The sequence below is a fragment of the Actinoalloteichus fjordicus genome (genome assembly GCF_001941625.1).
In the GTDB taxonomy this organism is placed as follows: Bacteria; Actinomycetota; Actinomycetes; order Mycobacteriales; family Pseudonocardiaceae; genus Actinoalloteichus_A; species Actinoalloteichus_A fjordicus.
Genome location: NZ_CP016076.1, coordinates 3,687,723 through 3,745,393, shown reverse-complemented (window position 1 = coordinate 3,745,393; position 57,671 = coordinate 3,687,723). Strand labels below are relative to the sequence as shown.

General features: G+C 68.2%; 34 protein-coding genes, 2 pseudogenes and 1 other annotated feature (2 of these 37 cut by a window edge). Of the genes and pseudogenes, 18 read left to right on the top strand and 18 right to left on the bottom strand.

Annotation, left to right across the window (positions count from 1 at the left end):
* The 4 genes from UA74_RS33655 to UA74_RS16480 all read left to right on the top strand — a co-directional run.
* Nucleotides 1-4,402, top strand: the end of a protein-coding gene (locus UA74_RS33655; RefSeq protein WP_075741079.1) for a type I polyketide synthase. The gene continues 9,596 nt to the left of window position 1, outside the view; 4,402 of the gene's 13,998 nt are visible here — the last part of the coding sequence; its start codon lies beyond the left edge, outside the window; the stop codon is at nucleotides 4,400-4,402.
* A 1-nt stretch (nucleotide 4,403) separates the two neighbouring features.
* Complete coding sequence (locus UA74_RS34125) at nucleotides 4,404-9,116, top strand: type I polyketide synthase (RefSeq protein ID WP_075741078.1); 4,713 nt, start codon at nucleotides 4,404-4,406, stop codon at nucleotides 9,114-9,116.
* Between the two features lie 6 nt (nucleotides 9,117-9,122).
* Entirely contained in the window at nucleotides 9,123-21,413 is a 12,291-nt protein-coding gene (locus UA74_RS16485; RefSeq protein WP_075764818.1) for a type I polyketide synthase, read from the top strand.
* A gap of 159 nt (nucleotides 21,414-21,572) precedes the next feature.
* Complete coding sequence (locus tag UA74_RS16480; RefSeq protein ID WP_075764816.1) at nucleotides 21,573-22,823, top strand: macrolide family glycosyltransferase; 1,251 nt, start codon at nucleotides 21,573-21,575, stop codon at nucleotides 22,821-22,823.
* Between the two features lie 86 nt (nucleotides 22,824-22,909).
* Here UA74_RS16480 and UA74_RS16475 read toward each other — a convergent pair whose 3' ends face one another.
* Nucleotides 22,910-23,602 (bottom strand): helix-turn-helix transcriptional regulator, encoded by a 693-nt coding sequence (locus UA74_RS16475; RefSeq protein ID WP_083683265.1) that lies wholly within the window; start codon nucleotides 23,600-23,602, stop codon nucleotides 22,910-22,912.
* 1,150 nt (nucleotides 23,603-24,752) lie between these two features.
* On the opposite strand from UA74_RS16475, the gene UA74_RS16470 reads away from it, so the two are divergent.
* From UA74_RS16470 to UA74_RS16435, 9 genes and pseudogenes are all read left to right on the top strand, one after another.
* Nucleotides 24,753-25,943 carry a sensor histidine kinase gene (locus UA74_RS16470; protein ID WP_075764814.1) on the top strand — a complete coding sequence of 397 codons (1,191 nt, stop codon included), beginning with the start codon at nucleotides 24,753-24,755 and terminating at the stop codon, nucleotides 25,941-25,943.
* Nucleotides 25,936-26,601, top strand: a complete 666-nt coding sequence (locus UA74_RS16465; RefSeq protein ID WP_075764812.1) for a response regulator — start codon at nucleotides 25,936-25,938, stop codon at nucleotides 26,599-26,601. Before UA74_RS16470 ends, UA74_RS16465 begins: the two co-directional genes overlap by 8 nt.
* A 169-nt stretch (nucleotides 26,602-26,770) precedes the next feature.
* On the top strand, nucleotides 26,771-28,072 hold the full coding sequence (locus UA74_RS16460) for a serine hydrolase domain-containing protein (RefSeq protein ID WP_083683264.1): 1,302 nt from the start codon (nucleotides 26,771-26,773) through the stop codon (nucleotides 28,070-28,072).
* A gap of 260 nt (nucleotides 28,073-28,332) precedes the next feature.
* The gene (locus tag UA74_RS16455; protein ID WP_157442262.1) at nucleotides 28,333-28,821 is read left to right on the top strand and encodes a hypothetical protein; all 489 of its coding nucleotides are present in this window, start codon (nucleotides 28,333-28,335) and stop codon (nucleotides 28,819-28,821) included.
* Nucleotides 28,822-28,925: 104 nt separating this feature from the next.
* Nucleotides 28,926-29,628, top strand: a pseudogene (locus UA74_RS33635) (leucine zipper domain-containing protein); the annotation flags it as partial.
* Between the two features lie 110 nt (nucleotides 29,629-29,738).
* On the top strand, nucleotides 29,739-30,059 hold the full coding sequence (locus tag UA74_RS32920; RefSeq protein ID WP_198043196.1) for a glycosyltransferase family protein: 321 nt from the start codon (nucleotides 29,739-29,741) through the stop codon (nucleotides 30,057-30,059).
* 117 nt (nucleotides 30,060-30,176) lie between these two features.
* On the top strand, nucleotides 30,177-32,117 hold the full coding sequence (gene dxs, locus UA74_RS16445) for a 1-deoxy-D-xylulose-5-phosphate synthase (RefSeq protein WP_083683263.1): 1,941 nt from the start codon (nucleotides 30,177-30,179) through the stop codon (nucleotides 32,115-32,117).
* A 485-nt stretch (nucleotides 32,118-32,602) separates the two neighbouring features.
* The gene (locus tag UA74_RS16440; RefSeq protein WP_075741074.1) at nucleotides 32,603-32,911 is read left to right on the top strand and encodes a hypothetical protein; all 309 of its coding nucleotides are present in this window, start codon (nucleotides 32,603-32,605) and stop codon (nucleotides 32,909-32,911) included.
* A 152-nt stretch (nucleotides 32,912-33,063) separates the two neighbouring features.
* Nucleotides 33,064-33,249 carry a hypothetical protein gene (locus UA74_RS16435; RefSeq protein ID WP_075741073.1) on the top strand — a complete coding sequence of 62 codons (186 nt, stop codon included), beginning with the start codon at nucleotides 33,064-33,066 and terminating at the stop codon, nucleotides 33,247-33,249.
* A gap of 212 nt (nucleotides 33,250-33,461) precedes the next feature.
* Here the strand turns inward: UA74_RS16435 and UA74_RS16430 are convergent, their stop codons facing one another.
* From UA74_RS16430 to UA74_RS31925, 3 genes and pseudogenes are all read right to left on the bottom strand, one after another.
* Nucleotides 33,462-33,758, bottom strand: coding sequence for a hypothetical protein (locus tag UA74_RS16430; protein ID WP_075741072.1), 297 nt, complete (start codon nucleotides 33,756-33,758; stop codon nucleotides 33,462-33,464).
* A 37-nt stretch (nucleotides 33,759-33,795) separates the two neighbouring features.
* Nucleotides 33,796-34,185 (bottom strand): annotated as a pseudogene (locus tag UA74_RS16425) (IS3 family transposase); the annotation flags it as partial.
* Nucleotides 34,081-34,191 (bottom strand) — a sequence feature (AL1L pseudoknot). It overlaps the preceding pseudogene by 105 nt.
* 91 nt (nucleotides 34,192-34,282) lie before the next feature.
* Nucleotides 34,283-34,885 carry a group II intron maturase-specific domain-containing protein gene (locus tag UA74_RS31925; RefSeq protein WP_198042739.1) on the bottom strand — a complete coding sequence of 201 codons (603 nt, stop codon included), beginning with the start codon at nucleotides 34,883-34,885 and terminating at the stop codon, nucleotides 34,283-34,285.
* A 42-nt stretch (nucleotides 34,886-34,927) separates the two neighbouring features.
* Here UA74_RS31925 and UA74_RS16415 point away from each other — a divergent pair, with 42 nt between their 5' ends.
* Nucleotides 34,928-36,793, top strand: coding sequence for a polymorphic toxin-type HINT domain-containing protein (locus UA74_RS16415; protein ID WP_232237285.1), 1,866 nt, complete (start codon nucleotides 34,928-34,930; stop codon nucleotides 36,791-36,793).
* 1,043 nt (nucleotides 36,794-37,836) lie between these two features.
* Here the strand turns inward: UA74_RS16415 and UA74_RS16400 are convergent.
* The 4 genes from UA74_RS16400 to UA74_RS16385 are packed head-to-tail and all read right to left on the bottom strand — an operon-like array spanning nucleotide 37,837 to nucleotide 46,578.
* Entirely contained in the window at nucleotides 37,837-39,105 is a 1,269-nt protein-coding gene (locus tag UA74_RS16400; RefSeq protein WP_198042737.1) for a Wadjet anti-phage system protein JetD domain-containing protein, read from the bottom strand.
* Complete coding sequence (locus tag UA74_RS16395) at nucleotides 39,102-43,988, bottom strand: SbcC/MukB-like Walker B domain-containing protein (RefSeq protein ID WP_075764800.1); 4,887 nt, start codon at nucleotides 43,986-43,988, stop codon at nucleotides 39,102-39,104. The genes UA74_RS16400 and UA74_RS16395 overlap by 4 nt, the downstream gene beginning before the upstream one ends.
* Nucleotides 43,985-45,097, bottom strand: coding sequence for a TIGR02678 family protein (locus UA74_RS16390; RefSeq protein ID WP_075764798.1), 1,113 nt, complete (start codon nucleotides 45,095-45,097; stop codon nucleotides 43,985-43,987). The genes UA74_RS16395 and UA74_RS16390 overlap by 4 nt, the downstream gene beginning before the upstream one ends.
* Complete coding sequence (locus tag UA74_RS16385; protein WP_257787520.1) at nucleotides 45,097-46,578, bottom strand: TIGR02677 family protein; 1,482 nt, start codon at nucleotides 46,576-46,578, stop codon at nucleotides 45,097-45,099. The genes UA74_RS16390 and UA74_RS16385 overlap by 1 nt, the downstream gene beginning before the upstream one ends.
* A 323-nt stretch (nucleotides 46,579-46,901) precedes the next feature.
* On the opposite strand from UA74_RS16385, the gene UA74_RS16380 reads away from it, so the two are divergent.
* The gene (locus UA74_RS16380; RefSeq protein ID WP_075764794.1) at nucleotides 46,902-47,615 is read left to right on the top strand and encodes a recombinase family protein; all 714 of its coding nucleotides are present in this window, start codon (nucleotides 46,902-46,904) and stop codon (nucleotides 47,613-47,615) included.
* On the opposite strand, the gene UA74_RS30865 is transcribed toward UA74_RS16380, so the two are convergent.
* Entirely contained in the window at nucleotides 47,616-48,527 is a 912-nt protein-coding gene (locus UA74_RS30865) for a hypothetical protein (RefSeq protein WP_157442258.1), read from the bottom strand. It lies immediately after the preceding gene.
* Between the two features lie 65 nt (nucleotides 48,528-48,592).
* Here UA74_RS30865 and UA74_RS31920 point away from each other — a divergent pair, with 65 nt between their 5' ends.
* Nucleotides 48,593-48,907: a hypothetical protein gene (locus UA74_RS31920; RefSeq protein ID WP_157442257.1), complete on the top strand. Its 315-nt coding sequence runs from the start codon at nucleotides 48,593-48,595 to the stop codon at nucleotides 48,905-48,907.
* Nucleotides 48,897-49,973: an AbiJ-related protein gene (locus tag UA74_RS16370; RefSeq protein ID WP_157442256.1), complete on the top strand. Its 1,077-nt coding sequence runs from the start codon at nucleotides 48,897-48,899 to the stop codon at nucleotides 49,971-49,973. Before UA74_RS31920 ends, UA74_RS16370 begins: the two co-directional genes overlap by 11 nt.
* Before the next feature lie 188 nt (nucleotides 49,974-50,161).
* Here the strand turns inward: UA74_RS16370 and UA74_RS16365 are convergent, their stop codons facing one another.
* Entirely contained in the window at nucleotides 50,162-50,365 is a 204-nt protein-coding gene (locus UA74_RS16365) for a hypothetical protein (protein WP_075764792.1), read from the bottom strand.
* Nucleotides 50,366-50,416: 51 nt separating this feature from the next.
* Nucleotides 50,417-50,587, bottom strand: a complete 171-nt coding sequence (locus UA74_RS31915; protein ID WP_157442255.1) for a hypothetical protein — start codon at nucleotides 50,585-50,587, stop codon at nucleotides 50,417-50,419.
* A 199-nt stretch (nucleotides 50,588-50,786) separates the two neighbouring features.
* Here UA74_RS31915 and UA74_RS34285 point away from each other — a divergent pair, with 199 nt between their 5' ends.
* Nucleotides 50,787-51,200 carry a helix-turn-helix domain-containing protein gene (locus tag UA74_RS34285; protein ID WP_198042734.1) on the top strand — a complete coding sequence of 138 codons (414 nt, stop codon included), beginning with the start codon at nucleotides 50,787-50,789 and terminating at the stop codon, nucleotides 51,198-51,200.
* Nucleotides 51,201-51,329: 129 nt separating this feature from the next.
* Here UA74_RS34285 and UA74_RS31910 read toward each other — a convergent pair whose 3' ends face one another.
* The 7 genes from UA74_RS31910 to UA74_RS32910 form a co-directional block, all read right to left on the bottom strand.
* Complete coding sequence (locus UA74_RS31910; RefSeq protein ID WP_157442253.1) at nucleotides 51,330-51,665, bottom strand: hypothetical protein; 336 nt, start codon at nucleotides 51,663-51,665, stop codon at nucleotides 51,330-51,332.
* A gap of 242 nt (nucleotides 51,666-51,907) precedes the next feature.
* On the bottom strand, nucleotides 51,908-52,150 hold the full coding sequence (locus tag UA74_RS32915; protein ID WP_075764788.1) for a DDE-type integrase/transposase/recombinase: 243 nt from the start codon (nucleotides 52,148-52,150) through the stop codon (nucleotides 51,908-51,910).
* A 539-nt stretch (nucleotides 52,151-52,689) separates the two neighbouring features.
* The gene (locus tag UA74_RS16350; protein ID WP_075764786.1) at nucleotides 52,690-53,688 is read right to left on the bottom strand and encodes a site-specific integrase; all 999 of its coding nucleotides are present in this window, start codon (nucleotides 53,686-53,688) and stop codon (nucleotides 52,690-52,692) included.
* Nucleotides 53,689-54,303: 615 nt separating this feature from the next.
* Nucleotides 54,304-55,638, bottom strand: coding sequence for a DNA cytosine methyltransferase (locus tag UA74_RS16340; RefSeq protein WP_075764784.1), 1,335 nt, complete (start codon nucleotides 55,636-55,638; stop codon nucleotides 54,304-54,306).
* A complete protein-coding gene (locus tag UA74_RS31900; RefSeq protein WP_157442252.1) occupies nucleotides 55,632-55,805 on the bottom strand; it encodes a hypothetical protein in 174 nt (57 codons plus the stop codon). Before UA74_RS31900 ends, UA74_RS16340 begins: the two co-directional genes overlap by 7 nt.
* Nucleotides 55,802-56,929: a TRM11 family SAM-dependent methyltransferase gene (locus tag UA74_RS16335; protein WP_404799942.1), complete on the bottom strand. Its 1,128-nt coding sequence runs from the start codon at nucleotides 56,927-56,929 to the stop codon at nucleotides 55,802-55,804. The genes UA74_RS31900 and UA74_RS16335 overlap by 4 nt, the downstream gene beginning before the upstream one ends.
* Nucleotides 56,926-57,671 carry the 3' portion of a hypothetical protein gene (locus tag UA74_RS32910; RefSeq protein ID WP_198042732.1) on the bottom strand. It continues 178 nt past the right edge of the window, so 746 of the gene's 924 nt are visible here — the last part of the coding sequence; the start codon falls outside the window, past its right edge; it ends in the stop codon at nucleotides 56,926-56,928. Before UA74_RS32910 ends, UA74_RS16335 begins: the two co-directional genes overlap by 4 nt.

Below are 57,671 nucleotides of genomic sequence, written 5' to 3'. Positions count from 1 at the left end.
GTACGGAGCCGCGCTGACCGAGGTCCCCGACGGTGTCGCGGGACACCTGCTCACCGGCAGTGCGAGCAGCGTTGCCTCCGGCCGGATCGCCTATCTGCTCGGGCTCGAGGGCCCCGCCATCTCCTTGGACACCGCCTGCTCCTCCTCGCTGGTCGCGCTGCATCTGGCCGCCCAGTCGCTGCGCGGCGGGGAGTGCGAGCTCGCCGTCGTCGGCGGGGTCACCGTGATGTCCACTCCCAACGCCTTCCTGGAGTTCGGCCGCCAGGGCGGGCTTGCCCCGGACGGCCGGTGTAAGGCGTTCTCCGACGAGGCCGACGGCACCGGCTGGTCGGAAGGGGTCGGCCTGCTGCTGGTGGAGCGGCTGTCCCAGGCGCGGCGACTGGGCCACGACGTACTGGCCACCGTGCGCGGCTCCGCCGTCAACTCCGACGGCGCCTCGAACGGCCTCACCGCCCCCAACGGTCCCGCGCAGCAACGGGTGATCCGCCAGGCCCTGGCGGGCGCCGGCCTGGAATCGTCCGAGGTGGACGCCGTCGAAGCACACGGCACCGGGACGGCCCTCGGCGATCCGGTGGAGGCACAGGCCCTGCTCGCCGGGTACGGCCTCGGCCGCGAACCGGAGCGGCCGCTGTGGCTCGGGTCGATCAAGTCCAACATCGGACACACCCAGTCGGCGGCCGGCGTCGCCGGAGTCATCAAGATGGTCCAGGCCATCCGGCACGGCCTGCTCCCGGTGACGCTGCACGCCGACCGGCCGACGACGAAGGTGGACTGGTCGGCAGGCGCGGTGCGGCTGCTCACCGAACCGATGTCCTGGCCCGAGACCGGCAGGCCGCGCCGTGCTGCGGTCTCCTCGTTCGGGATCAGCGGCACCAACGCGCACACCATTCTGGAACAGGCGCCCGAATCGCCGACCGGTGTCGAACCGGCCGACCGACCGGACCGGCCCGCGCCGTGGCTGGTGTCCGCCCGCACCGCCGAGGCACTGCGGGCCCAGGCCGCGAACCTCCTTGCGGGCATCGGCGAGGCGGACCCGGCCGATGTGGCCCGCACGCTCGCGCACCACCGCGCCACGCTGGAGCACCGCGCGACGGTGTCGGGCGCGAACGGCGGCGAGCTGACGGCCGGGCTGCGTGCCCTCGCCGAGGGCGAGCAGACCGCCGGTGTGCTCACCGGGATCGCGCGACCGGGCGCCCGCGCGGCCTTCCTGTTCACCGGTCAGGGAGCGCAGCACGCCGGGATGGGCCGGGGACTGTATGCCGCCTCCGAGGTGTTCGCCGAGGCCTTCGACGCTGCGGCCGCCTACCTGGATGCCGAACTGGACCGCCCGCTCGCCGAGCTGGTGTTCGCCGAGCCGGGATCACCGGAGGCCGCGCTGCTGGACCACACCGGCTACGGCCAACCCGCGCTGTTCGCCTACGAGGTGGCGCTGTTCCGACTCGCCGAAGCACACGGCCTCAGCGCCGATTACCTGGTCGGCCACTCCATCGGCGAACTGGCCGCAGCGCACGTCGCGGGGGTGTTCTCCCTGGCGGACGCCTGCCGGGTGGTCGCCGCCCGAGGCAGGTTGATGCAGGCGCTGCCCTCCGGCGGTGCGATGGTCGCGGTGCAGGCCACCGCCGACGAGGTGCGGCCGCTGCTGTCGGGGATCGCGGCGCAGTCCGGGGCCGAAGTGCCGGCTGGAGCCGAAGTGCCGGCTGGAGCCGAAGTGCCAGGGGCCGCCACCCTGGCGGCGGTGAACGGTCCGGCCTCGGTGGTGGTCTCCGGTGACGAGGACGCTGTGCTGGCGATCGGGGCGGAGTTCGCCGCCCGAGGCCGGAAGGTGCGCAGGCTGCGCGTCTCGCACGCCTTCCACTCGCCCCGGATGGAACCGATGCTCGCCGATTTCGGCCGCGTCATGGCCACCGTGGACTTCCAACCGCCCCGGACGGCCGTGGTGTCGACGGTGACCGGTGCACCCGCCACCGAGGCCGAGCTGTGCTCACCCGGCTACTGGGTCGAGCAGGTCCGGGCCACCGTCCGCTTCGGCGATGCCGTCTCCTACCTGGACTCCGCTCAGGTCACCCGCTTCCTCGAACTCGGCCCGGACGCCGTGCTCACCGCGCTGGCCGCCGCCGGACTGCCTGCGAACCAGGAGCGGTCCTTCATCCCGGCCGCGCGGGCGGACAGCACCGATGAGCAGGACACCTTCACCGCCGCGCTGGGCGCCTGGCACGTGCACGGCGGCCGGGTGGACTGGACTCCCGTCGTGAGCGGCGGCAGGCGGATCGCGCTGCCCACCTACCCCTTCCAGCGACAGCGGCTCTGGCTCGATCCGTCGGTGCCGACAGCCGCCGCCGAGGACACGGTGCTCTGGGAAGCCGTGGAGCGGGCCGACCTCGCCGATCTGACCCACACCCTGGGATTGACCGAGGACGCCCCGCTCGGCGAGGTGCTGCCTGCGCTGAACTCCTGGCGACGCAGGCTGCACGATTCGTCCACCGCGGACTCGTGGCGCTACGACGTCGGGTGGTCCCCGCTCGCCGCACCCGGCGAACCCGTGGCACTCGGCAGCTGGCTGCTGATCGAACCGGAGTCCGCCGACGAGTACCTGGCCGAGGTGACCGCCGAACTGACCGGTCCTGCGTCCGACCTGGTTCGGTTGGCGCACCGGGATGCGCTGGACGACCCGGCGAAACTGGCTGCCGCAGCCGAAGGCGTGACCGGAGTGCTCTTCCCCGCAGGCTGGCAGGGCGGCGCCGAAGCCGATGCCCTGCTGGCCCTGCTGCGGGCCCTTGCCGGGGCCGGATTGGGAGCGCCGCTGTGGTGCCTCACCCGGGGGGCGGTCGGCACCGGGCCGGGCGACCCGGTCACCGATCCGGGGCAGGCCATGGTGTGGGGCCTGGGCCGGGTCGCGGCCCTGGAGTTCCCGCGTGGCTGGGGCGGCCTGATCGACCTGCCTGCTACCCGGGACCAGGGCGTGCTGCGCCGGTTGCCGGGCCTGCTGTCCGGCGCAGCAGGCGAGGACCAGCTTGCCGTGCGGTCCGCCGGGGTGTTCGGCAGACGTCTGGTCCGGGTGGGTGCCGCGACCGGCGGCCCGGAGTGGGCGACCCGCGGCACCGCGCTCGTCACCGGCGGGACCGGCGCGCTGGGCGGGCAGGTCGCCCGCTGGCTCGCAGGCGGCGGCGCCGAGCACCTGGTGCTCACCAGCCGCCGAGGCCCCGGATCTCCCGGTGCGGAGGAACTCGCCGAGGAGTTGCGCGGGTACGGCGTCAGGGTGACCCTCGCGGCCTTCGACGCCTCGGACGCCGAAGCGCTGTCCGCGTTGTTGTCCGGGCTGGCCGAACAGGGCGAACAGGTCCGGGTGGTGGTGCACGCTGCCGGGGTGTCCGAGGTGAACACCCTCGCCGAGACCTCCTCCGACCAATTCGAACGGGTCCTCGCGGCGAAGGTGGCCGGGGCGCGCAACCTCGATGCCGCCTTCGCCGACACCGAACTCGACGCCTTCGTACTCTTCTCTTCCATCGCGGGCATCTGGGGCAGCGGCGGGCAGGGCGCCTACGCGGCGGCCAACGCCTACCTCGACGGGCTCGCCGAACTGCGCCGGGCCCGAGGACTCAGGGCCACGGCGGTTGCCTGGGGACCGTGGGGCGGCGGCGGCATGGTCTCCGGTCCGGAGGCAGCGCAGGGGCTGGAACGGCTCGGTCTGCGACTGCTGGCACCGGAGCTCGCGATCCTCGCGTTGCGCCGCAGCCTGGCGGAGGACCGAACCACGGTGACCGTGGCCGATGTGGACTGGTCCCGGTTCGCCGCCGGTTTCACCGCGTTGCGGCCCAGCCCGCTGCTGGGCGAGCTTCCCGAGGTGGCGGCCGCGCTGCGGGAGAAGCAGCCTGCGGACACCGGCTCCGGATCGGCACTGCGGGCGGCGCTCGCCGCAACGGAACCCGGCGAGCGGCACGGAATGCTGGTGCGACTGGTCCGCGAGCAGGCAGCGGGTGCACTCGGGTACCACGACGCACACGAGCTCGACGTGGAACGGGCCTTCGCCGATCTCGGCTTCGACTCGCTGACGGCCGTGGAGTTCCGCAACGCGCTGACCGCCGCCACCGGGCTGCGGTTGTCCGCCACGCTCGTCTACGACCATCCGACACCGGCCGCACTGGCCGGGGAGCTACTCGCCGGAATTCTGCCGGAATCGGCGGAACCGGCCGACCCCGCCGAGGCCGAGCTGCGCCGCGCCCTCGCGGGGATACCGCTGGAGCGGTTCCGCAAGGCGGGCCTGCTGGACACGCTGCTGCGACTTGCCGATGGCGACGCCGCCGGTGCGGACGCCGGTGCGGGCGAGGAGTACGACGACCTCGACGCCGCCGCCCTGATCGAGCGGGCGCTCGGGGCGTCCCCGACCGCGCGAGTGGAGGGATGAGATGACCACGTCGACCGAGGAACTCGTCGAGGCGCTGCGTGCCTCGCTCAAGGAGAACGGGCGGCTGCAGCGGCGAGTCCGCGAGCTGTCCGATGCGGCGGGCGAGCCGATCGCGATCCTCGCCACCAGCTGCCGCTATCCCGGCGGCATCGGTTCTCCGGAGGAGCTGTGGCAACTCGTCCGCGACGGCGGCGACGCCATGGGCGACTTCCCCGTCGACCGGGGCTGGGGGATACGGGGAACCGGGGGGTTCGTCCACGCCGCCGGTGATTTCGACCCGGCGTTCTTCGGGATCTCCCCACGCGAGGCGCTGGCCATGGACCCGCAACAGCGGCTGGTCCTGGAGACCTCCTGGGAACTGCTGGAACGCGCCCGCATCGACCCGACCGCGCTGGCAGGCACTCGCACCGGGGTGTTCCTCGGCGCAGCCACCAGCGGCTACGGCGCCGGGCTCGCCGAGGTGCCCGAGGAGGTCGCCGGGCACCTGCTCACCGGTAGCGCGGGCAGCGTGATCTCCGGCCGGATCGCCTACCTGCTCGGCTTGGAGGGCCCCGCCGTCTCGCTGGACACCGCCTGCTCCTCGTCGCTGGTGGCACTGCACCTGGCCGCCCAGGCACTGCGGGCGGGCGAGTGCTCGCTCGCGCTGGTCGGCGGGGTGACGATCATGGCCTCCCCGATGGCCTTCCGCGAGTTCGGCCGCCAGGGCGGACTCGCCCCGGACGGGCGGTGCAAACCGTTCGCCGAGGCGGCCGACGGCACCGGCTGGTCCGAAGGCGTCGGCATGCTGCTGGTACAGCGCCTCTCCGAGGCCCGCCGCGAGGGCCGGACCGTGCTGGCCGTGGTTCGAGGCTCGGCGGTCAACTCCGACGGCGCCTCCAACGGCCTCACCGCACCGAACGGTCCCTCCCAGCAGCGGGTCATCCGCGCCGCCCTCGCCGCCGCCGACCTGACACCAGCCGAGGTGGACGCCGTCGAGGCCCATGGCACCGGGACCGCCCTGGGCGACCCGATCGAGGCGCAGGCGCTGTTGGCCGTCTACGGCCGGGACCGACCGGCGGACCGCCCGCTGTGGCTCGGTTCGGTGAAGTCGAACCTGGGCCATACCCAGCTGGCCGCCGGGGTCGCAGGCGTGATCAAGATGGTCGAGGCGCTTCGGCACCGCACCCTGCCGAGGACCCTGCACGTGGACCGGCCGTCCGCCCAGGTCGACTGGGACAGTGGCGCGGTCCGGCTGCTCACCGAGGAGCAGACCTGGCCGGACCCGGGCCGACCGCGCCGAGCGGGGGTCTCCTCGTTCGGCATCAGCGGCACCAACGCCCACATCGTGCTGGAGGAGGCGCCCACCGATCCCGACCCCGGCTCGGAATCAGCAGGCAGCGGCGCGAGCGCCCCCGAGGTGCTCGCCTGGCCGGTGTCCGCCAGAACGCGCGAAGCGCTGCCCGCCCAGGCCGCCCGCCTGCTCGCGGCCGCCGAGGCCGGGCCGGAACTTCGATCCTCGGACATCGGCTGGTCGCTGGCCGCCACCCGGGCCGCGCACCAGCACCGCGCGGTCGTCATCGGTGATGACCGGTCCGAGCTGATGCGCGGCCTGACCGCGCTGGCCGACGGCGCACCCGATCCTCGGGTGATCACCGGCAGCCGGGTCGCGGGCAGATCCGCGTTCCTGTTCTCCGGCCAAGGGGCGCAGCGCCCCGGCATGGGTCGTGAGCTGCACGCCGCGCACGCCGCATTCGCCGACGCCTTCGACGCGGCCTGCGCCGGATTCGCAGGCAGGCTAGACCGACCGCTGCGGGAGGTGGTGTTCGCCGAGGAGGGCACCGAGAACGCCGCGCTGCTCGACCACACCGCCTATACCCAGGCAGGGTTGTTCGCCGTCGAAGTCGCGCTGTTCCGGCTGCTCGAATCCTGGGGACTGCTGCCCGATCTGGTGATGGGCCACTCCATCGGCGAGCTGGCCTCGGCGCATGTGGCGGGCGTGCTCACGCTGGACGACGCCTGCAGGCTGGTGGCCGCCCGAGGCGCTCTGATGCAGGCCCTTCCCGGCGGCGGCGCGATGCTGTCGGTGCAGGCAGCCGAGGACGAGGTCCGCCCGCTGCTGTCCGCAACCGTCGACCTGGCCGCCGTCAACGGTCCGACCTCGGTGGTGCTGTCCGGCGACGAGGACGCGGTACTCGAACTCGGCGCCCGCTTCGAGGCCGTCGGCAGGCGAACCCGCAGGCTGGTGGTGAGCCACGCCTTCCACTCGCCGAGGATGGATCCGGTCCTGGCCGACTTCCGGGCGGTTGCCGAGTCGCTGAGCTATGCCCCGCCGAGGATCCCGTTGGTGTCGAATCTGGCCGGGGCCGAACCGGCCTCGCCGGAGCACTGGGTGCGGCACGTCCGCGAACCGGTGCGGTTCCACGACGGCCTGACCGCACTGCGGGACCGGGGCGTCACCAGGTTCTTGGAGGTGGGGCCGCGCGGAGTGCTCACCGCGCTGGCCAGGGAGACCGGCTCCGACGGGGAGGCGCTGATCCCCGCGCTGCGCACCGGACGCGCCGAGACTGCGGCCCTGATGACCGCCGTGGCCAGCTTGTACGCGGCAGGCTCCTCACCGGACTGGTCGGCGGTGTTCCCGGACGCCCGCCCGGTGGACCTGCCCACCTACGCCTTCGACCACCAGCGCTTCTGGCTGGCCGATCCCGCCGCATCCACAGTGGACTCCCGGCGGTACGAGATCGGCTGGCGGGAGATCCCCGAGCCTGCCCAGGACGCCGCAACGACCCCGGATGCGGGGGCAGGCTACTGGCTGCTGCTGGTGCCCGAGGAATCAGCTGCCGACGCCTATGCCGAAGCGGTGCACAAGACCCTGGCAGGCGCCATCGGCCGGGTCCGGGTGCAGCAGGTCGCCACCCGAGGCCTCACCAGGGCGGAACTCGCCCGCGTCCTGCGCGCCTCGGCCGAGGACAGCGGGCCCGACGGGGTGCTCTCGCTGCTGTCCTGGCCCGAAGCGGGCGCCACCACGGCGGAGCTGCCCTCGGGAGTCGCACCCGCCGTGCTGCTTCTCCAGGCGCTGACCGATGCCGCGATCGAGGCGCCCGTCTGGATGATCACCCTCGGTGCGGTCGGCACCGGCCCCGAGGACCCGGTCCGAGACCCGGGTCAGGCTGCGGTGTGGGGGCTCGGCCGGGTGGCGGCCCTGGAGTTCCCGCGCCGCTGGGGTGGTGTGGTGGACCTGCCGCAGGAGCTGAACCAGAGTGCCCTGCAACGGCTGCCCGGGGTGTTGTTCGGCGGCTCGAATGAGGATCAGGTCGCGCTGCGTCCGGCCGCCGCATACGGCAGGCGGCTGAATCGGGTCGTCGCGAGCGGGACCGAGCCGTCCTGGCGCAGCCGTGGCACCGCGCTGATCACCGGTGGCACCGGGGCTCTCGGCGGCCACGTCGCCCGCTGGCTGGCCGGTCTCGGCACCGAGCACCTGGTGCTCGCCAGCAGACGCGGGCCTGCTGCTCCCGGCGCGGTCGCCTTGGAACGGGAACTGCGGGATCTCGGTGCCAGGGTGACCGTACTCGCCTGCGACGTGGCCGATCACGCCGCCGTCGCCGACCTGGTGCGCGGCCTCGACGAGGCGGGCGAGGAGCTGCGAACCGTGGTGCACACCGCCGGCGTCGCGGGTTTCGGCGCCGTAACCGAAACCTCGATCGAGGAGTTCGCTGACCTCTTCCGAGCGAAGGTGACCGGCGCGGACAACCTTCACGAGGTGCTCGGCGACCGCCCCCTGGACGCCTTCCTGTTGTTCTCCTCCATCGCCGGAATCTGGGGCAGCGGCGGACAGGCCGCCTACTCCGCTGCCAACGCCTACCTGGACGCCCTGGCGCTGCGGCGTCGCGCGGCCGGGCTGGCCGGTACCTCCGTTGCCTGGGGACCGTGGGGAGGGGGCGGCATGGTCGCCGACGAGGCGGCCGCCACGGCACTGCGCAGACTCGGTCTGATCGTGCTCGCGCCAGCGGACGCGATCGCCGCCCTGCAACTCGGCCTGGCCGAGGACCGCGCCACCACCACGATCGCCGAGGTGGACTGGCCCGGGTTCGCAGGTCCCTTCACCGCGCTGCGCCCGAGCCCGCTGCTCGGCGAGCTGGCCGAGGTCCAGGCCGCGCTGAACACGGAGATCCGCCGGTCCGGCGACAGCGGTGCGCGCCTGCGCTCCCAGCTCGCCGACACGGCACCCGGGGAGCGGGACGGGATCCTGCTGACGCTGGTCCGTACCGAGGTCTCGGCGGTGCTCGGTCATGACGGCCCGGACACGGTGCCACCCGATCGAGCTTTCCGTGATCTCGGTTTCGACTCCCTCCTCGCGGTGGAACTACGCGACCGCCTGATGGCCTGCACCGGTCTGGACCTGCCCACGACGCTGGTGTTCGACCACCCGAGTTCAACCGAACTGGCTGGTTGGCTGCGCGCCGAACTGCTGGACGAACAGGGCCCCGTCGGGCAGCTGGCGGTGCTGGCCGAACTCGACCGGTTGGAGAACGGCACCTCGGAGTTCACCGCTGCGGATATCGAGACCACCGGGATCATCCCGCGACTGCGGGCGCTGCTGACCCGCCTCGACTCCGCCCGGCTCGACTCCGCCCTGGGCGATTCGATCAGCGACCAGCTGGACGCGGCGAGCGCCGACGAAGTACTCGCGTTCATCGACGACGAGTTCGGCCCGGCTTCATCAACGAAGGACCAGTGACCCCGCATGGCGAACGAAGAGAAGCTCGTCGGATACCTCAAGCGTGTCACCGCCGAACTGCACCAGACCCGGGAGCGGTTGCGCGCCGCCGAGTCCGACGCGCGGGAGCCGATTGCGATCGTGTCGATGGCCTGCCGATTCCCCGGCGGCGTGCGCTCGCCGGAGGACCTGTGGCGGCTGCTGTCCGAGGGCGGCGACGCCATCTCGGAGTTCCCCGCCGACCGGGGCTGGGACGTCGAGGGCCTTTACGATCCGGAGCCGGGCGTGCCCGGCAAGAGCTACGTGCGTGAGGGCGGATTCCTCGATGGGGTGGCGGATTTCGACGCCGAGTTGTTCGGGATCAGCCCGCGCGAGGCCGTCGGTATGGACCCTCAGCAGCGGCTACTGCTGGAGAGCGCCTGGGAGGCGCTGGAACGTGCGGGTATCGATCCGCTGTCGCTGCGCGGCGCCCCCGTCGGGGTGTTCGCGGGTACCAACGGGCAGGACTATTCGGCGTTGATGGCCGCCTCGCCGCAACGAGCCGAGGCCTTCTCCGGCACCGGGAATGCGGCGGCGATCCTATCCGGGCGGGTCGCCTACGCGCTCGGGTTGGAGGGCCCGGCGGTGTCGATCGACACGGCGTGCTCCTCCGCACTGGTATCGCTGCACCTGGCCTGTCATGCACTGAGCAGGCGGGAATGCACCCTTGCCCTGGCAGGCGGGGTCACCGTGATGTCCACGCCGAGTTCGTTCGTCGGGTTCAGCATGCAGCGCGGGTTGGCGACCGACGGCCGCTGCAAGGCGTTCGCCGATGCGGCGGACGGCACCGGCTGGTCCGAGGGCGTGGGCCTGGTGTTGTTGGAGCGGCTATCCGATGCGCAGCGCAACGGGCATCAGGTGCTGGCGGTGGTGCGGGGTTCTGCGGTGAACTCCGACGGTGCCTCGAACGGCCTGACGTCGCCGAACGGTCCCTCCCAGCAGCGGGTGATCCGGCAGGCCCTGGCGAACGCGCGAATCCCGGCCGGCGGTGTCGATGCCGTTGAGGCGCATGGGACCGGGACGAGGTTGGGCGATCCGATTGAGGCACAGGCCCTGCTTGCCACCTATGGCCAGGACCGTCCGGCGGATCGCCCGCTGTGGCTGGGTTCGGTGAAGTCGAACATCGGCCACACCCAGGCCGCGGCGGGCATCGCCGGTGTGATCAAGATGGTGCTGGCGTTGCGCCATGGTGTGCTGCCGAGGACCTTGCATGTGGATGCGCCGTCGTCGCATGTGGACTGGGACGCGGGTGCGGTCCGGTTGTTGACGGAGCAGGTCGAGTGGCCTGCGGTGGATCGGCCCCGGCGGGTCGGGGTGTCCTCCTTCGGAATCTCCGGCACCAACGCACACCTGGTTCTGGAGCAGGTGCCGCCGCCGGTCGCGACCGAGGTCCCGGCGCGGGTGCCGGTGCCGGTGGTGCCGTGGGTGGTCTCGGCGCGGTCGCCGGAGGCGTTGCGGGCTCAGGCCGCGCGGCTGCTGTCGTTTGTGGAGGATGCGCCCCGAATCGCTCCGGTCGACCTGGGGTGGTCACTGGCCACGACGCGCTCGCTGCATTCCCATCGTGCGGTGGTGCTGGGTGGCGACCGGGAGCAGTTGCTTGCTGGTCTGGGTGTGCTCGCCGCCGGTGCCGCCGGTCCGAGGGTGGTCACCGGTACGGCCGGTTCCGGCCGGTTGGCGGTGTTGTTCTCGGGTCAGGGTGCGCAGCGGGTGGGGATGGGTCGGGAGTTGTACGGCGCGTTTCCGGTGTTCGCGGAGTCTTTTGATGCGGTGTGTGCCGGGTTCGATGGTCTGTTGCCGGGCGGGTTGGCGGAGGTGGTGTTCGGGGCGTCAAATTCTGACTCCGGTTCTGATTCTGATTCTGGGTCTGGTTCTGTTTTGGATCGGACGGTGTTTGCGCAGGCTGGTTTGTTTGCGTTTGAGGTGGCGCTGTTCCGTTTGGTGGAGTCGTGGGGTGTTCGTCCGGATGTGGTGACGGGGCATTCGTTGGGGGAGATCACTGCTGCGTATGTCGCGGGGGTGTTTTCGCTGGAGGATGCGTGTCGGCTGGTGGGGGCGCGTGGTCGGTTGATGCAGGCGTTGCCCGAGGGTGGGGCGATGGTGGCGGTGGCGGCGTCGGAGGACGAGGTGCGGCCGCTGTTGTCGGATGTGGTGGGTATTGCGGCCGTGAACGGTCCGGGGTCGGTGGTGGTGTCCGGTGCCGAGGTCGCGGTGTCGGCGGTGGCGGCGCATTTCGCCAGCTTGGGTCGCAAGACTCGCAGGCTGGTGGTGTCGCATGCGTTCCATTCGCATCTGATGGATCCGATGTTGGTGGAGTTCGCCGGGGTGGCGGAGGGTGTTCGGTTCGAGTCGGCGCGGCTTCCGGTGGTGTCGTTGGTCTCGGGCGAGGTGGCGGGAGAGGAGATTTCGACCCCCGAGTACTGGGTTCGGCATGTGCGGGAGCCGGTCCGGTTCGCCGACGGTGTGGATGCGTTACGTCGTATCGGGGTGACGCGGTTCTTGGAGTTGGGTCCGCAGGCGGTGCTCACTCCCATGGTCGGCGAGATCATCGCCGAATCGACAGCGGTGGCCGCCTCGCGCAAGGACCGATCGGAAGCGGAAGGCCTGCTCACCGCGCTGGCCACCCTGCACATCACCGGCATCCCGTTGGACTGGGACGCCCTGCTGCCCGGCGCCCACCGGGTCGACCTGCCCACCCATGCGTTCCAACGCCAACGGTTCTGGCCCGAGCCGGGAAGCGGCACCGGTGATGTCACCGCAGCGGGTCTGACCGCTGCCGAACATCCCCTGCTCGGTGCGATGGTCGCCGTGGCGGGAACCGACGGTCTGGTGTTGACCGGCCGGGTCTCGACCCGATTCCATCCCTGGTTGGCCGATCATGTCGTGCAGGGCACGGTGATCGTGCCGGGAACGGCGCTGGTCGAGCTGGCCATTCATGCAGGCGACCAGCTTGGTTTCCCGCAGCTGGCCGAGCTGACCCTGCACACGCCGCTCACCCTCACCCGACAAGACGTCCACCTTCAGATCGTCGTCGGCGAACGCGAGCAGAGCGGTGAACGCTCGCTGCATGTCTACTCCCGCCCAGACGACGACGGCTCGTGGACCACCCACGCCGCCGGGGTGCTCACCGAAACCATCGGGCGTGCCGACTTCGACTTCGCAGAGTGGCCGCCCGCAGGCGCGCAGGCGCTGCCGTTCGACGCCGAGGAGCTCTACACCCGACTCGCTGCGGGCGGGCTGACCTACGGCCCGGCGTTCCGAGGACTCCAGGCGGCCTGGGTCCGAGGCGAGGAGGTGTTCGTCGAGGTCGACCTGCCCGAGGAGGAACGTCCGCGCGCCACCGCATTCGGCCTGCACCCGGCCCTGCTGGACGCGGCCCTGCACGCCGCAGGCTTCACCGGGATCGGCACCGAGGACCAGCGCGGCCTGGTGCCGTTCGCCTGGTCCGGGGTCACCCTGCACGCTGCGGGCGCGGGCACCCTGCGGGCCCGGCTGTCCCGGCACGGCGCGGACGCCCTCGCCATCGCCGTAGCCGACGCCACCGGAGCCCCGGTCGCCTCGGTCGACTCGCTCGTCCTGCGCCCGATGACCACCGACCGGCCCACCGCACCGTCCGAGGCCCTGTACCGGCTGGACTGGAAACCGATGGTCGTCGAACCGCAGGCAGGCCCCGGCAGCTGGGCCGTGCTGGACGGCGAAGAACTCACCGCCACCCTGGCCCGGCAGGTCGCCGAGATCGCCGACCACCCCACCCTGGACGCCGTCACCGCCGCCGACGTGGTGGTCGTGCTGCTCCGCACGGCGTCCGGCCCCATCAGCGCCGAACACACCCACGACGCAGTCCAGACGGCGCTCGAGGTGTTGCAGTCCTGGCTTGCCGACGACCGGTTCGTCGACTCGCGGCTACTCCTGCTCACCAGGTTCGCCGTCGGGGAGGACGCCGCCGCCCCCGCCGCCGCAGCCGCCTGGGGGCTTGCGCGCACGGCCCAGTCCGAGCATCCCGGTCGGATCGTGTTGGCCGACCTCGACGACCACCCCGCCTCCGCCGCCGCACTGCCCGCCCTGGTGACCTCCGGTGAGGAACAAGCCGTGCTGCGCGGCGGCAGGCTTGCGGTACCGCGACTCGCCCGAATGCCCAAGCCCGGCGAACCGGACGGCCCGCTGAGGCCGCCGCCCGTCGAGCACTGGCGGTTGGACGCCCCGGAACGCGGATCGTTGGACAACCTGACCCTGGTGGAGTTCCCCGAGGCGGGGGCACCGCTGACCGAGGGCCAGCTCCGGGTGGAGGTGCGGGCCGCCGGGATCAACTTCCGCGACGTGCTCGGCGCCCTCGGGATGTACCCCGGCCCGCCCGTGCCGCTGGGCATCGAGGCGGCCGGGGTGGTCGTGGAGACCGGACCCGGCGTGACCTCGCTGCGCCCCGGCGATCGGGTGATGGGCATCTTCGGCGGCGCCTTCGGCCCGGTCGCGCTCGCCGACCACCGGATGTGTGCACGAATCCCGGACGGCTGGACCTTCGCCGAAGCAGCCTCCGTGCCGCTGGTCTTCCTCACCGCCTACTACGCGCTGGTCGATCTCGGGCAGGTCAACCCGGGGGAGACGGTCCTGGTGCACGCCGCCGCAGGCGGGGTCGGCATGGCCGCCACCCAACTCGCTCGCCACCTCGGCGCCGAGGTCTTCGGCACCGCCAGCGTGGCCAAGCACGACACCCTGCGCGCCCTCGATTTCGCCGAGGACCACCTCGGCTCCTCCCGCGACGTGCAGTTCGAGGACCGCTTCCGCACGGCCACCGACGGCCGAGGGGTGGACGTCGTGCTCAACTCGCTGGCGGGCGAGTACCTGGACGCCTCGCTGCGGCTGCTCGCCCCCGGCGGCCGGTTCCTCGAGCTGGGCAAGACCGATCTGCGTGAGCCGACCACCGGGTATCGCGCCTTCGACCTGATAGAGGCGGGGCCGGAACGCATTCAGGAAATGTTCGCGGCGCTGCTGACGTTGTTCGACCAGGGCGCGCTGCGACCGCTGCCGATCACCGCCTGGGATGTCCGGGACGCGCGCGCCGCATTCCGCAGGCTGAGCCAGGCCGGCCTCGTGGGCAAGGCGGTGCTCACCGTGCAGGCGCCATGGCGACGCGACGGCACCGTGCTGATCACCGGTGGTACCGGCGCACTCGGTACCCAGCTGGCCCGACACCTCGCCCGCGACGGCTTCCGACACCTGCTGCTGATCAGCCGCCGAGGCCGTGCGACGCCCGGCGCCGAGGAGCTGATCACCGAACTCGCGGGGCTCGGCGCCGAGACCGAGGTACTCGCCTGCGACGGGGCCGACCGCGACGCACTCGCCGCCGCGCTGCGCGACGTGCCCGCCGACCGGCCGCTCACCGCCGTCGTACACACCGCAGGCGTTCTCGACGACGGGCTGCTCGACGCGCTCACCGAAGACCGACTCGACACCGTGCTGCGCCCGAAAGCCGATGCGGCGATCCACCTGCACGAGCTGACCCGCAGCCTCGACCTCGCCGGTTTCGTGCTGTTCTCCTCGCTGTCAGCCACCGTCGGTGCGCAGGGCCAGGCCAACTACGCCGCGGCGAACGCCCTGCTCGACGCACTGGCCGCACACCGGTCCTCGATAGGGCTCCCCGCCCATTCGCTGGCCTGGGGTCCCTGGGCCGCGGACAGCGGGATGACCGGCACCGTCGGCGAAGCCGATCTGCGTCGGATGTCCGCCGCAGGACTGGTGCCCTTCACCGAGCAGGACGGCTGGCCGCTGTTCGACCTCGCGGTGACCGCAGCCCATCCCGCGCCGGTCCCGGTGCGCTTCGACCTGCGGGCCCTGCGCGCCCGTGCAACAGGACTGCCCGCCGTGCTGTCCGGGCTCGCATCGGTCCACCGCCGCCCCGCCGCCGGGACGTCGAGCGGTGCGGGTTCGTTGCGCGAGCGGCTCGCCGGAATGACCGGCCTCCAGCGCTCGGCGGCCCTGCTCGAAGTGGTCCGCGCGCAGGTCGCGGGCGTGCTCGGACACGGTTCCCTCGAAGCGGTCGACCCGGACCGCGCGTTCACCGATCTCGGCTTCGACTCCCTCACCGCCGTCGAGTTGCGCAACCTGCTCGGCTCGGCGACCGGCCTGCGGCTGCCGTCCACGCTGATCTTCGACTACCCGACCCCGTCGGCCCTCGCCACCCAGCTGGACCTCGACCTCGGCGGTGCGGACACCTCGCGCGCCCCGGCAGGCCCGGTGCGCACCTCGGAGGCTGCGGATCCGATCGCGATCGTGGCGATGAGCTGTCGCTTCCCCGGCGGCGTCACCTCCCCCGAGGACCTGTGGCGCCTGGTCTCCGAGGGAGTCGACGCCGTCGGGGAGTTCCCGACCGACCGAGGCTGGGACCTGGCCGGGATGGCCGGAACCGCCGGGCAGCGCGCCGGGGTGAGCTACGTGCACGAAGGCGGCTTCGTCGACGGCGTCGGCGGCTTCGACCCTCGGTTCTTCGGCATCTCCCCCCGCGAGGCCCTTGCCATGGACCCGCAGCAGCGGCTGCTGCTGGAGGCGTCCTGGGAGGTGTTGGAGAACGCCGGAGTGGTCCCCGCCTCGCTGCGGGGCACCCCGACCGGAGTGTTCATCGGCGCCGCGTCGAGCAACTACGGCACCGGATCGACCGAGGTCCCCGAGGAGATCACCGGACACCTGCTCACGGGCAACGCGGGCAGCGTCTCCTCCGGCCGGATCGCCTATGTGCTGGGTCTGGAGGGCCCGTCGATGACGGTGGACACGGCATGCTCGTCCTCGCTGGTCGCCCTGCACCTCGCCTCGCGCTCGCTGGCTGCCGGCGAGTGCAGCCTCGCCCTGGTGGGCGGCGTCGCGGTGATGGCGACCCCCGGGATGTTCCTGGAGTTCAGTCGCCAGCGCGGACTGGCCCCGGACGGCCGCTGCAAGGCGTTCGCCGAATCGGCGGACGGCACCGGCTGGTCCGAGGGCGTCGGCCTGCTGCTGGTGGAGCGGTTGTCCGATGCGCGGCGCAACGGGCATCCGGTGTTGGCGGTGGTGCGGGGTTCTGCGGTGAACTCCGACGGCGCCTCGAACGGTCTGACCGCGCCGAACGGTCCTTCGCAGCAGCGGGTGATCCGTGCAGCGTTGGGGGATGCCGGTCTGGCGGCGTCCGAGGTCGACGTGGTGGAGGCGCACGGGACCGGGACCACCTTGGGTGATCCGATCGAGGCGCAGGCGTTGCTGGCCACCTACGGTCGGGATCGCCCGGCGGATCGGCCGTTGTGGTTGGGTTCGTTGAAGTCGAATATCGGTCATTCCCAGGCTGCGGCCGGGGTCGGCGGCGTCATCAAGATGGTGCAGGCGATGCGCCACGGGGTGCTGCCCAAGACGCTGCACGTCGACGCGCCGACCTCCCACGTGGACTGGGCGAGCAGCGACATCCGACTGCTCACCGAGGCGGTTCCCTGGGAGAGTGCGGACCGGCCCCGGCGGGCCGGGGTGTCCTCCTTCGGGATCAGCGGAACCAACGCGCATGTGCTGCTCGAACAGGCACCGGAGCCCGCGGCCGTGCGCCTCGATACCCCGGAGGCCACCCCTCGGGTGGTGCCGTGGACGCTGTCGGCGCGCTCGCCGGAGGCATTGGCGGCGCAGGCAGATCGCCTCGCGTCCCATCTGGCGGGTGCCCCGGGACTCGGGGTCGCCGAGGTGGGGCGGTCGCTGGCGACCTCGCGGTCGACCTTCGAGCACCGCGCGGTGGTGGTCGGCGGCGATCGGGATGAGCTGCTCGCCGGGCTGGCAGCGCTCGACGCACCTGATGTCGCCGGCGTGGCCGGTCCTGCTGGTCGGGTGGTTCTGGTGTTTCCGGGTCAGGGTTCGCAGTGGGTGGGGATGGGTCGGGAGTTGTTGGGGTGTTCTCCGGTGTTTGCTGCGCGGTTCGCGGAGTGTGCCCAGGCGTTGGCGCCGTGGGTTGAGTGGTCGCTTGTCGCTGCTGTGGATGATGAGGGGTTGTTGGGGCGGGTTGATGTTGTTCAGCCGGTGTTGTTTGCGGTGTTGGTGTCGTTGGCTGCGGTGTGGGAGTCGTTTGGTGTTCGGCCGGATGCGGTGGTGGGTCATTCGCAGGGTGAGATTGCTGCGGCGGTGGTGGCGGGTGGCTTGTCGTTGTCTGATGGCGCGCGGGTGGTGTGTGCTCGTTCTCGGTTGATTGCGCAGACCCTGGCCGGGGGCGGCGGGATGCTGTCGGTGGCTTTGCCCGAAGACGAGGTCCGCTCCCGCCTCACGACGTTCGACGCCGGTGCCGGTGCCGGTGCCGGTGGTGTGGTGTCGGTGGCGGCGGTGAACGGCCCGTCGTCGGTGGTGGTCTCGGGTGAGCCGGAGGCGTTGGCCGGCTTCGCCGGGTCGTGTGAGTCCGATGGGGTTCGGGTGCGGCGGATCGCGGTGGACTACGCCTCGCATTCCGAGCAGGTCGAGCGGCTCGAGTCGGATCTGCTGACGGCGTTGGACGGGATTGCGCCGCAGCGCAGTGGGGTGGGTTTCTTCTCCACGGTGACCGGTGACTGGATCGACACCAGTGAGTTGGATTCCGGGTATTGGTATCGGAATCTTCGTCAGACGGTGCGTTTCCATTCTGCGATCGTGTCGCTGGCGGAGCAGGGCTACACCGGGTTCGTCGAGTCCTCGCCGCATCCGGTGCTCACGATGTCCATTCAGGACACCCTGGACGTTCTAGAGGTCGACGGGGCCCTGGTGACGGGGACGCTGCGCAGGGACGACGGCGGACTGGGCCGGTTGTACGACAGCCTCGGTCAGGCCTGGACACAGGGATACCCGGTCGACTGGACCCCCGCCTTCGGTGAGCACTCCCGGCGGGTGCCGCTGCCCACCTACCCGTTCCAACACACCCACTACTGGCTGGAGAACTCGCAGCCTGCCGGGAACGCAGGCTCCCTCGGGCTCGAGCCGACCGAACACCCGTTACTCGGCGCCGCGACCGACCTCGCAGCAGGCGGTGACACCATTCTCACCGGCGCCCTGTCCACCGCCCGACAGCCGTGGCTGAACTGGCATTCGGTGGCGGGCACCGTTCTCTTCCCCGGCTCGGGCTTCCTCGAACTCGCCCTGCACGCCGCCGACCACATCGGCTACCGGCGGGTGGACGAACTCACCCTGGAGACACCACTCACCCTGACGGAGGACGGCGTGGTGCAGATCCAGGTCGCCATCGCTGAACCCGAGGCCGACGGCAAGCGGGCCGTCACGGTCTACTCTCGTCCCGCAGGCGCCGCCGAACCCGACTGGACCCGGCACGCGGCCGGACTGCTCGCCCCGGCGGCAGGCTCCGGCGGCGAACTGCACGTCTGGCCACCCGCAGGCGCCACCGCGATCGAACTCGACACACCGGAGAACGGCATCCTCACCGCCTGGCGGGACGGCGAGGAGGTCTTCGCCGACGTCGCTCTTCCCGAGGAACTACACGAGGAGGCCGCCCGCTTCGGCATCCACCCGGTGCTGCTCAACGCCGCGCTGGACGTGATCAACCTGGTCGCGCTGGACGGCGAACTCGCCGACGGCTGGATGCCCTTCTCCTGGTCCGGGATATCGCTCGCCGCCACCGGCGCGACCGCCGCACGGGTGCGGCTGAGCAGGACCGCCGCGGACACCGTCGTGCTCACCCTCGCCGACGGGGCGGGCGAACCGCTGCTGTCCACCGAATCCCTCGTCCTGCGGCCGCTGCCCGCCGCACCGGACACCAACGGCGGCAGCCACCACCCGCTGCTACGCCTGACCTGGCCGGTCCTTCCGCTCGACACCGCCGAACAGGGCGGCAGGTGGGCCGTGGTCGGCGAGGACGAACTCGATCTCATTTCCAGCCTGCGCGCCGCAGGCATGCCTGCCGAGTCGTACCTGGATCTCGCCTCGCTCGGAGCGGCGGCCGGACGGGGAGCAGCCGCCCCCGACGTCGTCCTCGTCTCCTGTCTGACCGCCACCACCGGGGACGGGGACGCGGCAGCCGCCATCCGATCGGATGCATCCCACGCACTCCGGATGGTGCAGGACTGGCTCACCGAGGACTCCCTGCACGGCTCCCGTCTCGTGATCTGCACCCGGGGGGCGATCTCCGCAGCCGCCCATGACCAGGTCACCGACCTCGGCGGCGCCGCAATCTGGGGCCTGCTGCGCACCGCGCAGAGTGAGAACCCCGACCGGTTCCTGCTGGTCGACCTGGACGACCGGGAGAAGTCCGCAGCAGCCCTGCCCGCGCTCCTCGCCGCAGGCGAACCGCAGGCCGCAGTGCGCGACGGCGCCGTGCACATCCCGCGACTCGAACGCGCGGTCCCGCTGCCCTCGGCAGAGCCGATCAGTCTCGGAGACGGCACGGTGCTGCTCACGGGTGCGACGGGCACCCTCGGTCGGATCTTCGCCCGCCACCTCGTCACCCGGTACGGCGCTCGCGATCTGCTGCTGCTCAGCCGTCGTGGACCGAAAGCCGACGGCGCCGAGGAACTGCTCGGCGAACTCACCTCGCTCGGAGCGCGTCCCGAACTCCTCACCTGCGACGCCGCCGACCGCACCGCCCTCGCACAGGTGCTCGCCGCCATCCCCGTCGACCGGCCGCTCACCGCAGTGGTGCACGCCGCCGGAGTGCTCGACGACGGCGTGCTCGACTCCCTCGACGAGGAACGCATGGACCGGGTGCTGCGCCCCAAGGTGGACGCGGCGCTCAACCTCCACGAGCTGACCGCCGACGCCGCACCGAGCGCCTTCGTGCTGTTCTCGTCCGTGGTCGGTACCTTCGGCTGGCCCGGCCAGGGCAACTACGCCGCCGCCAACGCCTTCCTCGACGGACTCGCCCAGTACCGGCGGCGACTCGGCCTGCCTGCACACTCGCTGGCCTGGGGGCTCTGGGCCGCCGCCGCCGACCTCGCAGGCGCGGGCCGATCGCGGATGTCCCGAGGAGGTCTGCGCCCGCTGTCCGAAGCGGACGGCCTGGCCCTGTTCGACAGCGCGCTCGGCAGCACCGATCCCGCACTCGTCGCCGCACCGCTGGACACCGCCGCCCTACGCTCCGGGACGGCGGAACTGCCGCGCATGTTCGCAGGTCTGGTCCGGCCGGGCCGCAGACGAGCCACCGCCGTGCGTGGTACGGACGCGGGAACCCTGCGCAGGGAACTTGCGGGCATGTCCGAAGCCGAACAGCTGGAAACGCTCACCGGCCTGGTGCGCACCAGCGCCGAGGCGATCCTCGGCTTCACGGGCAAGGACACGCTGGCGGCGGAACAGGACCTGCTCGCGGCCGGATTCGACTCGCTCACCGCGATGGAACTCCGCAACCGGCTCGGCTCGGCGACCGGGCTGCGCATGGCGGCGAGCGTGGTGTTCGATCACCGGACTCCGTCCGCGCTGGCCCGACTCCTGCGCGAGGAGCTCGCCACCGCGCCGGACGCCACCACCGCGAGCAGCCGGAGCGACCCCGCCGACAGCCTTCGGCACCTCTTCCGCGAGGCATGCGCCGCGAACCGGCTCAAAGAGGGGCTCGGCCTGCTCGAGGCTGCGGCGGCGCTGCGCCCGTCGTTCCGCGACGCAGCCGAGTTCGGCAGGCCGCTGGTCCCGGTGCAGTTGGCCCGAGGCGAAGCGCGCCCGCCGCTGATCTGCTTCAGCTCCTACGCCGCGATGGGCGGGATCCACCAGTACTCCAGGCTGGCTGCGGCGTCCCGAGGGGTACGCGATCTGCACGGCATTCCCACTCCGGGCTTCCCGGCGGACGAACCGCTGCCCGCCACCCGCGAGGCACTGTTCGGCCTCTACGCCGACGCGGTGCTCGAGGCGGCAGGCGAGGAGCCGTTCATCCTGCTGGGATCCTCCTCCGGCGGCCTGTTCGCGCACGCCACCGCGAGTGCCCTGGAGGCCGAGGGGCGTCCCCCGGCCGCCGTGGTGCTACTGGACAGCTACATCCCGCGCACCGTCACCGGGAACGCGTTCTGGCAGCAGATGACCCAGGGGATGTTCGACCGGGAGAGTCTCTTCGGAGAACTGGACACCACCCGGCTCAGCGCGATGAGCTGGTACTTCCGGATCTTCGCCGACTTCGAGCCTGCATCCCTCGCGGCGCCGGTGTTGTTCGCTCAGCCCGCCGACGCAATCATGATCGGCCCGGATCAGCACGAACCGGAGGGCGAGTGGCGGTCCACCTGGGATACCGCCCACACCTCGATCGTGGTGCCGGGGGACCACTACACGATGGTCGAGTCCCACGCCGAGACCACCGCAGCCGCCATCGAGGCATGGATCGCCGAGACGCTGTGAACAACAGGCGAGCCAGCCGGATTCCGGACGCGAGCCAGCGCGAATCTCGACATTTTCCCAGGAGCCGCGCTGGTATCGAATAAATCTGCGGGGCCGCGCGAGCGGCGTGGCGGCCGGAGCTACCGGAAGTCCTACCCGCGACCAACTGTAAGGAGAGCAATGTCGCCACGTTCATTGCATTCGGACACCAACGAGGCGGAGCCGGTGACGGGTCTGCGTATCCTGATGATGCCGCTTCCGATGCATGGTCACGTCATGCCCACCCTGCCGCTGGTGACCGAGTTGGTGCGCCGAGGTCATGAGGTGGTTTACGCCATCACCGAGAATCTGGCCGAGACGGTCGCGGCAACCGGTGCCGAGGTGCTGATCTACGAATCCCCATTGTCCACCACACCGCCCGGCGATCTATTCGACGTCGAGCACATGTTCCGCCAACCCCTCCGGGCGGTCCAGGAGGCACAGGCCACCACCGCCTCGATCGAGGCCCACTTCGCCGACGCCCCACCGGACGTGGTGGCCTACGACCTCGTCACGTTCCTCTCTGGGCGGGTTCTCTCCAGGAAGTGGAATCGGCCTGCGATCGAGTTGTTCCCCACCTTCGCCTCCAGTAACGAGTTCTTGTTTCTCGTCAAGCTCTTCGAACAGGTCGGCGAACAGTTCGATCCGCAGCACCCCGCGATGGCCGAGTACTTCACCGCGCTGATGACCTACCTCGGAGCGCACGGCTTTAGCGACCCCGCGTTGGTGAACGATCCCGCTGAGGAGGCCAACCTCGCCTTCTTCCCCAAAGAGTTCCAGCTCGGCTACGAGACCTTCGACGAACGCCATTCCTTCGTCGGGCCGTGCCTGGAGCGAAAGGAACCGGAGACTGGCTGGACGCCCCCTGCCAGCGGTCTCCCGGTGGTCCTGGTCTCGCTCGGCACCACGACGAACGAGCGCCCCGAGTTCTTCCGGATGTGCGCGCAGGCCTTCGAAGGCCAACCATGGCATGTGGTGCTCACCCTAGGCAGCCGGGTGCGGCCCGAGGAACTGGGGATTGTCCCGGAGAACGTCGAGGTGCACCAATGGCTTCCGCATCTCGCCGTGCTGCCACACGCCAGAATGATCATCAACCAAGCCGGTATGGGCAGCCTGATGCAGGCATTGCACTATGGGGTCACACCGGTGATGGTGCCGCACTCGCCGGAACAACAGATGATCGCCGAGCGGGCGGCCGAACTGGGCGTCGGCCCGCTGATCCGTCACGATCAGATCGACGGTGAGGTGCTGCTGGCTGCGGTGCGGGAGGCGGACGCGCCGCACTACCGCAAGGCCATCGAGGCGCTGCAGGAGAACATCCGCGCGGCCGGCGGCGTCGACGGCGCGGTCGCGGTGTTCGAATCCCGGGCGCGGGTCGTGAGTCCGGCCTAGAACCGGTGGCGGCGGCGGGTCCGGCGGGTGAGTGCCTGCCCCGTCGTCGCTGCCGTGCACCGTTGCACGGCAGCCCGGGCGGCGTTCTACTTGATATACGCTTCGGGAACCCGGGGCGGCCACACGTCGGAAGAGAGAATACCCAGGCTGTAGGCTTTCGCGATGAGCGCGGTGCGGTTGGCCACCTTGAACTCGCGGATCAAATTGCTCACGTGGTACTCGACGCTCTGCCTACTCAGGTACATTCGGTTCGCAATGGTCACACTGGACAGTCCGGATGCGACGTTCTCGATGATCGTCGCATCCATCGACGAGAGCATGAGGCGTTTCTTCGGTTTGACGGACTGACTCTCGTCGGTCGCGGGGTTGAGCAGCACCAGGATGTGCTTCAATTCCCCGGCCCGCTCGGTCACCGCCATGGCCCACAGGTCACCGAGGCGTGCGGTTCGCTGCTGACGAACGGTGGTCAGCTTATCGACGAAACTCTTGTTGGTGCCCTCGATCAGGCGTCCGAATTGCTGCTGTAGCAGCCTGCGCGCGCTGGGATGGACGAGCTCGACGAAATTCAACCCGCAGACCTGTGCGGCGGTCCGGTCGAACTGATCGCAGAAATCCTCACTGGCATCGCGAACCCGCAGGTGCGTGTCCAGGTGGGCCGTGCAGAGACCGGACTGCTCGGACAACGAGGTGTAGATATCGCAGTCATCGTCGGAGGCATCTCCGTTCTTGGTGGTGATGACTGTTCTGCACGAGGTCATCATGCTGGTCGAGTTTTTCATATTGGTCTCCGCTTTTTCAGAATGGGGAGTTCTCTGACGTTGGCCAATACTTGATATCCAAAGTTCGCGGGAGCCTGCCCCGTGATTATTGTGATTGGTGCGTCGTGACGTCTCTCGGCGACTCGTGAGCAGCCACCGGCTGACAGTGCCCGTGCTGTGCTCACGGTCACCCCCCTCCGCTACAGGAGCGCCTGACGCCGTTCGACGGTGAACGGTGGGTTCGTTCCTGCGTCACATCGGTTCGGTCGGTGCGAACCGACCCGCTGCGCAGTTTCCGGTGAGGTGGACCAGCGTCCTGCCTGGCCCGGTCATGGTTGGACCACGGGGATCGCTGGGGCTCATCACCGTGGTGTTCGATGAATCGAAGGTCGACAGACGACGCTGGCCCGCTGGTTGTGCGTGGTAATGTTCCAGCAGATGGGCTAATTCGTTGCTCCATTCACAGGTTGCACGCTCAGATGGTTCTTCCTGCACCACGGAATCCGCAGGATCCCATACCTGGCCATCCTGTCCGTTTCGCACGCACTCGCCCAGTACGTCGGCCAACTCGTGCGTGCCCGAACGCCGTTTACGGGGCACCCCGCGCTGCGGCATGGGGCCGGTCTGCTTTCGGCAGGGGGTGTCCGGGGTGCCCGGGGGGTTGCCGGGGCGCGGTGCATCTGATCGTGACCGGAAACCGTTCTCCGTCGTTCCCTCGGACGAGCGGTCGGGGACACTTCGTCCACGGGATCGATCCGCGCAACCCGGCTCGGTCTGGACCCGGAGACGGACGACGAGCAGGTGAGGGCTGCGGCGCAGCGAGCGGTGCGGCACTGGCCTGCCCACGCCGGGCGTCCGAGCACCGGTGGACGAGACGGGTGGCCTGCGAGGTGTCGACGCGGCACCCCCTGACTGTGGTGCCGCGACCCGGCGCCCGGGGTGACGGCCGATCAGGAGCCCCGCGCCTGCTTTCCGGCAGCGACTCGTGGACCGCGATGACCACCGCGCCAGGAGCCAGCTGAACGAGCTACGAGCGCAGGGTGCGAGACCCGGAATCCTGCCGAGCGGGGCGACAGCTGCGGCTTCGCTGCATTGTCTGGACGGGTGAGGGATCAGCCCGGTAGTCCCTAAGAGTGACGATCGGCGGCAGACTCGGCCATAGGGTTGGGCTGTGACGGGAGATTCTGGCCGGTGGCGTTGGTGGGAAGCGGATGCCGTGGTCATCGCGTTGACCCTGGTGGCGCCGCCGCTGTTACAGCCGAGCACGGACGAGTCTTCAACCGCGTGGTTGCTGCTGATCGGCTTCGAGCTGGTGGCCCTGGTTGCCTTGTCGGCTCGGCGTCGAGTGCCGGTCACCGCCTTCCTGCTGATCTTCGGCACGTTGGTGGCGGCAGTCGTGGGCGGTGCGGCCGGGGGAGTCAGGTTGTCTCCGTTGGTCTTCCTGCCACTCGCGGTGGTCCTCTACAACCTGGGAAACCACGGTGTCCACCTGGCTCGCACCGGACTGGCCGCACTGACGGGCGGCGGGATGCTCGCAGCAGGCCTCTGGATCAACTGGGAGACGGCCAGCGCGGCAGACTTCCGAGGTGGCATCGACGTGTTCGCCATGCTGGCTCCGATGCCGTTGGCCTGGGCGATGGGCTTCGCCGCCCGCACCCGCCGCGCGTTGCTCGCCGCTGCCGAAGAGCGGGCGGCGGACGCGTCCCGCGAGCAACAGCTGCGCGCCGAGCAGGCCGCCCAACGGGAACGGGTGCGCATCGCCAGTGAGATGCACGACCTGGTCGCGCATTCACTGACCCTGCTCGTCGTGCATGCGGAAACCCTTCGTGCCCGAGGTAGCGACCTGCCCGACTGGGCCCGTACCCAGGCCGACGGGCTTGCCTTGGCGGGCAGGCAGCTCGGCGGCGAACTGCGGGACCTGCTGCGGGTGCTGCATGATCCGGCAGAGGCAGCCCCACTGCGTCCGACTCCGGGGCTCGGTGAGCTGCCTGCGCTGCTGGCGGCCCACCGGGCCGACGGCGGAACCGTCGACGCGCGACTCGGCCACGAGCTGGCGGCGTCGTCGCGCCCAGTGCAACTGGCTGGATATCGCATCGTGCAGGAGTCGCTGACCAACGCCCGCCGTCATGCCCCCGGCGCGGCGGTCGTCCTCACTCTCGATATCGACGACGGGCAACTGCGGGTCGAGGTGGTGAACAGTCCTGCTGTTCGGCCTGGTGCGCAGGATGTGGGAGCGGGCCTCGGGTTGATCAGCATGCGCGAACGGGTTGAGGCGTCGGGTGGCGAACTGACCGCAGGCCCGACCTGTGACGGCGGGTTCCGCATCATGGCCACGATGCCGCTGGAGTTCGCTGATGTCTGAGCAGATCACCGTGGTGGTGGTAGACGACGAAGAGATCATCCGTGTCGGCCTGACCACGATCCTGGAGGGCCGGCCCGACCTCACCGTCGTGGGCACCGCCACCCACGGTGAGGAAGCCGTCGACGTCTGCGTCCAGCTCCGGCCCGACGTACTGCTGCTGGACATCCGAATGCCACGCCGAGACGGGTTGTGGGCGCTGGCCGAACTGGGTAGACGCGGGCTACTCGGCCCCGGCCGTACCCAGGTGCTCATGCTCACCACCTTCGATCTCGACGAGTACGTGGACGATGCACTCGCCGCAGGCGCGGCGGGATTCCTGCTCAAGAACAGTTCCTACGAGGAGCTGACCGCCGCAGTTCGGGCCTCGGCGGCTGGACACAGCGCGCTGAGCCCGGCGGTGACCCGGCGGATCATCGACGGACACCTGACTGCCCGGCACCGGCCGGATACCCGTGACCTCGCCAGGCTGACGAACCTCACCGCGCGAGAACGCCTCGTGTTGAACCTGATCGGGGACGGACTGAGCAATGCCGAGATCGCCGAGCGACTCGTGGTCAGCCTCCACACGGTGAAAACCCACGTCAGCCGCGTGCTCACGAAAACCGGCTGCCAGAGCCGGGCCCAGGCAGCGGTGCTGGCGAGAAATACTCGATCCTGATCGTTCACGTGCGGCGGCCTAAGTCCCCCGGTCGTTTCCGGTCATTCCTTCGAGTGAGCCGAGGGTCGGGAAAGGCACTACATCGTGCGACGTCTCGACGAGGTGATCCTGGCTGAATGGTTCTAGCGCGGCGAGCCCGCCGCACACCGTCCCGCCACAGGAGAAGACCATGAGTATTCGGCCTGCCGGATCACCGGATTCCACTCGACGGGTGACGCTGACCGTCGCCGCCGGCCTGGCCGTGCTGGCCACGATCGCCGCCTGCGCCGGACCCGCTGACTCCGCCGTTCCACTCGCAGCCCACGACGTCAGCGCGACCGCCCCGCCGGCCTCCCCGACTCCGGGCACCGCGCTGACCACCCTGCTGGACGATGCCGTCGCCGCAGGCGTGCCAGGTGTCGTGGTCCGGGTCGACGACGGCGTCAGGGAACCGATCGAACTCGCGCGGCAAGCCGACTGGACCATCGCCGATCACCGTCTGACGGTCCACGACCAGTTTCGGATGGGATCGAACACCAAGACCATGATCGGCGTCTTAGTCCTGCAGCTGGTCGCCGAGCAACGGCTCTCCCTGGAGGATTCAATCGAGAAATGGCTGCCCGGCGCGGTGCCGAACGGGAATGAGATCACGCTCAGAATGCTGCTGAATCACACGAGCGGCCTCGCCGACTACATCTACGCCCCCGAGGTTCTGGCTCTGATCACCGGCCAGAGCACCACGCCGCTGCCGCCCGCTCGGCTGCTCGAGATGGGGGTGAGCCTGCCCGCACTATCGCCGCCCGGCACCCGCCACGCCTACAGCAACACCAACTACGTCGCCCTCGGTATGGTGTTGGAGGACGTCAGCGGCGAGACGATGGAATCGTTGTTCCAGCAGCGAATCCTCGACCCCCTGGAGTTGTCCGACACCTACCTGGCGACCGACGGCGAGTCCCGTGACGGTGACCTGCTGGCCGATGGGTACGAACCCGACGCCGAACACCTCGCGCCGCTACTGCCGCCGGGCACGCCCGAAGGTGTCGCCTTCGCGGGTGAGTCTCGGAACGGCCACGTCACGGTGACATCGATCGACCCGTCCTGGGCCTGGGCCGCGGGTGCGGTGGTATCCACTCCGCAGGACTGGCAACGATTCCTGCGTGCGCTGTTGTCCGGCGAGGTGCTGCCGCCCGCGCAGCTGGCCGAGATGAAGGACACCGTCGTGGAGATCCCCGACGACCCGGCGAGCGCGCGGTACGGGCTCGGCCTCGAGCAGTACCAGAGCCCGTGCGGGCCGGTCTGGGGCCACACCGGCGGAATCCCCGGCTACTCCAGCGCGAACTACGTCGACGAGGCGGGCACGCGATCGGTCACCGTGGTCACCACGACGCAGTTCGGGCTGCTCGAAGCGGAGCTCGGCGCCGCTGACCAGGCGGTGATCGACGGCGCGGTCTGCACGATGCTGGGCGAGACGTTGCCAGTCGCCACGAACTGACACAGTGTCGGTGCCTTCCTCGCCTCGGTCCCCGATGAGCGCGTTCGTCGGTGACCGAGGCGAGGCGCGTCGGCTTTCCGACATGTCGACTGGATCGGGAACGTCGTTGGCGCCCGATCCTGACCGTGTCGGCGGGCCTGCTGCGGATCGGATGTCGGTCCCACGCTCGCCTACTGGACATCGAGGGGCGCTTCGAAAAGGCAGGCGTCGGGCACCACACCGAGTCACTCCGAACCCGATCCGGGCCGTGTCTCCCACCCGTGGACGACCTGACGGCGTGGAGAGATCCGATCGATCCCAGCGCCGCCCGGCTGGCCTACGTTGCGGTCACCCGCGCGCGACACCGCCTGGACCTCGGCGGCCTGTTCTGGGTCCACCGCCATCCCGACGGCAACCCCGATCGCCAACTCAGCCCGCATCCACCGCCCCTCCGCCTGATCTTTCCTCTGGTCGTTCGTCGAGACGAGGACACGGCAACACGCTGGGCAGAACGCGAGGCGACGTCGACATCCTCCTTAGCGCGAATGATGTTGACGTTCGCGTGCACGGGTCGAGGCGGTCCGAATGAGCGGATCCTCGAGGCGGTGCTGAGAAGAGGCCTGCGGTTGAGCGAGACCATCACGCCGAAGGTTCCGGACCCCGAAATCCTCCCCAAACCGGTCGCAAGCCGCCGATCAGACCACAATGGACGGAACAAGAAGATTGACATCAGAATGCAAGAAGCACCGCTGACCTGGTCTTTCGGCTAGCTGTACCTGCCCGACACGTTGGTGACGGTGTGTCGGCTTGATCATGGGTGAGGCCTCCGGGTGCGGTGGTGATTGCGAAGTCAGTCACCACGACCGGAGCCTCGATGGGACACGCTAACGCCCGCTTGACCGTGCACGGACGGCCTGGTCCTGGTTTCACGGGTCGCCGACGGCCGACCGGTCGCTCACGTGGCCAAGGAGCTCGGTGTGTCGCGGCAGTGCGCACATTGCTGGGTCCGCCGTTTCCACGATGAGGGCCTGGCGGGTCTGACCGATCGGTCGAGCCGGCCGCACCACATGCCCTCCCGCACCCCCGCCGAAGCCGAGGACCGGGTCGTCGCCACGCGGGAGCGGCTGCGGTGCGGCCCGGTTCGGATCAGCGCCGCCATCGGCGTCGCCGTCCGCACGGTCTCGCGGGTCGTGGCCCGCCGCGGCGTCCCGCGGCTGGGCGAGTGCGATCCGCTGACCGGGCAACGCATCCGCGCCACCCGGCACACCACCCGTCGATACGAACACCCTCACACGGGCGATCTGCTGCACCTGGACGTCAAGAAGATCGGCAAGATCCCGTCCGGAGGCGGCTGGCGCGCCCACGGCCGCGGCATACGGCCCCGCATGGTCAGAGGCCTGGGCTATGACTACGTCCACGCCGCCGTCGATGACCACTCCCGCCTCGCCTACGCCGAAATCCTCAACGACGAACGCGGCGTCACCTGCGCGGGTTTCCTGCTCCGCGCGGCCTCGTGGTTCGCCGCCAACGGCATCCCACGCGTCCACCGCGTCCTGACCGACAACGCCAAGAACTACCTGATCTACTCAATGCCCACTAGCCAGCGTTTGCCGGGTTCGCGCAGCCACCGGGCAGAGAGTACGCGAGGCGCCGCAGCCTGCTGGAGACTCTGCCCTGCGGCTACCGAGTGGAGCTGGAACTGGTCGTCGACGCGCTGGAACGAGTTGGACTGGACGGCTTGGCCCAAGTCGACCTCGGCGACCGTCTGCGCTGGCAGCGCCCGCTGGTCGAACTGGTCCCGATGGTGGCCACGATCCACCTCACCGTGCTGCGCCGCCTGCACCCCAGACCTGCCGCGTCGTCCGAAGCGATTCGGCTGTTATTGCCCGACTCGATCGGCCCCGACGGGTTTCCTCATGCCCGCGACGTTGAGGTGTCCACCGCCGAGCGCCAGCCCGAGCTGACCGTCCTGGCATACCGCGTTGACCTGACCAACCACGGGCCGTGATCGCATGCCCACACATCGGTCACCATTTATGGCCGGACGCAGCTAGACTCTGCGGCGTCCGCCAGCCCCCTGCGCCGCCGGCTACACCACGCCACCGATCAGTGAGAGGGCACACCCGTGACGCTGCTGGAAGGCATCGACGGCCCCGCCGACCTCAGGGCACTGTCCGAACAGGACCTGCCGCATCTAGCGGCGGACATCCGCCGCTTCCTCATCTCGGAGGTCGCCAAGACCGGCGGGCACCTGGGCCCCAACCTCGGCGTGGTCGAGCTGACGATCGCCCTGCACCGGGTGTTCGACTCACCTCGAGACACGATCGTGTTCGACACCGGCCACCAGAGCTACGTTCACAAGCTGCTCACCGGCCGTCATGACTTCTCCCGGCTCAAGGCCAAGGGCGGGCTGTCCGGCTACCCGTCGCGTGCGGAGTCCGAGCACGACGTGGTGGAGAATTCCCACGCCTCTACCGCCACCAGCTGGGCCGCAGGGATCGCCCGCGCGAACACCCTGAGCGGACGCTCGCACAGACGTGTGGTCGCGGTGATCGGTGACGGCGCGCTGACTGGTGGCATGGCGTGGGAGGCGCTGAACAACATTGCCGCTGATCCCGGACAGCCCTTGGTCATCGTCGTCAACGACAACGGCCGCTCCTACTCGCCCACCATCGGTGGCCTGGCCGACCACTTGGCGGCACTGCGCACCAACCCCCGCTATGAGGCCGCACTGGAATGGGGCAGAAGGGCACTGCGCCGCGCCCCCGGGGGCGAAACCCTGTTCCGGGCGCTGCATGCGGCGAAGGAAGGCGTCAAGGACGTGCTGGCCCCGCAGGTGCTGTTCGCCGACCTCGGATTGAAGTACCTGGGGCCCGTTGACGGGCACGATCTGCCCGCTTTGCAGGAGACCTTGCGGTTGGCGCACGGCTACGGTGGGCCGGTGGTCGTGCACGCCATCACCGCCAAGGGCCGCGGCTACGGCCCCGCCGAGGCTGACGAGGCCGAGCAGTTCCACGTTGTGGGCCCCATCGATCCGGTCACCGGCCGCTCCCTGAAAGCCTCCGTTCTGGACTGGACCAGCGTGTTCGCCGAGGAGGTCACCGCGCTGGGCGCCCGGCGCCGTGACCTCGTGACCATCTCGGCCGCGATGCGTGGGCCGGTCGGGCTGGACCGCTTCGCTGAGGCATTTCCCACTCGATTCTTCGATGTGGGCATCGCCGAGCAGCACGCCGTGACGATGGCGGCCGGGATGGCGATGGGCGGCCTGCATCCCGTGATCGCCCTGTACGCGACCTTCCTCAACCGCGCTTATGACCAGGTGTTGCTCGACCTCGCGCTGCACCGACTCCCGGTGACCATCGTGCTCGACCGGGCCGGGATCACCGGTTCCGACGGGCCCAGCCACAACGGCATGTGGGACCTGTCGATGCTGGGCACCGTGCCCGGCCTGCGCGTGGCGGCACCCCGCGACGCCGCCACACTGCGGGTGCTGTTGGGCGAGGCGATCGAGGTGGACGACGCCCCTACGGTGCTGCGCTACCCCAAGGGCACCGTCGGTGCCGACATCCCCGCACTCGACCGCGTCGACGGGCTCGACGTGCTGCACCGCCCGACCCCCACCGACGGCGAAGACCACGCCACCGACGTCCTCCTGATCTCCGTCGGCGCGATGGCCGCTGCTTGCCTGGCCGCCGCCGAACTGCTCCACGGTCACGGCATCAGCACCACCGTCATCGACCCACGCTGGGTGTTGCCGGTTCCCGCGTCGATCACCGCACTGGCCGTACGACACCGCCACGTGGTCACGGTGGAGGACAACAGCCGCGCCGGCGGTGTGGGCCAGGCTGTATCAGGGCTGCTACGCGAGGCCGGTCTGGATATGCCGCTGCTGAATCTGGCCATCCCACGCTGCTTCCCCGAGCACGCATCCCGCAACGAACTCCTTGCAGAGATGGGATTGACCGGTCCCGGTATCGCCCGCGCAACCACCGGGTGGATCAGCCACCACAACACCACCTCCGCCATCGGGTACCCGACCACCAACCCGATGTCCGGGCGGCGCTGACCTCCGTCGGGTGTTCCCCGTGCCGGCCCGGGTTGCGCACCCCGACGTGACGGGCCGAAGAATGCGGGTCAGGTCGATTTCGAGCTCGGCCCCACGACGGCTGCACACGCCAGATGACGACGCTCGACTACGACGGCGCCGATGCCGACGAACGCGAGAACAACGCAGGGCCGGGAGACCACCACTGAAATGGGGGCAGATTCAGGCGGTGGAAGCATCTGTTTCGAGTAGTCTGGCTGCCAAGGACCGGTCGACGCCGTAATAGAGGTTCGGGGGAAGCCGGGACGAGGCTCGCGGTGTCCCGTCGGGTGATCTGCACGCGCTGCGGACACGACCAGCTCATCCAAGGCACCGTGACGATCACCGACGAGCCGCTGTGCTTTCAGCCAGCGGTCTCCTGGGCGGCGTGCCTGACGTGTGACACCGCGTTGGTGGCGCCCGTCGACGATGTCCGCTGCGCGGACTGCGCGTGCTGTGACTAGCAGGTGAACAAGTGCTACGTCGGGTCCCTCCGCAGCGGCGGCGTCTTCAAGGCGGTTGCAGTCGGCTACACCGACCTGCTCGATATGGCACTGGATGTCGTCGACGCGGTCCACCGCGGCCAGCTCGCGGTGTGCGACTTCGGCGTGGAGCTGCCGGGCGCCGATTGGCCGAAGACAGCCATGGACGCGCGGGAGTGGGCTGAGACGCCTGCCGTCCGGGCGTTGGCACAGCACAACGTGCCTGGCAGGCCGCAGCCGACCGCGCTGCGCGAAGGCCTCGCCAGCGGGCAACTGCGCCTGCAGCGATGGTGAGGACCGCGTGATCATTCGGTGGCCGTCGCTGGCCCACTGAAGGTGGGATCTTGAGGGTTATGGGTCGTGTTCTGCTCCGAAGTAGACACAGTGGAGAACCTCGGAGCCCCCTCCCCGTCGAGATGAACTCGAATCGTGGAGGAACGAGAACGATGCTGCTCTATCTGGTTTTGGCGGTTGTCGGTGCCGCTGTCGTCGTGGGATTGATGGCCACCCCGTCGGTGTTGCATGGTCGAAACGCCGCTGATCGCGCTGCTGCGACGGGCGTGCTTGCGGGTGCGGCGGTGGTCGCCTTGCTCGGGCTGGCACTGCTCGCAGGGGCGTCGGTGCCTGTCTGATCGGCGGGAGCGAGCTAGAGCTCAGACGCCTGATCGGCGTCGGTGCGCAGAATTGTCCTGCGGATGCCGCCGCTGCGGCGTGTCCCCGCTTACCGTGTCGCTACTCCGAATGGTGTAGCGGCACGGGACGGTGGTAGCGGGATGGGAGTGCGGGGAAGGCGGCAGCGGCGGGTCGAGGGTGGTCGGCCTGTGCAGTGGTCGGTGCACGCCGGTCACGCCGAGGCGGTGGAGTTGACGGTGCGGGCGGCGGCTGCGGGCGTGAGCGTGCCGAGGTTGTTGGTGGAGTCGGCGGTGTCGGCCTCGCCGATGACCGAGAGGCCTTCGCCGACTGCGCCGGGGTTGTCGTTGGCGCAGGCACGGACGTTGGTGACCGAGCTGGACCGTGTCGAATGGGAGATCCGCCGGGCCGGTGTGCTTCTGAACCAGATCTCGCGGGCGTTGTGGGCGGGCGATGTCGCGACCAACGCGCAGATGCGGGCCGCGACGGCGGCACTGGGGGAAGGCCTCACGCGGCACCGTGCCGTCCTGGTCTTACTCGATCCCGGTGAAGTCGCGGTTGACCAGGTCCGGAGGTCGTCGAGCACTCGGGTCGGCCACGGTCGTGCGCCGGGTTCTCCCGCGCACGGCACCAGAGATCCTCAACTCGCGCATCAGCCGCTCGACCGTGCACCGGGCGACGTCGATGCCCTCGCGGCCCAGTTGCCGCCAGATCTTCCGTGCTCCGTAGACGCCGTAGTTCTCCTCGAACACACGTCGGATCTCGCTCTTCAGTTCGTCGTCGCGGATCGACCGGGCGGAGCGCGGCCGGGACACGGCGGCGTAGTAGGTCGACGGAGCGATCTCCAATTCACGGCAGACCGGCTCGACTCCGAACGATTCCCTGTGGTCGTCGATGAACTCGACTATCGTGGCGGTCGCGGGTCGAGCTCCCGCGCGAAAGCGAGTGGCCGGGCGGAATCGCACCGCCCGGCTCTCTCAGAACCGTGCGTAAACCTCTCGGCTTACACGGCTCCCATCATCCAACCTTCACCGTTCACGTCGGACGAACACCAAGACGCCAATGAGCAAGACTCAACGGGTACCGACTCGCGATCCCGATCAGCCACGCCCACGCATGTTTCTTGCGCCTCTTCAACGTCTTATACTTCCGTCTGGCCCATTTCACCAGGAAATCGTTCAGGCCGTAGAACGCCGCATGTAGCTGAGATTTGTAGAACCGCCCATAGTAGGCGATCCACCCGGTGGCATACTTGTTGATGTGGGCGACGATCTCCTGAAAGGTCATGTCACTGCGCCGATGAAGACGCCAACCCCGGATCGTGCGTCGTATCCGCGTCAGTGCCTCCCGGCTGACCGCCGGGGAGAAACTGACGAAGAACTTCGCCGTCACCGAACTATACGATTGCCGTGCTCGGAACGTGTATCCCAGGAACGTGAACTGCTCGTACTCGTAGGAGCCCGGACGGTTCTCGTCCTTGCAATACACCAACCGGGTCTTCACCGGATGCAACTCCAACCCGCACTCCGCCAGCCGGGCAGCGATGCCGCCGGGAACCGGATCGCGGTCGGGGACAAGACGGCCGCTTATGACGAGCGCAACCGCCTGCTCGCCGACGGCGACTACACCTATGAGCACACCGCCCGAGGCACCGTGGCCGGTCGGGACAGCTCCGGGTTGGTGGAGGAGTTCTCCTTCGACGCCTTCGACCGGCTGATCGCCCGAGGCGGCACGACGTACGACTACGACGCGCTGGACCGGGTGGTCGCCCGCAACGGCGTGGGCGGGTTCTCCTATGCCGGGCTCAGCATCGAGCCGGTGTCCGACGGCGCCTCGGTCTTCGGCCGGGGGCCCGGCGACGAGCTGCTGGCCTGGTCCGACGCCGACACGACGGCGTTGGCGGTCTCGGACCGGCACGGCGACGTGATCGGCGGCCTGCCGGTCACCGGCGCTGCCCTGACCGGCTCCCGCGCCTACGACCCCTTCGGCCAGGTCGTCGACACGGCCGGGTCGACCGGCATCATCGGGTTCCAGGGCGACTGGACCGACCCTGACACCGGCATGACCAACATGGGCGCCCGCTGGTACGACCCCGCGAGTGCCGCGTTCCTCTCTCGGGACGACATCGACCTCCCGAGCAGCCCGTCGATCCTGACGAACCGGTATACCTACGGGGCGGGGGCACCGACGAACTTCATCGATCCCGACGGGCATATTCCCTGGTGGCTAGTGCTTCTTGCACTTCTATGCCGAGGGAAATCGGGCTGCACAACGTCACCGACGATCGAAGCTGATGTACAACTCCTGCCTCACTACACGCCTATTCCGGACTACGGGGACGGAAACACGTGGTCCGGCTCATCGCAGCACAATATCGGTAGGACTTCCGCCTCTGCCAGCGGGAACCGTGGTCCCGGTTCTCAGCCGATTGGCGGTCCAGCAACGGGCTGGCGCGGGTACCAGATCCCGCTTCCTCCGCCTCCGCCGGACCCAGCGATTTGGGCAAGGGAGCGGAATCGGGACGACGCGATCGAGAACCCAACTCCCATGCCGGACGGCTGGGACGATCCGTGGTTCGGTAACGGCCCCGATGCTCCGGTGTCGTCCTCGCCGTCGGTGCCCGCGAGTGAGGTTGGTGACCTCTTCGATCGTGTGGAGGACGTTGCCGAATCATACGACCGGCTGTATCGAGATCTGCTGGACTCCGCAGGGTCGTTGATCACCAACATCTCCTTGCACGACAGCGCGCCGTCGGAGGTGTCCTACACCGACCCGACGAACCTGGTCGGCCCCGCCGACTCCTGCGATACATCGAACAGCTTCGCCGCGGGCACCGAGGTGCTCATGGCAGACGGGTCGACGAAGCCGATCGAGGACGTCGAGGTCGGCGACGAGGTCCTGGCAGCGGACCCAACCACAGGTGATACCAGCGTTCAGCCCGTGACGGCCACGATCGTCGGCGACGGTGTCAAGCACCTGGTCGACATCACCATCACCACCGAAGACGGCGGCACGGACACGATCACCGCGACGGCCGAGCATCCGTTCTGGGTCGCAGACCTGAACGCCTGGGTCAACGCCGAGGACCTGGAGCCGGGCCACCGTTTCGAGACAGCGGATCATCGGGATGCCTCGGTCACCGCCGTCGATGCCTACGACGCGCCACGACAGGTACGTAACCTCACCATCGACAGGCTGCACACGTACTATGTTGTGGCAGGTCGAACACAGGTACTTGTCCATAATTCTGGGCCATGTTCCGATTGGTCGCCGCGTTACGAGAGGGCAGGCGACCTCGCTGAGAGATACACTGAGGGGCAGGCGACTCGGGATCCGGCATCGCAGTGGTATCACGAAGAGCTGAGCAACGATGAACTTCTGGACAGTATTAATAACGCCGACGAGGGAGACGGGATTTTCGTTTCACGTGGAGGTACTATTCTTGGAGGTCATCACCGTTGGGACGAGGTCTTAACGCGCATCAACGATGGGCGTATTGACCCAGGGACTTCAATCCGTGTCGACGTCTACAGTGGGGGGTGGTGACCTGATGTCAGTGATTCATTCAGCTGATCCTGATTTTCGAATTTGTGAAATCAGTTTTGATATGCTTATCGAGATGCAAATGGAGGCGGAGTGTCGAGGTTGGTCGACCCGGTGGAGCTCGGTGGACGCGCTCCGCGGTCAAGTCAAGGAAGGAGTCGTCTTCCTCCGGTCGTTGATGCGCGAGGAGCGGGGAGGTGTCGTGCGAACTTACCGATGCCTTCTGCTATTCTCGACTGCGGATGGCAAGGATGCTGGCGGGGTTGCTACCATCGACCTTGATCCGGAAAGACTCGAATCGCTAGATCGAATTGATCTAGATCCAAAAGTTCGGAAGGTGCTTACTCGAATGTTTTCCCTTGCGTCGGGTGGAATTTCTATGGTCACAAAAGAATAGCAACTCCCATTTGGCAATGTGGTCAATTTCAAATGTTAAGGTAGTCGAGTTCCTCGCAGAGGCGGCGGTGACGGGGAAGGTTGCCAGCGGTTTTTTCAGGTGCCGACGCAATTGGTTCACGCGTGTGTCATCGAAGAGGTCGTCCGCAGGTCCATAGAGAGAGAACATGGACCGGTTGGTGCCGAGAAGTCGCTCGACCGGATTTCGTGCCTCAGCTTTGGTGGCGAAAACCGGTATTTCGTGAGTCATCGTTCGCGCGTCTTGGCTGTGCTGCTTCCAGTCCCGCAGCACATCGGCCGGGAACTCATGCGGGGCCTTATCGATTACGAGTGCGCCTCGAGCGCAGCAGAAGAGCGTTCCTGAGCAGCGCTCATTCTGGCGCGGAAACTGCGACTCCTCTGCAGCGCAGCCCGTCGGGGCTCGCTGAAATGATGTGCGCCAGCTCGCCGACGTTCCTGCTCCACGAATCCGTGCAGGCCTGCCTGGAAGTCCGGATTCTGGCAGTGCCCACGGACTCGGAGCATAAACAGTCCTTGCTGGACTGCTAGAGTGGCACCCGGTTTCGCCGCCGCGAAACTACTTCTGGTCAAGAAGTTGATCATACTATGCGATGCCCCGTCCCACGCCGACTTTGTGCGTTCCGCGCCGCCTATTCCTCCAACGCGTCGAGTTCCTGCCTGAGTCTAGGCAGCACCTGCCGATACAAGGTCTCGTGTTCGCAGCCCTCACCAGTCTCGGCGATGCGAGCCGCCAGCTCACGCAACGGAACCGGGCCGTGCGTCGCGAGCCCTTTGGCGAGCCTTTGAGCGCGGGCGTGCTCGCTGGCGTCCTGCTTCCGCTTGATGCCGTTCTCCCACCGCTGCACAGACATTCCGACGGGCCTGACTTCCCGGCCGAGTCGTGCCGAGAGGTCGCCGATGATCCTGATGCCGTCGACGTCCAGGTCCTGCCAGGCTGCGATCGGAACGGTCAGCGGCTGCAGGAACCGGATGAGGCCCTCGCTGGCGAATCCGGCACCCCATACGCACAGCCACGACTCGACGATCTCCGGCATCGCGCACACCCTGTCGAACGCGTCGCTGTTCTCCACTAGGAGGACACCGCGTGCGTTGAAGTGCGGATAGCCCAGGGTGCGCAGGCCGAGGGCAGGCAGACCGATCCACGGCGTCGTGGTGGCAGCGTCGGCGATCGTGTCCTCATCCGCAGTCCAGGTGAACGGGCCTCGCATGCGAAGCTCGGTGTCGGCCTCGTCGACTGCCGTGTCGAACGACTGGCGGATCAGGTTGCCGAAGGCGAATCGGCGCGGCATTGTCCAAAGAGCCTTGGTGTCGCGCCAGGCTTTTCCCGCGAGTGCTTTGGCCGTCAGCCGATATCCGTCGCCGTCTTCTGTCAGCCAGACAACGGCCGCGCGGAGCGCGAACTCGTACACAGCCCAGGACGTCGTGCCACTGCGCGATGCGGACGGGACCCGCAGAGTGGGGGAAGGAGGTGTTTCGAGCAACGCGACGTGTTCCCGCTCCAGCTTGGGCTCGGCTGCTGTCAGCCGCAGAAACTCGTCGTAGGTTCCCACGTCGCGCGCGAGCTTGTCTGAGCGTTCTTGCCGCTTCCTAGCCCGCCGGTCTTCGAGCGGACCGCCCAGGAGGGCGAGGGTGCTCCGGAGGTCGATCCCGTTGGTCACTCGGGCCGTCAGCTCGTCATCGAGGCGGCGCAGGCGCACCCGGACAGAGCCCCGCCGGGACGCTGGCACCTTGAGGAGCCACCGGAACACCTCGGACTCAGCCGAGGTCAACGCGTCGATGTCGATGACTACGTTGGCTGCGCCTCCGTCTGTTTCAAGGCGCTGGCGCACGGTTGTACGGAGCCACTTCCAGCTCGGCGCTTGCAGGACCTCGGGCACAGTAGTGGATTCTTCGTTCACAGGTCCTCGTTCAGATCGTGGTCGAGCATGTCGTGGCTGGTTCGGCCGTCCCACACGCTGCGGGCGGCGAGTACCCCTGGGAGTGCATCGTCGACGATCAAGTGATAGATCGAGATGCCGTCAAGTTCCTGGTAAAGGCCGAGCTCGGACTCGCTCGTCGCGACGAGATCGAGGTCGAGCTCGGTGACTAGGTCGAACAGCGCGCCCCGGTTCTTCGCGTCCACACCGGCGAAGACCTCGTCGAGGAGGATGAGCCTGGGACATCCCGGGGAGGTTCTGCCGTTTTCGTGCACGACGATCCTGCTCGCCTCGCAGTGCGTCGCGGCCGCCGCGAACAGCGGGAGGTGCAATGCCACGGCCTTCTCTCCGCCCGACATTGCACCGTGCCGGCGGCGGTCCAGCTTTGCCCAGTCGCTGGGGCTCTTCTTAGTCATGAGCTCGAACCGGTGCCACGTGCGATAGTCGAGCATCGCCGCAAGTTGCTCCCGCCACGGCACTGAGGTCGTGGCCGTGCGCGTGCTGGCGATGCGACGCCGGTAAAACGCCGACAGCCGGTCCCGCTCACTCCGGAATAGCAGACCTTCCGGTTTCCTCAGCAGTTCCATCATGTCCGGCGGCATCTCGGCCTCCGCAGTGGCAACCCAGCGCAGTTTGAACAGGTAGCCGGACGAGGTGGCGTGCTTGCTCATCAACCCGTTCATCTGCTGGACGAGCGCCACTGCGGCCTGAACGCGTTGGCCCACTTCGAGCCGGACCTCGTCCGAGAGGAACCTCTCAAACAGCTCTGCCTCCTCCTTTTCCAGCAGCTTCTCGGTCTGGATGAGATCGTGCGCCAGCACCGCGACCGTGTCGTGCAGCGGACGTTCTCGCCCGTTGCGGCTCGCAGTGAGCGCGAAAACCCCGCGATCCACTCGCTCCCGCAGCACGACGTGCCCGGTTAGGTCCTGCTCCTTCTTGGTCCGCACCTGCCCGGCTCGGGTCTGCGCCTTGTCCTGTTGTTCTGCACTCTTGTGCGTCTTCGGCAGCAGTGAGACGGCCCAGCCGCATACCGCCTTGAGCTGATCGGGGCGCAGCGGATCCTCGCCGAAGCGCGCGGGCTGCTCCGCAACACCGGGAACCCTGAGGAGACCGAGCCTGTGTACGTCGGCGAGTGACTCGGTCAGCACGTTCAGCCGCGCGGTCGCTTCGTCGACCTTGGTGACCGCGTTCGCGGCCTCGCCCTTCCTGCGTTCGGCGACTCGGCCGCGCTCGAGTTCCTGTGTGGCCGAACCTTCGAGTGCTGATGTCTGCTGGGCGTGCCTCGACTCCAGCCCCGCGAGCCTGAGCATGAGTTCCTGGTGGGGCTTGCCCATATGCGCGTTGAGGCTGTCATACTTCTGTTGCGCGAGAAGTGCTTCCTGCTCGGCGTCCGCCGCACGCTGCGCTGAGCGCGCTGCGATCACCTCGGACGTGCCCGCCTCCTCGTGCGCGATAGTGGCCGCACGGGTGAGGCGCAAGCATTGGGCGGCAGCGTTGATCCAGTCCTCTGCGGACGGCCTGAACCGTTCGGTGTCGGCACGCAGATCGTCCAGCCGATCACGGTGGTCCGACAGGTCCGCGACCTCCAGCGCGGCCTCCGCCACGCCTGCTGCCGCGTCACGCTCGTCAGTGGCCGCGACCTCGGCTTCCTGCACGTTTTTGAGCTCCGCGACCCGGCCCTGACCGATACGCGTCTTGAGGACAACTTCGAAGGTGGCGGTCACCAGTGCGGTCTCCGACGGCCGCCGAGCGGCTTGGCTTTCGAGCTCACCAGAGCGCACGCCGACAGCAGTGATCCCTTCTGCGGCACGGTCCGCGATCCTCTGCCATTCGGAGGCTGCGGTCGTGATGAGCTGGACCGGTGCGAGGACAGCCGTCACGTCCGGCTCATCCGGCTTGTCGGTCCACACCCCGTCGAGCATCGACGTGATCGTCCCGGCAACCCCGGCCTCGATCTGGGCGAAGGTCAGATGAGTACCTGGCAGCTCGTGTGACAAACCCAAGGAGGACAACGTGTTCAGCGCTGCGGACGTGACCTGGTGCGCTGCCGCGGCCAACGCGTCGGTCTCTTCGATGACGCGGCGAAGCAGGGCGGCGGTGTCGCTGATTGCTTGCGACTGCTCGCTTTCTGCTGCCCGCACCTGTTGATTCGCCGGAACCGAGCCGCGTTCCAGCTCGGCCTGAGCCGCAGTCCGCTGGGAGGCCCGCAGCTTCTCCTGCAGCTCGGAGCTGGCGGATTCGAGGTTGCTGATCTCTACGGCGAGGTCGGCAATGAGACGCAGGCGCATCGCTTCGCGACTACCCGCGCCGATGAGCTCGACTTGGTTCTTTTGAAACGCGCCGCGCAACGGACCGGAGGACCAGGTGCCGTCCCACGCCACAGTGAGGCCGTCACTGGTCTCGGCAGCCGTGTCGGCGAGACCGATCCTGGCGAGCATGGCACGCACCACCTCCGCGGAGACTGGCCCGTCCGGGGGCAAGGCTGGGTCCGGGCACAACGCGGCCGACAGGGGAGCGCGCACAGCTGGCTGCTGAGTGCTGATCTGGACGTCGAGAAGGGGTTCGCCATCCGGGCCCGCTGCGATCGTGCCGTCCGGGAACACCCACGCGTCAGCGAGTTCGGAACCCACCAGCGCAGCCTCCAGCATGGCCCGCTGGTGATCGCCCTGGTCCAGTCCGGGCACGAAGTCCACGAGGAGGAACAGCGGCGAGCCCACGCGGCCTTCGCGATCGGCAAGCCGCTCGGCGGGAACTGGCAGCCGTGGCAAGCCTCCCGACTCCAGGCGACTGTGTTCACCCTGCTTCTGAGTCAGAACCTCCTGCAACGAAGCCAGCTCGCTCTTGATCACGGTCGCCTCGCGTTCGAGTGCGATCAGGCGCACGGTTGCGGCTTTTGATGCCCACTCGACCACATCGTCGCGGTGGAGCTCGCGTGGTGCGGGCACGCGGAGGACCTCCGGTACCTCCGCTGTGCGGGTCAGTTCGACGAGGTTGATGAACCAGGTGCTCACCCTCTCCGCGAAGTCGATTCGCGCATCTCGCACGAGGCTGGCCTTCGTCCACACCGTCGATAGCGACAGTCCGAGCGCCTGACCTCGGGTTGACAGGTCTGCCGCTTGCCGTACGAGCGGGGTCACGGCAGACAGAATCGACTCCAACGCGCGAGCCTCAGCCGCCAGGGCGGTGCGGCGAGTCTGAGCCGCACCATCGGACCACCGCCTGACCGCACGTTCGGGGAACTCGGACGGCCACGTCTCCGGTGGCGTCGAGCCGAGCACGAGCTGAGTGCTGCCGGCGATCCACTCGGTCACTGCGGCGAGGTAGTTTGAGAGCTCTTCGCTCCTGACGGTTCGGGCGTCCTCGGCATCCTTTTCGGCGTCGACCACGCGGTACTTCGCCTTGGTCGTAGCCTCGGCGGCCACGCGGGCCAGCTGGAGCGCCTTGTGCGATCGGCTGACCAGGTCACGTAGGCGGTCCAGCTCCTCAATCCGAGCGCGCACCGTGTCGCGCAGCTCTGCCAGTGCAGCGAAACTGTCCTCGGAGGACCCGTCGAGGTGCCTGACCAGCGTTGCTGCCAGCGTTGACAGCGCGGCGTGCGGCAAGAGAGAGGCAATGGAATCGGCTCTCGCTGCTCGCTCGTCTCGCGTGAGAGCAGCGGTGTTGGCATCGGCAGCTGCCGAGATTGCCGCTTCTCGCGACCGTGCTGCCGCGTGCTGAAGTTCTGCGGCCTGGTCGCGGCTTGCTTTCGCCAACGAGGTCAACGCAGCGGCCTTCTCCCGCAGGGGCGTCAGCTCGGCACCCTCCTTGTAGAGGTCGAGCATCCTAATCGACTCGATCTCGATGCCGAGCGACCGTATCTCGGATCGCACTTTCTCCGTCTGCTTTTGCGTTTGCGCCAGGGAACTCTCGGCGTTCGCGCAGTCTTCTGCAGCCTTGGCCGCGAGCTTCCCGGTCTTGTCGGCCTCCTGGACCGCATCGACGACATCGGCCGCCCGGCGGCCGACCAGCAGGTTGAGGAAGTCGGTGTACGCGGTGCTGATCTCAGCCAGCGCCGCGTGGGCTGCGGTGAGCTCGGCGATAATCTCGCGGTGCCTGTCCAACCGCTCGAAGCCGTCCGCCAGCTCGTCGATGATCGCCTGATTCACCGACGGCAACGAGTCGCGAAGGACCTCGTCCAGCTTGGTCTCGGAGAGCTTGTCCGACAGCTTGGGCTTGCGCAGATGCAGCAACGTCTTGCGGAGCGCCTCGAACTGGCGATCGTCGAGTCCGAAGAGGACCCGGTTGACCTCCTGGCGATGGGCGTCCGGCGTCGGGTGGACACGGCCGATCACACCTGCGGCATTGAGATCGGCCAACGCGGCAGCGAGCTGGTTCGAGCTCTTGGGCTCCGTGCCCGCGACGCCGAGCTCGAACTGGTGACCCACCCGGCCTGCCGTGGTGAAGTACCAGGCGGTCACGCGTTTGCTCGCACGGGCACCATGCAGTCCGGCGCCGACTGTGTAAAACTCATCACCGTTGTCGGTGATCCTGCCGAACTCGACCCACACGTAGCCACGTGCGCTGGCGCGGCCCTCATCCGGGTCGTGACCGAGCAACCACAAGAACATGCCGCGGTCGCGGACGCCGAAGGTCGACAGTCGTTCCGGCGCGAGGTCGGCGTCCAGCACGTAGGGAAGCAGCACCTCTAGCGCCATCGACTTGCCGGACCCATTGTTACCGCGAAGCAGCAGCCGTCCGCGGTGGAAGGTGAAGATCTGTTCGTCGTAGTGGAAGAGACCGGTGATACCGGCGCGCACCGGTTCCCAACGTCGCCGCGACGGGCGGGCAGGGCTGTAGAGCAACTCCGCGGGAGCCGTGGTGGTCATCGCTTCTCTCCGGTGGTGGTGACGACGACGTCGCGGAAGCGGCCCGCGACGGGTGTGAGCTGGAAGCCGAGCTCGTCGAGACGGATCAGGTCGAAGGCTTTCAGGAGGTCCAGCACCTCGTCGGTGAGTCTGTCGAGGCCTCCCTCGCCTCGATGTCCCTTGGCCCAGTGCGGGAACTCGGTCATGACGTCGGTCAGCACTTGCCGAAGACGCATGCGAGGCAACCAAGTTCCGACTGCGTCCGACTGCTCGCCGAGCCTGCTGACCGTTAAAAGCGCGGCCTGGTCTGTGATGGCGTTGGTTTGGGGGAAGCGCATGTCTGTCGACTCAGTCGTCGGATCGATGGCGCACCAGCCACTGGCACGGCGTTCGAGCAGTAGACCCGCGTCCAGCAATCGGCGGCGGATCCAGCCGGTGGAGTTGTTGAGAACGTCGAGCTGTTCGGTGTCGACCTCGTCGACGTGCAGGACGGGGTCGTCCAAGAGCCTGCGCATCACACCGTGCCGGACGCTCTCCTCCGCGTCGAGATCGGGTGGCAGGACGAGCTGGGCGAGGCGGCGGTCGTCGATGGTGTAGAGAGCGTTCGCGTGTTCGTTGTGTTCGTAGTCATCGCGTCGCTCGACGGTGGTGATCATGCCGAGCTCGGCAAGCATTGCCAGAACGTCGACCAGCGCGAGGCGTTCACGTTTGTCTGACGCGTTGTACTGAGTCAAGTCGTCCTCAGTACCGGTGATGTCCACGATGCGACCGGAGAGGTCCTGCAACGAAACCTGCCTGCGGGAGAACTGGCTCAGAGCGGCGGCGGTTACACAGAACAGCGCGTACCGCCTGCGGTCGAACGGCTTCGCGTCCGTGCGAAGTGTCCGCAGCGGTGGTCGTGCGGGTGAGTCCACGTCCGGGACCTTGTGCAGACGAGCGAAGCCCCTTCTTCCCTCGACGACGAGTCGCCAGCCGCAGGTCTCGTGAAACCACCTCCGGAGCCAGACATCGTGGTCGCACACGAGGCGGAACACGTCAGTGGCACGGCTTAGCACCGGAGTGTGGAGTAGCGCTCGAATCGTCCGTGCTCGCTCTGCGGCATCATGTTCGGCGGAAACTCCTGAGACCATCAGCTCTCCTCGGTCCAGCGAACGTGGATCTGGTAGTCGGGCAGCGTCCAGTGACCGCTGGGTGACGAGATCCGCGCCGCGGAGCCAGCGATCGGATCCGCCAACGTGATATTCAACCGGCCGTCCATGCTCAATGCGGTTCTCCGGCCTCGGACCGGGTCGTGTGGTGCCTGCTGGACCTGCGCGATTAGTTGCGCGAGCAGTTCCAACGTGGCGTGATTAGCGAGTCGCCGGATGTTGGAGAGTTTCGTGCGGCCCAGCCGCACGAGAGCTAGATGTGCGTTCTCGTGCTCTGCGAGCCGTTTGCGGGCGAGTTCCGCGAGGAATCGCTTCGTGGCCCCGTGGTTCGGCGTCCTCCGCGCCCGGCCTGTCTGGTCGTTGGCGGAGATTGCACGCAGCTTAATCGTGTGACGGGCTGCCGGGGCGTTCCACCAGTCCCCGATGATCGGACCGCCGTCCTGAGGTGCCTCGTCGTAGAAGTGTCGGGCGCCAGCGAGACCGAACTCGTTGTGCCACAATGCGTGCGCTGCCTCGTCGTTCGGCGCGGTCGTGAACTTGCGGGCCAGCGACAGCAGTTCGGAAGCGCGACCGGATCCGGCGAGACGTGCGTCGCGTACGCGGTCCAACAGCGGACCGATGCCCAGCACCGCGCGCCGCACCATGCGGTGCAGTCTCTGTCCGCCGGTCGGCGTGCCGTCGACGGGAACGAACCAGTGCCGCACTCCGTCGATGCGCAGCACTGCTTCTTCGGTCCAGGACATCGAGGAGCCAGCTTGGTCGATGATCCGCTCGCCGGACGCCTTCGCTCCTGCTTCCAGTGCTGCCGCGTACTTCTCTGGCATCTCGTCGATCCGCGAGAACAGGAGCACCACGTCGTCCGACACCTTCTCGAGGTGGTCGGTGAACTCGACGAGGTAGTGGATCGTGTCCACTTTGAAGAGCAGATACTCGTCGATTTCCACAGCGGGAGCGTTGAGGATGTGGTTCACCCGCTGGAGGAAACGCCCCGTGTTCCCAGTGAGCGTCTTAAACGTTCGATGCAATTCCACGGCAAGGTTGTGAACAGTGTCTCCATCCGGCGTGTCCAGAGCGATCTGGTCCACGAGCTCCCCGAGTACGGATCCGATGTGAAGCAGGGCCACGCGCTGCAGACCAATCGTCCTGAGTAGCGTCTCCTCAAGCCCGAGCACCGCCTCGTGCGCGGCCTCTCCTTTCGAGCTGAGATTATAGACAAAGGCTCGGAGTTCGTAGGATCGCAGGTCAGGGGCCCAGCTCTCGTCCCGGTCGCGGTCGACGTTGCCCCAGATGTGAAGTTGTGTCAGCCGGTCCGTCAGCACCTTCGGCTCTATGACTACCGGCGGATCTGAGCACTTGAGCGCGTCCTCGATCACGGTTATGGTCAGGTCCGAACGGTACTCGGCGGCACCGTCGAAGAGCACGTCGACGATCGCGCGGTACACGGGTGCCTCGTCACCCGTCACGTAAGCGAACAGCGGCTGGCGGTCGCCCGATCCCCTTCGCACGTGCTCCCTTTCTGTCGTTGCATGTGTGCACTGGTGTACATGCAAGCAGCAGTACGAGAGTGAATCCGCCGTTCGACGCGACTTAGCATAGAAATTCTAGAAACGTCACTCATTTGTACCAAGCGAACTGAACTTCAGTTCAGTCCAGTTGATCTGTCGGTTCGATGGCATGAGCAAAGGGAGTGGAACCGGAACAAGATCCTGGGTCGCTCCGCGTTGGCCGCTCGGGCGAGTGTGGAGGGAAGCTTCCTTGGAGGGTGCCCGCTCTTCGGCTACGGCTGGTGTACGCCAGGCCGCATCCGGGATCGGCCAAGGCCGCTGACGGGAAACTCCTGCACCGGCTGGAGCCGGACCCGTTGGCGGCACCGGTCGTGCGCAGGATCTTCACCGAGTACGTGGCCGGATGGGGAATCTTCGCGATCGCTGAAGCGCTCACCCGCGACGACATCGCCTCGCCCTCGGCCCACAACCGGTCGCGGAACCCGCACCGCTCGGGTATCGCATGGTTCAAGGGCGCGATCCGCACCATCCTGGCCAACTCCCGCTACACCGGGCGGCAGGTATGGAATAAGCAGCGCAAGGACGAGGCCCTCGTCGACGTCGATGACGTGGCACTGGGGCATGTGAGCAAGATTCGCCGAAACGACCCCGGCAAGGGTCTGGTCGACACCGTCGTGCACGAACCGTTGACGACACCGGCACGTCGAGCGCGCCAGCACGTGATGGCCGCCAAGGAGTGGACCGCGACACCCGCGAACGACACCGCACCCGCGCTTGTACGTACTGCGCGGCTTGCTGTGCTGCGGGCTGTGTGGACGGCAGATGCGGGCCAGCGAGCAAGGGAGCGCTGTACTACCGGTGCAGGTTCTCCACCGAGTACGGCCTGGCGAACTGCCTCCAGCGGCCAGGGACCCGCCCGAGGACGCAGAGCCTCCGGCGTTGTCATGTCAACCAGCCACGTCGACACATTCGATCAAAGTGGCCTACGACGCTAATCACGGGTAGCGGTAATCGTGATCAGCAAGGTCGTCTCCGGCCAACTCGGCCGCTGCCTCGGCCATCGCTTCGTCGTCGAACTCGACAGAGTCGAACTCCGGGTCGAACAAATCACTTGACGGGTCGATGTCTTCGGAGTGTCGGATGACGCAGGTCAGGAAGGCGCGGGTTGCTTCGAGCAGATCTGGGTCGGTGAGCCAGAGGCCGAATTCGAGGTTGCGGCGGGAGCTGGTGGTGCCGTTGGCGCTGGCCAGCCACAGCTTCTGCGGGGTGAAGCCGATGACGTCCTCGACGTGGCCGTCGGCGCCTTCGTCGTGCCACCACAGGTGGCCCAGCAGCACCATTTTGGTGTGCAGGATGGGCACTAGGTGGTTGCCGACGCGGCGGGGTCCGATGGACCGGAAGACGGGTACGTCGATCTCGAACGGAGCGTCATGAGGACCGACGACTACTGGACGGCCGTTGTGTCCTGGGGCCAGGTCGGTCAGTTCGGGACATGCGCGGGTGGGGAAGCCATTACCGTTGTCGCAGACCGCGCGCAGCTTGTCGAAGGTCCTCCGCTGCTTGTCGCTCCGTTTACCGGTGGCTGCCTGCTGCTTGCTGACCACGACGCAGGCCGCGGAGTAGTTGGCAATGGACTGGATCAACTCGTTGTCGTCCAGCCACAGGAACGCGCCCAGCAGCGCCGGACCCAGCGTGCGGAAGGGCTTGTCGGTGTCGTGCTCGCGGCGGTGGTCGTTGATGCCGTCGACCAGACCGCGCAGCACGTCCAAGCCGAAGAACGCCTTGTCGGTCCCGGCGAGCAGGCCGAGGAACCGGTGGTCGAATCCTGTCGGGAATCCGGCATGCGGTTCGCTCATGTTGACTACGGTAGGCCAATCAAAGGGACGGGCTCCTGGAGGCTGTTTCATATACCAGAGCGGTCGAGTGTCATCGGCTGTCTGGGATCGGGATGTCGGTCTGGCATCATCGGCCGATGGCCGGTTCCACAGACCTGACGACCTTGCGTAAAGCTCTCGACTTCCTGCCGCGACGCCTGAGTGAGTCGGCCACCCATGCCAAGTTGGCCGCTGACTGTGACGCTCTCGGCCTGCCGACGCCTCCATCGGAAGGGACGAAGTACCGGCGGGCCTTGGCCAGCTTCGTGGCCGTGCCGGACTCGGCTCTGGTGGAGGTCGCGCGGAGGGTAATGGCCACCGGCTCGCTGCCTGTCAAGGAGCGCATCGGCGTCGAGGACGAGCTGTGGGGGCCTGAGGGCATATGCCTCTATTCCGGCGCGGGTGCGGCGTGAGTTGGCCCGTGCCCTGGACCTTCCTAACATCGTCCACCACTCCGACCGGTTCACCCAGGTCCTGGACGATTTGTGGATCCTGGACGACGACCCGCTTGATGCGGTCTTCGGCGACGGTGAGCGCAACCTGCGTGCGCGCATCGACCGGCACGTCTTCCGCAATCCCGGGGACTGGTCGACCGAGGAGCTGTTCGAGGAACTCGGCGCCTTCAAGGCCCTCGACGCCCGGTTCGGGGTCTTCCTGGAGCGGCTGGCGTCGGGTGACCTCAGCTGCGACGAGCGGGCACAGCGAGCGTTCGTCGAGGCGGTCAACCCACACTTGCGCCAGGCCGGGGTCGAACTGCGGGAGACCGGTGCGCGCGACGGTTACCCGGTGTTCAGCGTGGTCTCCGTCGGCTCGCACCGCGGCCGCCCGAAGAACCTGATCTTCGCCTCCATCGGTAAGAAGCCCGACCTGCGGTTCCGCGACGCGGTCGACAACGACGTCGAGATCCTCGGAGACCCTGACGACGTCCTGGTCTACGACCGACCCATCGGCAGCGATGGGCTGCGGTGGCGCGACCTCCAGGCATGGTGGCGGGAGACGCGCGGCCTGGACAGCGACAACGAAGCCAAGTGGGACCTGTACAACAGGCTCACAGCCTGCCTGCCGCATAACTCGCCTCCGCAGCGCCACCTGTTCGAGCAGTACCACCGCGTCCACGGCTCCCAGGTGCAGGATCTTCCGGCCTTGCTGCCGGAGGTCTGGCTGCACTGGGATCCCCAGACCGCGAAGGCGCGGGGCAAGGATGCCTTGCTGAGGTTTCGGATGGACTTCCTGCTCCTGCTGCCCTACGGGCGGCGGGTGGTGCTAGAGGTCGACGGCAAGCACCACTACGCCACCAAGGAGCGAGCGGCCCCGGACGTCTACGCCAGGACTATGCGCGGTGACCGTGAACTCAAGCTCAGCGGTTATGACGTCTATCGGTTCGGCGCCGCCGAACTCGCCGACGAGGAGCAAGCGGGCATCGTCGTCGAGGCGTTCTTCCGTGACCTTTACCGCACGACCGGCCTGTCGACTGCCTAGCGCGTTGACCACGAGCGTTCGCTGGGGTGGAAGACCACGTACCAGATCCATGGCCAGCAGCAGAATTGATCTCATTCTCGGCGATGCAATCGTCGAGCATGAGGCAGGTCGACTGGGCCGTCGCGGGCGCTTTATCAGGCCAGTTCGTCTGTCGTCTCGGTCTCGTCCTCGAGGTCATCGAGGTCGAGTTATTCGGCGGTCAGGGGTCGGCCGTGAGGATGGTGGAGGTCGCGAAGGAATCCGGTGTCCGCACCGAAGGTGATGATCTTAGTGACTTTCGATCGTGTCTTGCTGGGGATGTCGTTGTCCACGATGATCAGTTGGATGTGTTCGAAGGGGCCTCCCACCTCTTGCCGGTGATAGTCGAGGTAGATGGTGATCCACTCGTACATCCGGTTCGCGAGGTCCTGGTCGTGTGTGTTCTGGCCGAAGTTCTTCTGCGGCTAGTCCAGGATCAGCAGTGTGGGCAGATGGCAGTGACTCGGGTTCTCCAGCGCGTAGAGGAGCAGGGCGAGGGTGTAGGGACCGAGACAGCGGTTCGGAAGCCGCCGCGCGCTGGTCGAAGTCCTGTTCGTCGACCAGCGGGTGGAGGTCTTCGGGTCGAGCGGGCACATCCGGCGGCCAGGGAAGCTTGAACCGTCGCACGATCTGCCGGAACACGTTCAAGCTGTCCAGGACGGGCCCGAGCTCCTGGATCCAGGTCTTCAGCTGGTGTTGGCGGCTGCGCATCTCTTCGAGCTGGGTCTGCTTCTCGGCCAGATCCAGCGTTCGGCGAACGCGTTCATCCGCGGTGCTTGCGGTGCCGTGAGGACCATGTGGACGCCGATCGAGGTGAACGCCGCGGGAGGTGCTGGGCGGCTCGCCGATCGACGAGGTGGCGGTCTGTTCCGGGGTGTTTCGCGACAGTCGGTTCACGTGTGGCGGCGCCGGTTCGAGAAAGAGGGGACACCGGACCTGGCAGACCGGTCGCGGCGACCGCGCACGAGTCGGACCCCGTCCGAGGTGGAGACGAGGATCTGCCGGGTACGTCGGGAGCATCCGTGGGGCAGGAGGACTCACCCAGATGAAGCAGTACAGCAAGGCTCCGTGGCATACTCTCTAAGAGCCACAACGTTGGCCGGTTTTGCGCTGCCCTGTAGCAGACGTTTCACTGCAACCACCGCTAACCAGGCCACGGCCCCGCTCCCTACTAGCAGAAGGCCCTTCACGGGCAGACTGCGAGGTTAGGAGTCGCGAGTGGTCACCCTTCCACCCGGGACGTCGAGCTGGGTCATTGTATTCGCGTTTGCAACTATGGCGGCGTCAGCTGCCTGCTTGATGATCTTTCGGATCATCAGCCGCGTGTTTCCGGAGCGCTCAGACGAGCGCGTTGCGTGGTGGGTCGCCTTCTGGCAGTACCGGGCCGAGAAGCGTGCGGCTCGCCGCCGTTGGCGAGCCGTGGTTCGACGCGATCGGCGCGAGCATCGCGAAAAGCGACGCCGCTCCTGTGCTGCAGCTAACAGACCCGGGAAGTTTGTTGGCGAGCCGATATCGCGACGGCGCCCGTAACGATGTTGACGCAGTCGGGATCATTGAGGAGAAGCATGGCATCAGGCGAAGGCGTTTCACCTCGTCGTCCGGCCACGGGCACTTGGGCTCGCAATGCCTTTCGCGCCGGATCTCGACGCGACCGCCGCTGAACTGGCCGCTCATACGGAGCAGCCTGCTTCTCCGCGACGAAGACCTTCGCCGCATGCCGCAAGGACGGCTCGGCCGACCGCTCCGCTGTGATCGCCGACGCCATCGCGCGGCAGACCACCGGAGTGTCGTCACTGAGACGAAGTAGCAGGCACCGACCCCCTCTGCCAGAGGTTCACGTGATGAACGTGCTTTCCATCTGCGTGGTGCGGTTCAGCTCCTCTGTCGAGGTCGAACAGCTATGAACGACATCAGCGTCAAGTCGTCTGGGGGCCCGTTTGACACAACTGCTTCCCTTTATCCGTCAATACTTCCGATGGCACGCCGTAGCGGCGCATCGCTGCGGTGAACGCCCTGCATACCGCCCGGCCCGATGCCGTCGTCACCACGGTCGCGACCATCGCGAACCGGGAGTGATCGTCGACGCCGGTGACGAGTTTGCAGCTGCGGCCGTCGGCCAAGGGCACCCCGCCGACGATGTCCATCTGCCACAGGTGCATCGGCTCGGCGCGCTGCCACCGCTCGTACTTTCGCTTGTGCCGTTGTTCCTCTTGGTTGATCAGCCCGTTGCGCGCCAGGACTCAGTGCCCCGTCACCCGCGACGAGCCTGCGAAACCCCCGCGCTCGCCGAGTTTGTGGCTGATCCGCCGGACACCACCACGGATGCTCCCGACGTACCCGGCAGATCCTCGTCTCCACCTCGGACGGGGTCCGAGTTGTGCTCGTGCGCGGTCGCCGCGACCGGTCTGCCAGGTCCGGTGTCCCCTCTTTCTCGAACCGGCGCCGCCACACGTGAACCGACTGTCGACGAGGAGATCCTCAGTGCCCGTCGGGCGTCCCCGTTCGGTGCGAGATTGGAGGACATCGGCGAGGCGCTGGGTATCTCTCCCGGCAGGCTGCCGCCCGCCGGATGCGTGAGTTGCGGCGGTTATTGACGCTGGTGAGGCTGCTGCCCTATCGCGACGTCGATCCCGAGTGGTGGCGGGTTCGTGTGCCGAACCCGACGTCAGCAACCAGCTTCCGATAGATCTGCCGGACTTCAGCGGCTGAGCGGATGCGCCTCACCAGTCAGCGCGGCCAAGGCTTCCGCGACCTCGTGGAGGTCGGCCCGGACATAGGTGGAGGTGGTCCCGGCGTCGCTCTTGCCGTTGTGTCCGGCGTAGGCGCGGGCGACGGCGTAGCCGAAGTTGCGTTCGACCCAGGTGAGGGTGGTGTGTCGGAGCCAGTGGGTGCTGATCTGTTGGGTCGCGACCCAGGGCAGGTGTTTCCCGAGACGTTGCCAGAGGTGGTCGTAGCGGCGTGCCGTGAGTGGTTGTCCGTTGCGGTACCGGAGAAGATGCTCACCCCTGAGGCCTCGTTCTTCGCCGTGGGCGACGAGATGCCGCATCAAGGTGGGGGAGACCGGCTGCCAGCGGACAGTCTCGCCTTTCTCGTATAGGCGGATGAGGCATTGCTCTGTGTCTAGATGGGTGGCGCGGAGTTGCAGTGCGCCGCCGCGGCGGCAGGCTGTCTCGGTGTGTAGGCGTAGCAGGAGGAGGTCGAGTTCGGGGTCACTTCCGGTGGTGCCTGCTACCTCGTTGATCTCGGTGAGTGCTCGGTCGGGCAGTGCGCGTCGGGTGGTGGCCAGTCGTCTGGGTTTGGCTACGCGGGTGGCTGGGTTGTGGTTCTCGGAGATCAGTCCGTCGGCGACGGCATGTCGGTAGAGACACCGGAGGGCGGCGATGAGATGTTCGGCTGCGCTTCGTCCGCCTCGGGAGTTTCGTCGGACGACGACCTGCAGCTTGACCTGTTCGGCGAACTGTTTGATGTCCATCGGGGTGAGCTCGTCGATGCGTCGATCACCCCAGGCTTCCGCGATGCGCCGCCAGTACGTGTCGTAGACACGGCGTGTCCCCACGGGGACGGCGTGGGAGACGCGGTCGATGTAGTCACCGATGGTGGGAACGGCGGCTGTCGTTGGGGTTTTCAGGAGTTGTTGGGGGTGAATGCCCAGGCGAGTGAGTAGGAGGCGCGCTGCCTCGAGGTCGTCGTCCTTCATCAGCTGACCTCGTTGTGTTCTGACTGGTGATAGGTCAGCAGGAGGGCATTCAGTGTGGGAGTTGGGTAGATGGCCAGAAGGTTGCGGTCCGGGCATGCGGCGACGAGGAGCCGGTCGCCGGGTTGAAGACGACACGTGTGCCGGATGGCCGCTGGTAGCCGCAGGTGTCCTTGGCGTGTGATGGTGCCTTGCCCGGGAGATGGGGTGATGACGATGAGACGACCATGGACCACCCTGATCGTGACCGGGCAGTTCGGCCACCAGGCTAGAAGCCGCAGAGGTGATCTATCCGCGAGCCTTCCTCGGCCGTCGATCGTCGTGACGACGTGATAGACCGAATCGTCTCGTGTGGGTGTGCTCAACTGAGCGATCGGCAGGCCCGGCGTCTCTCCCCGTGTCGAGGACCCGCTGCTCGTGATGGCTGTGGCAAGACGAGAACTGAGCGACTCGGATCGTTCGCCGGATAGAACGGGCGAGACCGACGGCGGCGGGATGGGGCTTCGGTCGCTGCCGTTGGGTTCGACGGTTCTGGGCCGCGCACTGTTGCTGATCGAGTCTGAGGCTTCGTGGTGGTCGTCTGAGGGCATCATGGATTCCCTTGTGTCGAGGCGTGATTCAGAGCGATCGGGATGGTGAACTGCTGCATGGGCTCGAGGGTTCGCGCTCGCAAGGCCGTTGCGGCGGACGTGCCCAGGTCGAGCGGACAGTGTGTGCGCCCAGCTCATCGAGCAGCAGTCGTATCGCCCAGGCAGCTTGGTGGGGGACGACGGCGTTCCCTAATGCTCGGAGTTGGGCGACGCGGGGAAGGCCGAGGTCGGTGATCCAGCCAGGCGGTAAGCCCATGGTCCATTCAACGAACTCGGGGGCCAGGCGTCGTCTGCCATTCCGGCCGGGCTCGGTGGGTGGCGGCGGTGGGCGGTCGAGGACCTGTTCCCATCGACGGATAGCCGAGGCGTAGTCGCGCCAGTCGACCTTGCTGGCTGGATGTCGGTCGGCGTCGCCAGCTGGGAGCCGGACGATCGTTGAGGAAAGAGTGAGGTCCCCCTTGGAGCCGCGTTGGTTGGGGCTGCCTTTGCTGCCTTCCGTGGCGCGAGGCGTGGGCAGTAGTGCGAAGGTCGACAGATCCTGAGGGCTGTCGGCGGCGATACGTGGTGGTAGGCGCGGGACGGCGGTGGACAGCGGCTTGCTGAAGCTGTCGATTCCGTCCGGCGGATGGTGGACGACGTTGTGGTCGGTGATTTCACCATCGTTCGGGAAGATCCCGGCCAGAGCAGTCGGAAGCCAGGTCGAGGACCGGATCAGTTCGTAACCCCGCCCTTGCGGTTCTCCGCCAGCGGTGCCGTGCTGTTGGCATATCGGAGTGTTTGGTCCACTCCAGAAGCGGCTCGACGTCTTGATCGATGATCCGGACGTGTCTGGTTTTTGCCAGGCGAGGAGGAAGACCCTCTCCCTACGGTGCGGCGCCCCGACGTCGCTGGCGCGAACGCTTCGCCAGAGCGCATCGAACCCTGCTTGGGCCAGGTCTGCGAGTACGGTGTCGAGTCCGCCGTGTCGCCAGCGGAGGGCGGCGACGTTCTCCACGAGGATGTAGGCGGGTCGTAGGAGGCGAAGGGCCGCCATGATCGAGGTCCAGAGTCCACTGCGGGTCCCTTCTCGGATGCCGGCGCGTCGTCCGGCGGCGGAGATGTCTTGGCAGGGGAAGCCGACGGTGACGAGGTCGACCGGCTCGACTCGAGCCCAGTCCACGGCGCGAAGATCCCCGAAGTTGGGGATGCCGGGCATGCGCGCGGCCAGGATGCTGCGGACGTGAGGGTCGGGGTCGGCGCACCATGCCACCCGCCCGCCTCCGAGCGCGGCGAGCACTCCGAGGTCCAGTGCCCCGGTTCCGGTGCAGAGGGATCCGATGACCGGTCTCGTGTCCACGTGTTTGAGGTCGGGGGCGGTCACCATGCGCCCCTCTCTGACCGGTGCTGGTCGGTGATGGGCTTGGCCTGGCAGGCGCGGGTGGTGCGTGGTGGTGTCGGGCAGCGGTGGTGGTCGGCGGCGGTGCGTGCGGTGTCGGGGTGTCGGTAGTGGCGGCGGAGTCCGCAGGCGTGGCAGTGCACACGGGTGCTCATGCGACCTGCTCGGTGGCGAGCTCCGCCAGCGGCCGGGAGGTCCGGGTGTGGTTCGTGCTGGCGGGCCCGGTGGGTTGTTCGGCGTCTTCCTCGGTCAGTGGGGTGCGGAAGATGAGGACGTCTTCGTGCGCGATGAGGTGGAGGGGCAATCCGCGCTCTCGTTGCTTGCGGAGGAAGTCGCGTTGGAAGAACGATCCGCGCGGGATGATCTGGCCGTTGTCGTCGTGGCGGGCGAGCAGGGCCACGCAGCGTTCGACGGGGATGAGCCCGGCGTGGGTGCCGCAGGCCTGGATCTGGGCGGGCAGGTCGATCAGCTCGGCGTGTTCCCGCCAGGGCCGCAGGGTGACGGCGATGTGCCCGCCGGGCCGGAGCAGGGCGGCGCAGCCGGTGAGGATGCGGGTGAACCCGGAGAGCAGTCGGTGGTGGCCGATGTTGGCGAGGTTCCCTCGGTCGAGGGTGTTGCCGTAGAGGTGGTGGTATTTGTGGACTCCGCCGCCGGGGACGACGGAGACCTGCCCGTGGGTGGAGGGCCCGTAGGGCGGCGAGGTGACCACCAGCGCGACCTGACCCCGAACCTCGGGAAGGACATGGAGGAGCTGGCGGGCGTCGCCCTGGAACACCGCGGCGTCGACCTCGGGGCGGGCGCGGCGGGCGAGATCGAGGTTCGCCGCGGCGACCTGCGCCCAGTGCGGTTCGTACTCGAGGCCGATCGCTCGTCGGCCGAGATGAGCGGCCTCCACGAGGGTGGTGCCGATACCGCACATCGGGTCCAAGACCAGCTCACCCGGTGTGGTGTAGTGAGCGATGGCGTGGGCGGCGACCGCCGGGAGCATCTTCGCTGGATGCGCCGTGGACTCGGCGATGTAGCGGCCCTTGCGCTGAGCACCGGGCGACTGCTGCGCGGTCATCCACACCGACCCCGACACCGAACCAGGCGGTGAGATCTCGTGCACCGAACCGGCAGCCCGCGAGCGGGCCCGTCGGTCGATCCGATCGATCTCGGCGCGGGGAATCGGCACGGTCGGGCTGTCGTCGCCGGGGAACTCGGGGGTGGCCTGCGGCATCAGAGTCCTTCTCTGCTCGGGGGTGACGGCGTCGCGGCGGGGAACGCGCCGGGGAGTCATCGGATGACCTGCGAGGGAACGGTCGCGGTGACGGCCGACGTCGGAGGGGGTTCGTGGTCGTGAGGCTGGGCGAAGACCAGGACGTCGGAATGCACCCGTCGGTGCGGCTGCGGCCGGTCGACGTCCGATGCGGCGGTGCCGACGACCTCGCTGTCCGAGGGCTCGTCGGTGGTGTGGTGCAGCGCCACGATGTGTTGGAGGTAGAGCAGGTCGGCGTTCTGGCCGGCGGTGACGACCGGGCCGGTCGGGTCGACCAGCTGCCACTCCCTGACGTCACTGTGGGTGAGGACAGCCAGGATCCCGCCGGTCCGCAGCAGACGGGCGGCCTGCAACGCCAGGTGGTCAATTCGGCGGTGTCGGGTCCAGGACGGCGGCACGGCCGCGATGATCAGATCCGCCCTCGGCTGGACGCTGTCGTCCTCGACGATCGGATCCGATTGCGGGCGTTCGCCGGCGGCGGCCGGGTGGTCGGGGCCGGCGACGAGACTCGCCCAGTAGGCCGGTGCCGGGGACTCGTGAGACAGCGGCCGATTCCACAGCACCGTGATCCCGGCAACGCGACCCGCCGTGGTGACAGCGTCGAACGCCGCCTCGACAGCCCCGGCCCCGGCCCCGGTTCTGGTCGCCGTCTCAACCGAGTCGATCCGTTCGGTGGTCGTGGTGTCGGCGGTGATGATCAGGACATGGTCACCGCGCTGGCTGAAGGACGTCACGATCTGGGAGATCACCCCGACGGGCCACA

Coding starts and splice junctions, on each gene's coding strand:
- UA74_RS16435 (WP_075741073.1), top strand. CDS start 33,064: ATGCTGCTCTATCTGGTTTTGGCGGTTGTCGGTGCCGCTGTCGTCGTG.
- UA74_RS31900 (WP_157442252.1), bottom strand. CDS start 55,805: ATGAGCACCCGTGTGCACTGCCACGCCTGCGGACTCCGCCGCCACTAC.
- UA74_RS34125 (WP_075741078.1), top strand. CDS start 4,404: ATGACCACGTCGACCGAGGAACTCGTCGAGGCGCTGCGTGCCTCGCTC.
- UA74_RS16350 (WP_075764786.1), bottom strand. CDS start 53,688: ATGAAGGACGACGACCTCGAGGCAGCGCGCCTCCTACTCACTCGCCTG.
- UA74_RS31915 (WP_157442255.1), bottom strand. CDS start 50,587: ATGTGCCCGCTCGACCCGAAGACCTCCACCCGCTGGTCGACGAACAGG.
- UA74_RS16465 (WP_075764812.1), top strand. CDS start 25,936: ATGTCTGAGCAGATCACCGTGGTGGTGGTAGACGACGAAGAGATCATC.
- UA74_RS16335 (WP_404799942.1), bottom strand. CDS start 56,929: ATGACTCCCCGGCGCGTTCCCCGCCGCGACGCCGTCACCCCCGAGCAG.
- UA74_RS16485 (WP_075764818.1), top strand. CDS start 9,123: ATGGCGAACGAAGAGAAGCTCGTCGGATACCTCAAGCGTGTCACCGCC.
- UA74_RS16460 (WP_083683264.1), top strand. CDS start 26,771: ATGAGTATTCGGCCTGCCGGATCACCGGATTCCACTCGACGGGTGACG.
- UA74_RS31910 (WP_157442253.1), bottom strand. CDS start 51,665: ATGAGCGGCCAGTTCAGCGGCGGTCGCGTCGAGATCCGGCGCGAAAGG.
- UA74_RS31920 (WP_157442257.1), top strand. CDS start 48,593: ATGGCCGGTTCCACAGACCTGACGACCTTGCGTAAAGCTCTCGACTTC.
- UA74_RS16480 (WP_075764816.1), top strand. CDS start 21,573: ATGTCGCCACGTTCATTGCATTCGGACACCAACGAGGCGGAGCCGGTG.
- UA74_RS16390 (WP_075764798.1), bottom strand. CDS start 45,097: ATGGTCTCAGGAGTTTCCGCCGAACATGATGCCGCAGAGCGAGCACGG.
- UA74_RS16365 (WP_075764792.1), bottom strand. CDS start 50,365: ATGTACGAGTGGATCACCATCTACCTCGACTATCACCGGCAAGAGGTG.
- UA74_RS16475 (WP_083683265.1), bottom strand. CDS start 23,602: ATGAAAAACTCGACCAGCATGATGACCTCGTGCAGAACAGTCATCACC.
- UA74_RS16395 (WP_075764800.1), bottom strand. CDS start 43,988: ATGACCACCACGGCTCCCGCGGAGTTGCTCTACAGCCCTGCCCGCCCG.
- UA74_RS16340 (WP_075764784.1), bottom strand. CDS start 55,638: ATGGTGACCGCCCCCGACCTCAAACACGTGGACACGAGACCGGTCATC.
- UA74_RS34285 (WP_198042734.1), top strand. CDS start 50,787: ATGTGGACGCCGATCGAGGTGAACGCCGCGGGAGGTGCTGGGCGGCTC.
- UA74_RS30865 (WP_157442258.1), bottom strand. CDS start 48,527: ATGAAACAGCCTCCAGGAGCCCGTCCCTTTGATTGGCCTACCGTAGTC.
- UA74_RS32915 (WP_075764788.1), bottom strand. CDS start 52,150: ATGCACCTGTGGCAGATGGACATCGTCGGCGGGGTGCCCTTGGCCGAC.